The following is a 57,671-nucleotide window of genomic DNA, read 5'->3' on the forward strand; positions in this document are numbered from 1 at the left end:
AAAAATATTCGTAACTTTGCAACCCAATTATGGACTTAGAAACCCTTAAAATAGATTTGAAGGGTCTGGAAGAAGGTGTAAATCACCTTGAGTTCGACCTGGATGACGCTTACTTTAAGGCAGTTGACGCTCCTGAAGTGAGTCAAGGACGTGTGCATGTATCTCTTGATATTGTGCGCACAGGAGATGATTTCTTTACCCTTGATTTCCATGAGGCAGGTACGGTAATGGTTCCGTGCGATATATGTCTCGACCCAGTAGAGCAGCCAATAGAGACAACACAACGTCTCGAAGTTAAGTTAGGAAAAGAAAACTCAGAAGAGGACGACCTTGTGACGGTGGCCGAGGACGAAGGAATACTCGATGTTGCATGGTACCTCTACGAATTCATAGCTCTCGCAATCCCTATCAAGCATGTGCATGCACCTGGAAAATGCAACCCTGCTATGGTACGAGCTCTTGAGGAGTATTCTGCCGCCCGAAGCGGTGAGGAAGACGAGCAGGCGATGGATCCGCGCTGGGAAGCTCTATTAAAATTGAAAAAATAAAATATTAAACGTTTAAAGAATTATGGCACATCCAAAAAGAAGACAGTCAAAGACTCGTACACTCAAGAGAAGAACTCACGATAAGGCAGTAGCTCCTACATTGGCTTTATGCCCTAACTGTGGTGCTTATTATGTTTATCACACAGTTTGCCCAACTTGTGGTAACTATCGTGGTAAGGTTGCTGTCGTAAAGGAAACAGCTGAGTAAACATGAGTAAGATTAATGCGATTATAACAGGTGTCGCAGGTTATGTGCCAGACTATGTCCTCAACAATGAGGAATTGTCTCGCATGGTTGATACTAATGATGAGTGGATTACCACTCGTACCGGTATCAAGGAACGTCGAATCCTCACCGAAGAGGGACTCGGTACTTCCTATATGGCCCGCAAGGCAGCAAAGCTCCTGATGACAAAGACAGGTGCTGATCCAGACAGTATTGATGCTGTTGTTGTTGCTACAACGACTCCTGACTATCCGCATCCTTCAACAGCTTCTATCGTATTAGGAAAGTTAGGATTGAAGAATGCCTTCGCATTTGACTTAGCTGCTGCATGTTGTGGCTTCATGTATGCACTCGATGTTGCCTGCAATATGATTCAAAGTGGTCGTCACAAGCGTATCATTGTTATCGGTGCTGATAAGATGTCAGCTATTACTGATTATCGTGATCGCGCAACTTGTCCACTTTTCGGTGATGGTGCAGGTGCTGTGATGTTAGAGGGTACAACCGAGGAAGGCGTTGGTATGATTGATTCTTATCATCGCACAGACGGTAAGGGACTTCCATTCCTCCATATTAAGGCAGGTGGTTCTGTATGTCCTTCTTCAAGTTTTACAGTTGATCATCGTTTGCATTACACTTACCAAGAGGGACGCACCGTCTTCCGTTATGCTGTTACAGCGATGGGTGACGACTGTGCTGCACTATTGGAGCGCAATGGCTTGACCCAAGATGATGTTGATTATGTAGTTTGTCATCAGGCAAACCTTCGTATCATTGAGGCTGTTGCAAAACGCATTGGAGTTCCAATGGAGAAGGTATTGGTTAATATTCAGCGTTATGGTAATACCAGTGCTGCTTGTATGCCACTTGTTCTTTGGGATTACGAGTCACAGCTGAAGAAGGGTGATAATATTATTTTCACCGGCTTTGGTGCAGGTTTCGTTAATGGCGCATCTTACTTTAAGTGGGCTTACGACGGTGACGCTGCTGCGGTTAAGAAATAAAGACTTTAAGTCATCATATAAAAAAGCGCATCTTTCTTTTCTTATAAGATAGGTGCGTTTTTTCGTTAAAGGGATTAGGAGAGTAGCATGGTAGGACTTCTCCACCTCTCCTTTCTCCTCTTATAATTATAACAGAACTTTTCAAACATTCCTTCCTGTGGGAGGAAATAGTGGATGAATAGATTATATGCATAAAGCTGGATTTGTAAATATCGTTGGTAATCCGAATGTCGGAAAGAGTACGCTGATGAATCAACTCGTCGGTGAGAAACTCAGTATTGCCACGTTTAAGGCACAGACAACGCGCCATCGTATTATGGGAATTGTCAATACAGAGGATACCCAGATAGTATTTTCAGACACACCAGGTGTACTGAAACCAAACTATAAGATGCAGGAGATGATGCTCCAGTTCTCTGAATCAGCTTTGGCAGATGCCGATATCTTGCTTTATGTAACAGATGTTGTTGAAGACCCAGAGAAGAATATGGACTTCTTGGAGAAGGTTTCTAAGATGTCAATTCCTGTCATCCTTCTGATTAATAAGATTGATGAGAGCGATCAGAAGACACTTGGTAAGCTCGTAACAAAGTGGCATGGATTGTTGCCTAATGCAGAGATACTCCCTATTTCAGCTAAGAATAAGTTTGGAGTAGATATTCTTTTAAAGCGTGTTCACGAACTATTGCCAGAAAGTCCAGCTTTCTTTGATAAAGACCAGTTGACAGATAAGCCAGCTAAGTTCTTCGTATCAGAGATTATTCGTGAGAAGATTCTGCGCTATTATGATAAGGAAATCCCTTATTCTGTTGAGGTTGTTGTTGAACGTTTCAAGGAAGATGATCGTCAGATTCACATCAGTGCTATCATTTATGTGGAACGTAGTAGCCAGAAAGGAATTATTATTGGCCATCAGGGTATGGCACTTAAGAAGGTGTCTACCGAAGCGCGTAAGAGCTTGGAGCGTTTCTTCGATAAGAAGATCTTCCTTGAGACTTTCGTGAAAGTGGATAAGGACTGGCGCAACTCACAGAAGGAATTGAAACACTTTGGTTATAGTCCAGAGTAGGGGGGACCTCCCCCAGCCCCTCCAAAGGAGGGGAGAGCCTAACGGGATAGGCTGGGGAGAGATTTTATTAGCCTTATTGGGCTAATAAGGCTAATAAGGCTCATTGGGCTAATACAAAGCTAATAGCTTCCTTGATAATAAGAAAACAAATCGCCCTGACTGCTTAGTAGGGCACACTCTCGCACAATGCGAGGGCTGGGGAATGGTCATCCTCGGCAAATATTCATCGGATGCCTGACCACATCTGGCGCCTTTTCATAATTTCGTAACAGTGTTAGCACTGAATTATGAGGAGGGAAAAGACCAATATTAATGGCAAATTTAGTAGCTATTGTGGGACGCCCAAACGTAGGTAAGTCCACACTTTTCAATCGATTAACTCAGACACGTCATGCGATTGTGAGCGATACTGCAGGTACAACACGCGACCGTCAGTATGGTAAGTGTCAGTGGAACGGACGCGAATTTTCTATTGTTGACACTGGTGGATGGGTTGTTAAATCAGACGATATTTTTGAAGATGCAATCCGCAAGCAGGTGCTTGTGGCAACGGAAGAGGCTGACCTCGTTCTCTTTGTTGTTGATACTGAAACGGGTATTACCGACTGGGATGAGGACGTCGCATTGATTCTTCGTCGCACTAAGCTCCCTGTACTCCTTGTTGCGAATAAGGTTGACAACAGCGGTGAGTATTATCAGGCAGCAGAGTTTTATAAACTCGGTTTGGGAGAGCCTATCTGTATTAGTGCTGCTACTGGTGGTGGAACAGGTGATTTGCTTGATATTCTGCTTGAGAACTTGAAGGATGTACCAGAGGAGGCAGTTGATCAGGATATCCCTCGTTTTGCAGTCGTAGGTCGTCCTAACGCTGGTAAGTCAAGTATTATCAATGCCTTCATTGGTGAGGACCGTAATATTGTGACCGAGATTGCAGGTACAACGCGTGATAGTATCTATACTCGCTATACGAAGTTTGGTTTTGATTTCTATCTTGTTGATACTGCTGGTATCCGTCGTAAGAACAAGGTGAGCGAAGACTTGGAGTTCTATAGCGTAATGCGTTCTATCCGAAGCATTGAGAACTCTGATGTTTGTATTCTTATGTTGGATGCAACACGTGGTATCGAGGCGCAGGATATGAATATCTTCCAGCTCATACAGCGTAATAATAAGAGTCTTGTTGTCGTTGTGAACAAGTGGGATTTGGTTGAAGACAAGAACCAGAAGGTTATTGATACCTTTGAGAATGCTATTCGTAAGCGTATGGCTCCGTTTGTTGATTTCCCAATCATTTTTGCTTCTGCACTGACCAAGCAGCGTATCTTTAAGGTTTTGGAAACAGCGAAAGAGGTTTATCAGAACCGCACAATACATATTGGTACAACGAAGTTGAATGAGGTTATGCTCCCTATAATTGAGGCAACACCACCACAGTCAGTGAAGGGTAAGTACATCAAGATTAAGTATTGCTCACAGCTTCCAAACACACAGATTCCTTCTTTCGTGTTCTATGCGAATCTGCCACAGTATGTTAAGGAGCAGTATCGTCGTTTCTTGGAGAACAAGATACGTGAGAACTGGAACCTACATGGCTGTCCAATCAATATATTCATTCGTCAGAAGTAGTCGTAGGAGGTATGCCTATGAAGAGAATAATGTTTCCCCTTCTTTTTGCTTTGCCATTTTTATTGATGGCTTGCAGTAAGAAAAAGGAGGTAGACCAAGGAGAGTTGGCTGGTCGTGCAGCCAAACTCTACTACGAACAACTGTTGAAAGATCAGTATGAAGCCTTTTTAGGAGGTGAGAATCGTTCTGAGAAGTTGCCTGATATTTATCGAAAACAACTCTTGACAAACCTCCGTCAGTTTGTTGAACAACAGAAGGAAGAACATAATGGAATAGACTCCGTTTCTTATGTTTCGTCTGTTTTCTCAGAGAAAGACAGCACAGCCAGTGCTTTTCTGCTGTTTCATTATGGCGACAGAACAGCGAAACAGGTAGTTGTCCCGATGTTGAAGAAAAAAGGAGTATGGATCATGCGATAAGCCTTCAAAATAGGCAAACATCCTCCTAATATAAAAATCCAATTAGCCAAACTTTTCTTTCGATAAGGGCATATTTGAAGGGACAATGACATATTTGTCAAAAGCATAAGATAAAAGAAACAGAATAACCAATAATAACATATTCCTCTAAGAACAACCAATAAAAAGTAGGGACAGACTCTCTCGTCTGTCCCTACTTCCATATATTATCTCGTTACCAGCTTCCCTCTTTTTCATCACCAACTAACACCATCTAGTTTCCATCCCCCTCTAGCAAACTGCGCATTTCACTCCCCTCCCTATGGGGGAGGGGTCGGGGGAGGGGCCAGTTGGGTCGGTTGGTCTGGTTGGTCCAGTTTGGCCTTTTATCCCGCCTCTGGTCCTCCTCCTTCCTTCTCTTTCTTTTCTTTTTCCTCTTTTCCTTTCACTTTCTTCCTTGTCGGATTATCCACGTCCACCTGCAGCTCTTTCAAAGCTTTACGCACTGGCTCCTTCCAGGTCAAGGTCAGCTTCGGAGTCTTAAGGCTCTTTGCCGAAACATCTTTCTCGTTCTCCTCCATCTTTGAAGGCACGTTGACGCGCAGCGAAAAGATGTCGCCAAGGTCTAAGCCTGTTCCCATGCGGGCACACTCAAGGATAAGATTGCGCAGCGTGATGATAACGTTCCTTGCATCACCCTCACTCAACGATGTCTCACGAACAATACGTTCCAATATCATTTCGGGCGAGAGCTTCTGCTGACCTTTCGGCACAGCGATATACACCGTCTTACCCTTCATCTTTCCCATGGTCGCCTTACGAGACGTTACTTTAAATTCAATCATCTTTAGTTTAGATTTTAATTAATAATTAGGTTAAATATCAACATCATTTTGATGCCTTTTTCATGTTTTTTATACCCAGCAGTTGGGTCGTCTTATACCCAGCTGCTGGGTAGCATCATACCCAGCGGTTGGGTAGACTCCTACCCAGCAGCTGGGTACGAGAGGACTTATTCGCTGGGTACGATTATGGGTATTCGTTGGGTACAAAAAGTAATTAATAAGTATCCGCAAGCCTACCACTCGTGAAAGGACGGATGTCCTCTTCTGTCCATACAGTGTGGATAGCTTAATACCATATAATTTCCTACTTTTATCATCCAACTAACTTTTATTTAATCAATCCATTTCTATTCCTTATATGAAGACATCACACTTCATTATATGAAGACCGTTGTCTTGATATAAGGAAGACCTGAGCCTTCATATAATGAACACAAATACCATCTAACTTAGAATGGGCGGTATTCGTCTTCTGTACTGGAATGGAAGATTTTGAAACCACAAGCACGAGAGCCAAGGATATTTGAAGCCAATATAAAATTCTTATTAACACGAAGATTAGTAGCACCGGTAGCTGATACTTGTGATTCACTACCCCAAAAGAACCCTGTATCCCCTAAAGCATCTAAAGCTCCCAGAAAATAAGCTCCTAAAGTAGGAAGGAAGAAGTATTCATTAATATTAACAGGTCTTCCCTCTGGAATGGTAACGCCATAATCACTACTTTTATATAAAAGACTGTTAGTTGTGTAATTATTACCATCTGGAGCTTCATCTTTTAACTGCTGAATAGTTTTACCTTTATCACGTGCAATGATACTTTGCTTCTTAATCCACATACCACCTTTGTACAAGTGTCCCATTGTTGCCCAAAGTATATCTTCCCAATGAGGATCTCCCTCTTTTGCATACCAAAAAGCCTCATTTGTGTTAAATGTATTTACTGCAGAATGGCTTGAACTGTTTCCATCATTAAAATCGCGTAAACCATGTGCTGAAACAGAATTTGTACTTTGTGGTGCATCAGTAGCATTACTCTCACCATTTAATACAGTTTGTGTAGGATTAGTGCCACCCCACTCGTAACCAGCCCAGTAATGTTGTTGAGCATCCCATTCGAAGTAGTCATTAGCAGGATATACCTTAATATCTAAATCAGCCCTTACAGGTGTATTCTTACCTGCATCAAAAGTTACAGAAGAATATGTCCTCTTTATTGTTCCTGAAACATTAGTTGCAGCATCATGGAGAGTATACTCTATCGTTACGTTGTTGTAAGTACCTGGTTTAACAACCATTGTGGCTGCATTCTTTGTGTAAGTAGAAACTTGAGGAATAGAGAAGTTGCTTAAGTTTAATTCTACACTATTTGAAGTACCTGTTGGGTTGCTCAAAGTGCCATCATCTGCTAAATCAAATGTTCCTGCTAAATGATCAGATGGATTGGAAGTTGAAATACGAATCTTCTGAATCACTCCTCCTATTTTCCCTTGTGTGTTATATGGCATAAAGGTTACATATGCTGCCTTGTGATTCAGTGTGAAGTTATACGAACCACTGCCCGTTGCATCTGCTACACCGAAGTCGCCATCGTCTGCTATATGGGCGGCATCGTTTGGTATAGTCTGGGTCTGCGAAGCCTTGATAGTTACCTTGTTCTTTGAGCCGCTCTTACCTGTATAGCGGACCTTGTGTGTGGTACCAGTATAGCTTCCATTTACCCAGAATTTCGCCTTGTCGGTAGTTGTGCTGCCAGGTACGGCTGCAATGCGACTGCTGATGTCGTCGGAAGCACTCTGATTGTAGTTCCCGTTGTCGTCCTTTACCCAAATCTTATCGCTTGCTGTCCAATAAAAATCAAGACCGCTGCCCGTATATTTCGCTGAGGTACGGGTTGCAGGCTCTGTTTCTGATGAGAATACGGTTCCTGTCTTTGGTGTATCCTTGCCTGCTCTTTCGTCTGTGGCTGTGTCGTCGTTGGCGCAGCTGCCCAATACGAGTGCTGCAAGTAATAGACCGCCGAAATAAAAACTTTTCTTGTTCATTGTTTGTTCTTTTTTAATTTAGTTTGTTACTTGCGGAGTTGACCAGCTTACCACCAGTTAGATTCTCCACCTTGCTTCTCGTCTTCGAGGCTTTCCTCTTCAGTAAATGTACTTACTTTTGCGTTCAGTCCTCCCGTGTCGCCAGCGTGGGCATGACCGCTACCGCCGCCTCCAGGATTGTTGAACGAGGTTTGCATAAACCCTTCGTTTTCGACTTTCAGAAATGAGCACGAAGGTGCTTGATAGTCCTTTCTTTCTTTTGTTTTCATCATCTTTTTGATTTGATTAAAAATAGTTGTTATCTACTCTCTATGTGGCTTCTTTTCGTCACCTTTTATATTATAAACATCCTGATAACCTTATCATCTATCCCTCTTAACCAGCTACACGTTCTCTCTCTACAGGCAGACAGCACCTTACTACTGCCTGCCCGAGAAATCAACGAGAGAAAACAAACTATTATTAGAGAATTACAATTATCTTTTGCGATAAAATCAGTGCTTAAAACGTCCTTATTTTGCCTTTTATACAGCTGGGGAAAAGACACAAAAAAGAACAAAGGAAACTTACGGAAAGTCCTTTGTTTACTAGGGTGCACACCGCGCTTCGCGCGCGCGTATGCGTGAAAGAAAATAAGGGTAGTTACGCCTGCTCTACTAGAGAGAGAGAGAGAGAGAGAGAGAGAGAGAGAGAGAGTACAAAATTATTTGGAACTACCAAATAATTTACCATCTTTTTCTTATCTTTTTTTGTTAAAGAATCAAATGTACGAACTACTACACCTATACCTTTATTATATAGGGCAACGTACTGTGTAATATTATGATTCTTTATACTTCTCATCTACTGTTTTTAACAAGTTGGCGGCAAAGGTAAGGAGAAAAGAGCGAATAACCAAATAAATATAGGAAAAAGAAACCTCCTCTCCTTGGCCTCTCTCTGAGTTGAGAGAGGATATAGAGAGCGTTATCTGCCTGATGAGTAGATATTATTCTGTCAATTCTATACTCTTCACTTTCTTAAAGAGTTCAGAAGCAAAGACGAGGTCGTTTAGCTTTTGGTTTTTGGAGGTGATGACAGAGTCTTTGTCGCCTTGCCATTCTTTTCTGCCATCTGCAATGAAGACGATATTCTCACCAATACCCAAGACGGAGTTCATATCATGAGTGTTGATGATGGTAGTCATGTTGAACTCACGCGTGATACTCGTCAAAAGTTCGTCTATGACCAGTGAGGTCTTTGGGTCCAGTCCAGAGTTTGGCTCGTCGCAGAAAAGATATTTCGGATTCATAACGATGGCTCTTGCAATAGCAACACGCTTCTGCATACCACCCGAAATCTCACCCGGGAACTTCTCTTCAGCGCCAGTCAGGTTCACACGGTCAAGACATTCCATAGCTCTTTTGTCACGTTCCTGTGCGGTCATGTCCGAGAACATATCTAATGGGAAACGTACGTTTTCCAGTACGGTGAGCGAGTCGAAGAGGGCTGCCCCTTGAAAAATCATACCCATCTCACGACGCATGAGAATCTGGTCTTTCTTTGTCATGTTGACAAAGTTACGTCCGTCATAAAGTACTTCACCCTTGGTAGGGTCAAGCAGTCCAGTGAGCGAACGCATGAGAACGGTCTTACCAGCACCACTCTGTCCGATGATGAGGTTTGTTTTTCCGTCTTCAAAAACGATGTTTATATCCTTCAGCACTTCCTTGTCGCCGAATGATTTGAATAGATGTTTTACTTCAATCATAGAGCCTCCCCCGACCCCCTCCGAAGGGAGGGGAGCCCAATCTGCTTACTTGTGGGGGAAGATGGGCTTATTAATTAGTTTGTATTAACTTTCAGGAGTTGATTTGTTCTCTCTAATCTCCCCTCCTTTGGAGGGGTTGGGGGCGGTTTAACTCAACATCTGTGTGAGGAAAACGTCACTGAAGAGAATCAGTACGCTTGAACAGACTACAGCATCTGTAGATGCTTTACCGACTTCAACACTTCCACCCTTCACCGTGTAGCCCATATAAGACGATACACTTGAAATGATAAAGGCAAAGAAGAATCCCTTGATGATACTCATCCACATAAACCACGGATTGAAATCATGTTGCAAACCAGCAGTCAAATCTACTGGTGTGATGATATGTGCAAGGTAGGCTGTGGCGTATGCTCCAATGATACCTGTTGCTGCAGAAAAGATGACAAGGAATGGCATGATTGTGATGAGTCCCATAATCTTTGGTAAGATGAGGTAGCTGGCAGAGTTGATACCCATAATCTCTAAGGCATCTATCTGCTGCGTCACACGCATGGTTCCTAACTCTGAAGCAATGTTTGACCCAACCTTACCTGATAGAATCAGACACATGATACTGCTGGAGAACTCCAAAAGCATAATTTCTCTCGTCACATAACCCGACACCCAATGTGGCATCCAAGGGCTCTGCACGTTAAGTTTAATCTGTATACATATAACTGCTCCAATAAAGAAAGAGATGAGTAATACGATACCGATTGAGTCAACACCCAACTGGGACATCTCTTTAACATATCGCTTTAGGAACATTCTCATTCGTTCAGGACGACTGAATGAGCGTCCCATTAATATAAGATAATTACCGAATGTTGTCAGCCATTTGAATAAAAGCATGTTCTTTCTATTTGATGTTCAAAATGCAAATTTAACCAAAATATCACAGAAAGAGAAAAGAAAGACATTAATTAATAGTCATGAAGGCTACTTTCGCTTTCTGTAAATAGTATCTTTGTCATTATTGTATATTTCTTTTAGGATTATATTTGTATCTTTGTGCGTGACAAACTATGAGTTGAAGGCTATGAAAAGTAATCCTGCAATATATGTGGAAGGGGTAGGTTGGCGTCGTGAGCGTGTGGCCTCGCTGCTACGGAGGCTTAAAGGGCATGACTATCAAGGACGGTGTATCTATATGATAACGCTTTGTACGGAAGGAAGGCAGCCACTGTTGGGTAGGCTTATGCGAAGGACAGCAGCTGTAGCATCCGCCTATATAGAACCAACGGAGCTGGGGAGTGAGGTCGAGCGTTGTTGGAGAGAGATTCCTAAGCATTATCCAGAGGTGAGTGTGCTTGCCTTTCAGGTTATGCCGGACCATATACACGGCATCCTCTTTGTGACACATGAGATGGCTGTACACTTGGGGAAGGTTATCAATGGGTTCAAGGTAGGCTGTAATCGGGCGTATCGGCGGTTGGAGTTGGGGAGTTCTGCGGCAATGCCTCAGAAGCAAGAACAGGAGGAAAGAATAGGAAGGCAGAGGCTGGCTGGCTGCGGAGAAGGGGCGAAACAGCGAGGCTGCAAGCACCCAGAGCATGGCATGCTCTTTGCGCCGGGCTATCATGACAGCGTGCTAAGGGGGAAGGGACAGCTGGAGAATATGTTCAGATATATTGCTGATAACCCACGACGGCTGGCGATGAAGCGGGATAATCCGCAACTCTTTCGTGTCGTGAATAGTTTGAAGGTGGGTGAAAGAACTTTCTCTGCTATAGGAAATCAATGGTTACTGGAGCACCCAATAAGACTGCAGGTGCGTTGTCATAATAATAAGGCACCAGAGAATCTGCGCCTTATAGCCTTGCAAAAGGAATACTTCCTTGCACGAGGACGAGAGGGAGGAGTACTTGTTAGCCCCTGTATATCGGCTGGGGAAAAAGAAATAGCACGTGCAGCATTGGAGGAGAAACTCCCACTCATCGTCTTGTTAGAAAACGGTTTCCCGCCTCTCTATAAACCGCCTGGGCAGTACTTTGATGCTTGTTGTGAAGGGCGACTCCTTATGTTAGCTCCATGGGCATATCATTACGAACGCAGGACTATTTCGCGAGATCAGTGTCAAGCTCTTAATTCAATGTCGGCAGCACTTAGCAATGAAGTATGGACGACGGCATTCGAGCAGGAGCTGTTAAGATATACTTCTGGCGAAGAATAAGGAATAGCCACCAAGTAAACAGGGCAGAGAACCTTCGTGAGAATGTCTTTTAATAGAAGCGTACACACGTAGCTATACACTTATCTGTATTGTTCTTTTGTTTCTTTTCACGTCTTTATGATTGCTATCTGCTTTTTATTTCGTAATTTTGCAGCGATAGCTTAAAAGAGAAAACTATGTCAGAATCAGATAATATTGTTGTGCGCCCAGAAGGCGAGGGAAGTATTCTTCGTACAGATAAACTGGTGAAGCGATACGGAAAGCGTACGGTAGCCAATGGTGTGAGCATCAATGTGAAGCAGGGTGAGATTGTGGGACTGCTCGGACCAAATGGTGCAGGAAAAACTACGTCGTTTTATATGACAACGGGATTGGTGGTTCCTAATGAGGGACATGTATATATTGACGATCAGGAAATTACCAACTTCCCTGTTTATAAGCGTGCTCGTGCAGGTATTGGCTATCTTCCACAGGAGGCGAGTGTCTTCCGTAAGATGAGTGTGGAAGATAATATTATGAGTGTCTTGGAGATGACAAAGCTGTCAAAGCAGGAGCGCATTGATAAGATGGAGAGTCTGATTCGCGAATTCCGATTAGAGAAGGTACGTAAGAATCTTGGAGACCGTCTTTCTGGTGGTGAGCGTCGTCGTTGTGAGATTGCTCGTTGTTTGGCTATCGATCCAAAGTTTATCATGCTTGATGAACCTTTTGCGGGCGTAGACCCTATTGCTGTAGAGGATATTCAGCACATCGTTTGGCGTTTGAAGTTCCGTAATATTGGTATTCTTATTACCGATCACAATGTACATGAGACGTTGAATATTACCGATCGCGCCTATCTCCTTTTTGAGGGACGCATCCTCTTTAAGGGTACTCCAGAAGAGTTGGCAGCCAATAAGATTGTGAAGGAGAAATACCTCGGTACAGATTTCGTTCTTCAGAAGAAAGACTTCCAGTTGCTCGATCAGCGTAAACGTGCGCAGGAAGAGGCGAATGGTTTATAAGAGGAATATATCCTCTCTTTTAGATAGGCTATATTAGCCGTCAGAAAGGCGCAAAGATAAAGTATTCTTTGCGCCTTTGTTTATGCAAGAGTAAGTAAGTTGCGAATTATTTTCATGAAGAAAAATATTTTTTTTCATGAAAAGAAATATTTTTCTTCACGACCATAAATATTTATTTTCATGGAAATAATTCGAGAAAGGAGCTTTTCAGATATAAAGGGTAAGTGCAAAATAAAAAGCTACTTACAGTAAAAATCAATATAAGAGTTTGTTGTAAGTAGCTTTGTTTATTAAAAGTTAACCCCTATTGTAGACTTCTTTAGCCAATTATCTTGGTTAAAAAAACAAATTTCCACTTATATATTATAAGGTTATGCGATTTTTTAAGTATCTTTGCACTTCAAAGTCTATAAGGGGTAATTGCGCCCTCTTGTGAACTTATACTTTTGATAAATAATAATAAACATAAATATATAACATCAAAGATGAAAATTTCATTTGAGAATCCCGACAAAGTGAATGGCTTGATGACCATCACTGTTGAGGAAGCTGATTACAAGGATGAGGTAGAGAAAACTCTCAAGGATTATCGCAAGCGTGCCAACGTTCCTGGTTTCCGTCAGGGTCAGGTGCCTGTAGGTCTGATTAAGCGTCAGTATGGTCCACAGGTAAAGATGGATGCTATCAATAAGATTCTTGGTGAGAGCCTCCAGAAATATATCGCTGATAACAAGATTCAGATGTTGGGTCAGCCAATGGGTTCTGAGTCTCAAGAGGCAGTAGACTTGGAGAAACCAGCTCCTTACGAGTTCAAGTTTGATATTGCTGTTGCTCCAGAGTTCAAGATTGAACTGAATGGTAAGAACAAGATTGACTACTACGAGATTGCTGTTGATGATAAGTTGATCGATCAGCAGGTTGAGATGTTCCAGAGCCGTTCTGGTCACTATGAGCAGGCTGAGGTGTTCGATCCAGAGCAGCGTGACTTGTTGAAGGGTGACCTCCGTGAGTTGGATGAGAATGGAAATACACTCGAGGGTGGTATCACCGTTGAGGGTGCATCATTGATGCCACAGTATATCAAGGTTGAGGATCAGAAGAAACTCTTCGATGGTGCTAAGCTTGGTGACATCATTATCTTTAACCCAACAGCAGCTTACCCTGATAATGATATCGAGGTTTCTTCACTCTTGAAGATTAAGAAGGAGGAGGTTGCTGAGCACAAGGGTAACTTCTCTTATCAGATTACAGAGATTTCACGCTTCGTTAAGGCTGAGAACAACGCTGAGCTTTGGAAGAGTGTTTATGGTGAGGATGCTGATATCAAGGATGAGGCTGCTTTTCGTAAGGCTATCGCTGACGGTTTGACAGAGCAGTTGAAGGGCGATTCTAACTACAAGTTCATTCAGGATCTCCGCGCTTACTGCGAGAAGAAGGTAGGTGATTTGACTTATCCAGACGCTATCTTGAAGCGCATCATGTTGGCAAACAACCAGGATAAGGGTGAGGAGTTCGTAGAGAAGAACTATGCACAGAGCATCAAGGAGTTGACATGGCACTTGATTAAGGAGCAGTTGGCTAAGGATCACAACATCAAGGTTGATGATAATGATGTTCGTGAGAGCGCTCGCCAGATGGCACGTGCACAGTTTGCTCAGTATGGTATGACCAACGTACCAGAGGATTACTTGAATGGTTATGCTGATGAGATGCTGAAGAAGCGTGAGAATGTAGATTCATTCGTTGAGGCAGCTCTCGACCGTAAGCTTGCTGAGGCTATCAAGGAGGTTGTTAAATTGAACGTTAAGACAGTAAGTCTTGAGGAATTCAACAAACTTGTAAGCGAGTAATATTTTTAGAAAAATCTTCCTTTATATATAGAGGTTATCGATTTTTTTGCTTATCTTTGCTTTAGATATGCAGGCAGGTGTCGCACTGAGTGGCATGGTGTTTGTATTAATGACAATGATAAGGGAGGTCGATAACCTCTATTTTTTGTCATATATAAATTATAAGAAAGGAAAACAATGAACGATTTTAGAAGGTATGCTACAGGGCATCTTGGGATGAATGGTATGGTGCTTGATGACGTGATGAGAGCACAGGCGCAGTATCTTAACCCATATATCCTTGAGGAGCGTCAGTTGAATGTGACTCAGATGGATGTCTTCTCACGTCTGATGATGGAGAGAATCATCTTCCTCGGTACTCAGGTGGATGACTATTCAGCCAATACAATTCAGGCACAGCTGCTTTACTTGGACTCTGTTGACCCAGGTAAGGATATATCTATTTATATTAACTCTCCTGGTGGAAGCGTTACTGCGGGCTTAGGTATCTATGATACCATGCAATTTATCTCCAGTGACGTTGCTACACTCTGCACAGGTATGGCTGCATCTATGGCTGCCGTATTGCTCGTTGCGGGTAAGGAGGGCAAGCGTTCTGCCTTGAAACATAGTCGTGTGATGATTCACCAGCCACTCGGTGGTGTGCAAGGTCAGGCATCTGACATTGAGATTGAGGCACGTGAGATTCAGAAGTTCAAGAAAGAACTCTATACCATCATCAGCGAACATTCTCATCAACCATTCGAAAAGGTTTGGAATGACAGTGATCGTAACTACTGGATGACTTCAGAAGAGGCTAAGGAGTACGGTATGATTGATGAGGTTTTGATGAGAAAACCAGTAAGTAACGCTTCAGAAGAAGTAAAGTAAAGGATAAAAATGCCCCAAAAGAAATGTAGTTTTTGTGGTCGGGGTGAGAAGGAAGTAAAACTCCTTATCACAGGCTTGAACGGCTATATCTGTGAGGAATGTGCACAGCAGGCTTATAATATCGTCATGCAGACAGGTGCATTGGCACAGGGTCAGAGTGGCGATGGTGAGGCTTTCAAACTCAAGAAGGTTCCTAAACCAAAGGAAATTAAGCAGTATCTTGACGAATATATCATTGGTCAGGATGAGGCAAAACGCTATCTTGCTGTGGCTGTTTATAACCATTATAAGCGTTTACAACAGCCAAAGGACGATGATGGTGTAGAGATTGAGAAGAGCAATATCATCATGGTTGGCTCTACGGGTACGGGTAAGACATTGCTTGCTCGCACCATAGCTAAACTCCTTGATGTGCCTTTCACGATTGTTGATGCAACCGTATTCACAGAAGCTGGATACGTAGGCGAGGACGTTGAGAGTATCCTCTCACGTCTTTTGCAGGTTGCCAATTATGACGTGCCAGCAGCTGAGCGTGGTATTGTCTTTATCGACGAGATTGATAAGATTGCACGTAAGAGCGATAATCCAAGCATCACCCGTGATGTAAGCGGTGAGGGTGTACAGCAGGGTTTACTGAAACTCTTGGAGGGAACAATGGTTAACGTACCGCCAAAGGGTGGTCGTAAGCATCCTGATCAAGATTACATTCACGTTGATACTCGCAACATCCTTTTCATCTGTGGTGGTGCATTCGATGGTATCGAGCGTAAGATAGCACAGCGAATGAATACGCACACAGTTGGTTACAACTCTGTGCAGAACGTTGCGAAGATAGATAAGAACGACTTGATGAAGTATGTCCTTCCTCAAGACTTGAAGTCATTCGGTCTTATTCCTGAGATTATTGGTCGTTTACCAGTGCTTACCTATCTTAATCCGCTTGACCGTGAGGCATTGCGTAAGATTCTTGTTGAGCCTAAGAACTCTATCGTGAAGCAGTATATTAAGTTGTTCAAGATGGATGGCATTGAGCTAACTTTCAGTGAAGCAGCACTTGATTACATCGTAGATAAGGGTGTAGAGTATAAGCTTGGAGCCCGTGGATTGCGTTCAATCGTTGAGGCTGTGATGATGGATGCTATGTTCGACGTACCTTCACGACGCATAAAGTCATTTGAGGTGACGGAAGAATACGTTCGTCAACAACTTGATAAGGCTCATATTCAGAAATCGAATACAGTCTCATAAAACCTATATATACAGCCTACTGATGTGAAGAACCCTTCGCGTCAGTAGGCTGTGTAATTTCTACAGAAACCGTAAAGGATCGGAATATACCCAGCTATTAACATGACACAAGAAGTCAATCTTACCGAAAAACTAAAACACTATTTTGGCTTTGATAAATTCAAAGGCGACCAGGAGGCTATTATCCGTAATCTTCTTGACGGACACGATACTTTCGTACTGATGCCTACAGGTGGTGGAAAGAGTCTTTGCTATCAACTTCCTTCATTGATTATGGAGGGAACGGCGATTGTCGTTTCTCCGCTCATTGCATTGATGAAGAACCAAGTAGACGTCATCAATGGAATCAGCGAGGAGGATGGTGTAGCACATTATCTCAACTCTTCCTTGAAGAAAGCTGAAATCGATCAGGTACGTGCAGACATCGTTTCTGGTCGTACAAAACTGCTCTACGTTGCTCCAGAGTCCTTGAACAAGGAAGAGAATATAGAGTTCTTGAAGTCAGTAAAGATTAGTTTCTACGCCATTGATGAGGCACATTGTATCTCGGAGTGGGGACATGATTTCCGCCCAGAGTACCGTAAGATTCGTTGTGCTATCGAAACGATTGGTACTGCGCCAGTTATTGCTTTGACAGCAACGGCTACCGATAAGGTGCGTACGGACATTGTGCGTAGCTTAGGTATTGAGGATTGTGCCGAGTTCAAAAGTTCTTTCAATCGTCCAAACCTTTATTATGAGGTACGTCCGAAGAAGAGTGATGACGATACGAATAAGCAGATCATCAAGTTCATCAAGCAGCATACAGGTAAGAGTGGTATTATCTATTGTCTTTCGCGTAAGAAGGTGGAGGAGTTGGCTGCTATCTTGCAAGCTAATGATATCAAGGCAGCTCCTTATCATGCAGGACTTGATTCTGAGACACGCTCTAAGACGCAGGACGACTTCCTCATGGAAGAGTTGGATATTATTGTGGCAACCATAGCCTTTGGTATGGGTATTGACAAGCCAGATGTACGCTTTGTTATACATTATGATATCCCGAAGAGTCTTGAAGGCTATTATCAGGAAACAGGACGAGCAGGGCGCGATGGCGAGGAAGGTATCTGTGTTGTGTTCTATTCTAAGAAAGACCTTAATAAACTGGAGAAGTTTATGGAGGGAAAGCCTGTTGCAGAACAAGATATCGGGCGTCAGTTGTTGCAAGAGACAGAAGCTTATGCAGAATCATCTGTCTGCCGTCGGAAGATGTTGTTACATTACTTTGGTGAGGACTATCCAAAGTGTAACTGTGCTATGTGTGATAACTGTCTTCATCCAAAGACGAAGATTGAAGCACAGAAGCAACTTCTTATTATCCTTCAAGCAGTGAAAACGTTGAAGGAGAATTTCCGTCAAGAGTATGTTATCGACTTCGTACGTGGCAGAGCTACCGACGATCAGAAAGATCATAAGCATGATGAGTTAGACGATTTCGGCGAGGGCGAAGATGAGAATCCAAAGATTTGGAACCCAGTAGTACGCCAAGCACTCTTAGCAGGTTATCTTAAGAAGGATGTAGAGAACTACGGTTTGTTAAAGTTGACCTCTGCAGGTAAACGTTTCTTAAAGTCGCCAGAGTCGTTTATGATAGTCATGGATACCGAATTTAAGGAGGAGGACGAGGATGATGAGCCAATGATGGGTACAGCGGTCCTTGATCCAGAACTCTTCTCCATGCTGAAGAACCTTCGTAAGAAGATAGCACATAAGTTAGAGATTCCTCCTTATGTTATCTTCCAAGATGTTTCTTTAGAGCAGATGGCAATGATGTATCCTATCAATGAGCAAGAGTTACAAAATATCCAAGGCGTTGGTGCTGGTAAGGCGAAGCGTTATGGTAAAGAGTTTTGTGAGTTGATAAAGCAACATTGCGAGGAGAATAACATTGAGCGACCAGAAGAACTACGCGTTAGAACTGTTGCAAAGAAGTCTATGCAGAAGGTAAAGATAATTCAGAGTATCGATCGAAAGTTACCGCTTGATGATATTGCCACAGCAGAGGGACTCGATTTCGATGACCTATTGACAAAGATCGAGGAGATCGTCTATAGTGGAACAAAACTCAATATAGACTACTTTTTTGAGGATGTGTATGATGAGGACCAGATAGATGATATCTACGACTACTTTATGGATAGCGAGACAGATAGTCTTGATGCTGCAATGGAAGAATTAGATAGCGACTATAGCGAAGAAGAAATTCGTCTTGTACGCATTAAGTTCTTGTCAGAAATGGCTAACTAATACAATACATCATTAATAATGGGTGTATAGCTCTTTATCTGTAGGGATACACAGCTCGTGTGTCCCTGCAGCATATAATAGAGATTTTCTTAATCTATGATCTGAATACAAACCTCTGAGTCTTAATCTATTTATTGTTAACCGTAATTCTATCATAAATCTTAATAATGTAATTAATTTGTTCCATTTATTTGGATATATGTAATCTATTTATTACCTTTGCTTATGGATAAAGTTGTAAGAGAAGTCATCTACTCGCCAGAGTATGAAGCCTATTATGCAGGCTTAGATTCAAAAACTAAAGAGAAATACGATTATGTGGAGCATATTATTAAAACACAAGATGTCGTAAAGAAGAATTATGTGAAGCATTTAGAGAATACAGATCTTTATGAGGCACGTATTTCCTTGGGTAGTAATGAGTATCGCACAATTCTGTTTGCGGTGAATGCTCCCAGTTTTATGCAAGCAACAAAGATCTTGTATCTTAATTCTTTCTTAAAGAAAGATACGAAACAATATAAACGTGAGATAAGCAAGGCTTATAGATTGTTGGAAAATTATATGGAGGAATAAGATATGATAAAGTTAGATGAAAAAAAGTTAGCAAAGTTACGTACCTCTTCTGAGCACTTAACAGAGAAATATGGGGAACTTGGATCGCCTGAACGCGAAGAGTTTGAGGCACGTGCCAAGGCTTACTATTATGCAGAACTGCTTAAGGAACAGCGCAAGCAGCAGAAGATGACCCAGCAACAGTTGGCTGATAAGATAGGTAAGAAGCGAGAGTATATCTCAAATATTGAGCGTGGAAACAGTGATATGCAGCTTTCTACTTTTATGCAGATTGCGAATGCTTTAGGACTTCGTTTTGCTTTGGTTGTTGGATAGTTACACAGGTGATAAGTAATAAGTTGGCTTTGTTTTAATCGTACATTGTAAGGTATTTAATGCTTAGCACCATTGGTGTTTACCAACAGCACGATATGTGCGGAGCATTAGCACGACATGTGCGGAGCGATAATATAATCGTTGAGGATGAAAAAATAGAGCCGTTACAGTTATTATAAAGAATGCTGTAAGCTAAAGAGAGTGAACTAACATAAGAAGTGTTTACTGGAAAGTTTTTGGGGAAAAACTTTTACTTGTAGGTAAACAAAACAAGAAAGAGGCTGAATCAGATAGTAATCAGTGGCTAATAATGAGGGATTGCAAGTGTTGTGAATCCTTTACTAAAGTCCTCTGATAGATGCACATAATGTGCATTCTCACTTCTGATTCAGCCTCTTGGCTATTTATTATAGTATAATGAATTACTCAGCGCAACTCTGTGAGCTAACAGCAACGAGCATCCAAACAGTCTTTTCCTGACCAACGAGGAAGTCATTCATCAATGAAACTGTTGTGTCATCGTGTGCCTCAGTAGCAAGGTCAATGATTCTACGCTCACGAGCAATCAGTGTCTTGTAGTAATCGAGAAGCAAGTCGAGAGCTTCTTTGCTGCAACTAACAACGTCAGCCTCTTTGATTTCAGATGTTTGCAGATATATACTGAAACGGCTCTCTGGTGTACTGCCCAACTGAAGGATACGCTCTGCAACCTCATCAACCTTCTCTGCTGCATCGTTGTAAAGTTCCTCATACTTACTGTGCATTACAAAGAAACCATGTCCCTTCACGTTCCAGTGGAAGTTGCGGAGGTTGCTGTAGAACACCTGGAAGTCTGCCAGCAAAACTGAAAGTTCATTTACTACGCCCTGTACCTTCTTCTCGTCTAAACTCAATACTTCTAATCTTTTCATCTTAAATACGTTTAAGTTAATAATTTAAAATCTCAATAGTAAAGATAGCGGTTATATCTTATAAAGCAATAGAGAATGACTATCTTTTATACTATTTTATATATCAATACTTGTTTTGTGTTGATAATCAGTCTTTTTCCTAATCTTAATAAGTTCTATGCTCATGTGAGATATTCTCAACTGTATGCATAGAATACAGCTATCTATGTCTATAATTGGTAGAGGCTGAGACAATGATTTGTCTTCAAGCTTGACTCAGCCCCTTACTTATATATGATAATGTTTCTGTATTATTCAGCGCAACTCTGCGAGCTAACAGCAACGAGCATCCAAACAGTCTTTTCCTGACCAACGAGGAAGTCATTCATCAATGAAACTGTTGTGTCATCGTGTGCCTCAGTAGCAAGGTCAATGATTCTACGCTCACGAGCAATCAGTGTCTTGTAGTAATCGAGAAGCAAGTCGAGAGCTTCTTTGCTGCAACTAACAACGTCAGCCTCTTTGATTTCAGATGTTTGCAGATATACACTGAAACGGCTCTCTGGTGTACTGCCCAACTGAAGGATACGCTCTGCTACCTCATCAACCTTCTCTGCTGCATCGTTGTAAAGTTCCTCATACTTGCTATGCAATACAAAGAAACCATGTCCCTTTACGTTCCAGTGGAAATTACGGAGGTTGCTGTAGAATACCTGAAAATCTGCCAGCAAAACTGAAAGTTCATTTACTATGTTCTCTACTTTCTTTTCGTTTAATCCTAATACTTCTAATTTTTTCATCTTGAATATGTTTTTAAGTTGTTGTTTCTTGTTTACGAGTGCAAAGTTAGTGGGTTTTTCAATCTACCACAACAGATAAAATCTATGTACTAATTGATATAATCTATATTTGCTTATTATTGATTGATAATGAGGAGATTATTGTCGATGTATAGACTTTTGTAAAGTGTGGATTTGTACTTAGTGTTTTATAGTTACTGGCGAAAAGCAGGGAATATGTTGAGGAATAAATATTAAATACTTTTAATAAGGTGTGAGAAAAACTGGAAAAAGCCAGTCTGTTTGATTTTAAATTGCTAAATTTGCATGCAATAAATTTCTAAAATACAATTATGTCATCATTTGTTGCAGACAAAATCACGATGGACGGCTTAACCTACGATGACGTCCTTTTAATTCCGGCTTATTCAGAAGTACTGCCTAAAGAGGTGGTCTTGAAAACCAAGTTTTCACGTAACATTGATCTTAATGTACCTTTCGTTACAGCAGCTATGGACACCGTTACGGAGAGTTCTATGGCGATTGCGATTGCGCGTGAAGGTGGTATCGGTGTTATTCATAAGAATATGAGCATCGAAGACCAGGCACGTCAGGTGGCTATTGTGAAGCGAGCTGAAAATGGTATGATTTATGATCCAGTTACTATCCGTAAGGGTCGTACAGTGAAAGATGCGCTTGAGATGATGGCAGACTACCATATCGGTGGTATTCCTGTAGTAGATGAGGAGAATCATCTCGTGGGTATTGTTACCAATCGTGACCTTCGTTTCGAACGTCATTTGGATAAGCTCATTGATGATGTGATGACTAAGGAGAATCTTGTTACAACTCATCAGCAAACTGATCTTACTGCAGCTGCGCATATTTTGCAAGAGAATAAGATTGAGAAATTACCAGTAGTCGACCGTGAGAATCGTCTCGTTGGTTTGATTACTTATAAAGATATTACCAAAGCCAAGGATAAGCCTATGGCATGTAAGGATGAGAAGGGTCGTCTTCGTGTTGCTGCTGGTGTTGGTGTGACTGCTGATACGATGGAGCGCGCACAGGCACTTGTTGCTGCTGGTGTTGATGCTATCGTTATTGACACTGCTCACGGACACTCTGCCGGTGTGATTGGCAAGCTGCATGATGTGAAGGCTGCCTTCCCTAACCTTGATGTTGTTGTGGGTAACATTGCAACTGGTGAGGCTGCTAAGTTCTTGGTCGACAATGGTGCTGATGCAGTTAAGGTAGGTATCGGTCCTGGTTCTATCTGTACAACACGTGTTGTTGCAGGTGTTGGTGTGCCACAGCTGAGTGCTATTTATGATGTTTGCAAGGCATTGGAAGGTACTGGTGTGCCATTGATTGCTGATGGTGGTTTACGTTACTCAGGCGATGTTGTTAAGGCATTGGCAGCAGGTGGTAGCAGCGTGATGGTAGGTTCATTGGTTGCTGGTACAGAAGAGTCACCTGGTGATACAATTATCTTCAACGGACGTAAGTTCAAGAGCTATCGTGGTATGGGCTCATTGGAGGCTATGGAGCAGAAGAATGGTTCACGTGACCGTTACTTCCAGAATGATGTAGGCGATGTTAAGAAGCTCGTCCCAGAGGGTATTGCTGGTCGTGTTCCTTACAAGGGAACTGTTCAGGAAGTTATCTATCAGCTTGTCGGTGGTCTTCGCTCAGGTATGGGATATTGTGGTGCGGCTTCTATCAAAGACTTGCATAATGCTAAGTTTACCCGCATCACCAATGCTGGTGTATTGGAGAGTCATCCACATGATATTTCAATTACCAGTGAGGCACCAAACTATTCGCGTCCAGAATAATATAAAAGACGATAAATCATTCGCCCTCTTTCCTGTTTTTCAGGGGAGAGGGTCCCTGCGTTAAAAGAATAATAATGAAATTCAAAGTAATTCTGTCAGCCCTCTTGCTTTCAACGACAATGGCATATGGGCAGACTGACCCAACGATAATGACTATTAACGGACAGCCGGTGAGCCGTTCGGAATTTGAGTATTCGTATAATAAGAATAACGCTGATGGTGTGATTGATAAGAAGAGTGTGGATGAGTATGTCGACCTCTTTATCAATTACAAACTAAAGGTACAGGCTGCACTCGATGCGCAGCTTGATACGCTCAGCTCTTTTAAAAAGGAGTTCCTCAGCTATCGTAACCAGCAGGTACGCCCAACTTTCATCACAGATGCTGATGTTGAGGCGGAAGGACATAAACTTTATCGTGAAGCTCAGCAGCAGGTAGAGGCTAATGGAGGTATGTGGAACTGCGCACATATCCTCATCGGTTTGTATCAGAATGCTGATAAGGAAGCTGCAGAAGCAGCAAAGCAGTTGGCAGACTCTCTCTATAACGCTCTTCGTGGTGGTGCAGATTTTGCTGAACTGGCTAAGAAATATTCCACAGATGTTAACTCTGCCATGAACGGTGGGCAGTTGTTACATCTTCAGAAAGGACAGACAGTACCTGAGTTTGAGAAGGCTCTGTTTGCTTTGAAGCCAGGTGAGATAAGTGCTCCTGTACTTTCTCCTTTTGGTTATCATATCATTAAGATGGGTGGTCGTGAGAGTTTCCCAACTTATGAAACACTTCGTCCAGATATCATGCAGTATATCGAGATGCAAGGTTTGCGTGAGCAGATTATTGATCAGAAACTCGATTCTATTGTAGAGAGTGAGGGCAAGACGGTCACACAGAATCAACTGCTCGACAGAAAACTTGCTTCTTTGGAGGAGAAAGATGCAAGCATGAAAAATCTTATCCGTGAGTATCATGATGGTTTACTGATGATTGAAATGAGTAACCGTGAGGTTTGGGATAAGGCTGCTAAGGATGAAAAGGCACTTGAAGCCTATTTCCGTAAGCATAAAAAACAATATAAGTGGACTGAACCACGTTTTAAGGGTATTGCCTATCACGTGAAAACAAAGGAAGATGTTGAGGCTGTGAAGGTATGTGTGAGGAATGTACCTTTCAATCAGTGGGCAGAGAAACTGCGTGATAAGTTCAATGCTGACAATACTATCCGTATTCGTGTGGAGAAAGGTATCTTCCGAAAGGGGGATAATGCGCTGGTAGACCGTGATGTTTTCGGTGCGAAGACGACTGTGAAACCAGTTAATGGATATCCTATTGATGCCGTGTTCGGTAAGAAGATAAAGGCTCCAGAGGGTATGGAAGATGTACGCGACCTTGTTGTTTCCAACTATCAGGAGGAACTTGAGAAGGCATGGGTAGAAGCATTGCGCAAAAAGTATAAAGTAGTTGTTGATAAGAAGGTTCTTTCAACAGTCAATAAGCATTAAGATAATACAGCATTTCAATGAAAATAAATAAAGGAAAGACAATAGTCCTGCTTGCAGGAACAGTTCTTACAGCAATGGGTTTGCATGCAGGTGCATTTCGTGCAAGCGGTCCTGTTGCTCTGTCAGACTCTGTAAAGACTGAGACTGCTGCCGTAGATAAGCCAAACAGTGTTGTTGATGAGGTTATTTGGGTAGTTGGTGATGAACCTATCTTGAAGTCTGAAGTTGAGATAATGAGACTGCAAAGCGAGGCTGAAGGTACGAAATGGGATGGCGACCCTGAGTGTATTCTACCTGAACAGATAGCTGTTCAAAAGCTTTTCCTCCATCAGGCAGCCCTCGATAGTGTTGAGGTGAGCGAGTCAGAGATTGCACGTGGTATAGATGATCAGATTAATTACTGGATTTCTCTTCCACAGATTGGCTCAAAGGAGAAGCTCGAAGCGTTCCAGAATAAGAGTATGACACAGATCCGCCAAGACCTGCATGACGATTATAAGAACCGTTTACTTGTACAGAAGGTACAGCAGAATCTGGTTAATGACGTGGCTGTTTCCCCTGCTGAGGTACGCGAATACTTTAAGAAGTTGCCAGTGGATAGTATTCCAATGATTCCAACAACGGTTGAAGTAGAGATACTTACGCAGACTCCAAAGATTGAAACAGAGGAGATAAATCGTATTAAAAACCAACTGCGTGACTATACTGACCGTGTGACGAAGGGCGAGACTTCTTTTGCTACATTGGCACGTCTTTACTCAGAAGACCCAGGTTCTGCTCGTCAAGGTGGCGAGTTAGGTTATATGGGACGTGGTGTACTCGACCCTGCATTTGCTGCTGCAGCCTTTAATCTTACTGACCCAAAGAAGATTTCAAAGGTTGTTGAGAGTGAGTTTGGCTACCACATTATCCAACTTATTGACCGTCGTGGTGATAAGGTTAATGTCCGTCATATCCTCTTGAAGCCAAATGTTTCAATAGCTTCTATCGATGCAGCTAAGGAGCGTTTGGATTCTATTGGTAAGGATATCAAGAGTGGTAAGTTTACATTCGAGGATGCAACGGCTTATCTTTCAGATGATAAAGATACGAAGAACAATCATGGATTGATGGTTAACTCTGTAGAGAACAGTCGTACTTCACGCTTTAAGATGAAGGAACTGCCAACAGAGGTGGCTCGTGTCGTTGATACAATGAAGGTTGGCGAGGTCTCAATGCCATTCCAAATGGTTAATGCTCGTGGTAAGGTTGTTTGTGCTATAGTGAAGTTGAAAGCACGTATCCCTGAACACCGAGCAACGATAACAGAAGACTTCCAGACGATGCGCGATATTGTTACAGCTAAGCGCAGAAAGGAAGTACTGCATGATTGGGTTGTAAAGAAGGTAAAGGAGACCTATGTGAGGATTAATCCTCGTTATAGAAGTTGTAATTTCCAATACGAAGGTTGGCTTAAATGACAATAAACAACAAGTATAAAAACATATTTTGCGGGCATAGAATCTTGATTACTATGATTCTATGCCTGTTTGGGCTATGGCAATCCCAGTCGCTCCGAGCACAGAATACAACGGAGAAGAAAGGAGATAAGTTCTATATTGACCATGCCGACAATCTGCGTCATAACCAGTTGGAAATGCCTGATGTGATGATTGCTAAAGGCGATGTTCGTTTCCGATATAAGGGTATGACACTTAAGTGCGATAGTGCTTATTTCAATGAGAAGTCTAATTGGTTCAAAGCTTTCAGCCGTGTACATATCACTCGCCCTGGCGGAGTGAACCTTGACTGCCAACGCTTACATTATGATGGCTTTGGACAAATGGTTCATGCACGCGGTAAGGTGGTAGTAAGAGAACCTGGTCGCTCTCTCCGTTGTGATAGCTTGGACTATAACACAGCCTCTAAGGTGGCTAACTACTTCGGAGGACGTGGTACATTGGTTTACAATGGTAACACGGTGGTTGCCGATCAGGGTGATTACAATACGGAAACGCATGATGCCAACTTCTTTGGTAACGTTGTGATGTTTACGCCGAAGTATCGCATTACAACACCAGAGGCGCATGGTAATACTGAAACGGGTCTTGTTCATGTTATTGGTAAGTCGGTTATCAAGACTGCCAAGGGCGAAGTTGTACATACCAATGATGGTACTTATAATAGCAAGACCGACCAGATGGAGCTTAATGGACGCTCTACTATCACTTCCCCAAAGCAGGATGTTGAAGGCGATAATATTGTCTATAACAGTTCAACAGGAGAAGCAGAAGGTCATGGTAATGTGAAGATAGTCGACAAGGCAAACAACCGCACTATCATCGGTCAGGATGTGTTCTATAACGAGAAGACTGGTCATAGTAACGCACGTGGTAATGTTAAGATAGATGACCGTAAGGCACAGCGTGTTATTACAGGTGATGAAGTGACTTACAATGCCAAGACTGGTTATAGTGCAGGACGTGGAAATGTGAAGATTGTCGACAAGTTAAAGCAGCGCACCATTACTGGTCGTGACCTTACCTACAATAGTAATACACATGAGGGAACTGGTGAAGGAAACGTTTATTACATCGACTACAAGGGTAAGCACGCTTTCTATGGCGACTACCTACATTATACTGATTCCGCAGCGATAGCCTTTGGTGGTAATCCTGGACCTGTTGCAAAAGACTTCTCACAAGGTGACACGCTCTTTGTTCATGCTGATACTATTAGTATGAAGGGATTTCATATGAATACTCCACAGATGTATCGTGAGATATATGGTGTGAATAATGTTCGTGCCTATCGTACGGACGTGCAAGCGGTATGTGGTTTTATGGTAGCTAACACCAAGGATTCTTGTCTAACAATGTATGATTATCCAATCGTGTGGAGTGGTACACGTCAGTTGGTGGGCGATTCTATTAAGGCATATATGAACGACTCAACCATCCGTCAGGCGTTTGTGTATGGCAATGCTTTCTCTATTGAAAAGCTTCCTGAACCCAAATACTACAACCAGATATCCTCTAATGACATGCGTGCTGACTTTGTCAATGGTGCTGTTCGTCGTGTTGATGCGTGGGGAAATGTGGAAGTAGTCTTCTATCATACCGATAAGGATAGTACGCTTATTGGGCATAATTATACAGAAACAGATACGCTTCGGATGTTTATCTCACCTGTTCGAAAGCTACAGAAGATATGGATGTCAAAGTCGAATGGCGTTATTAGTCCGATGACACAGATACCACCAGACAAGTTGACACTGCCTCGCTTTGAACTTTTCGATGAGGCACGACCTAAGGATAAGAACGATATCTTCCGACTTGCACCACGTAAGACGAGTGCAACCGTACGTAATTCGCGAGTGTCTTTACCACCTCGTCAGCAAATAGAATGACGTCTTTGGGTCTTATATACAGACCCATTTGACGTTTTATTAAGTAATACTCCACAATAATAATGCTATTCTTCCAATCATCACGCCCCCGTCGTTTCCATCATGAATATATGTATGTGGACGAACGTAAGGAACTGCTCAATGATATAGAGCAGCGTGCTCGGCATGAGTTGAATGGTGAAGAGGTGCCTGAGGGTAAGTATCGGGAGGAACTACAGCGCAAAATCAGTGGTTCGCTGAAGCCTGAAGTGTTGCGCCATAGAGGTAATCGTTTTACGGCAATGTGGGTGTCGTTGATTCTTTCTGCAGGTGTCATTGCTCTTCTTACCTTATTTTTATTCATTGCTTTATAGAATCATTCATGAGTGATATCATACAACTTTTACCAGATAGTGTAGCCAACCAGATTGCAGCTGGTGAGGTTATCCAGCGTCCAGCTTCGGTTATTAAGGAGTTGGTGGAGAATGCCATTGATGCTGGAGCAACGCATATTGATGTGTTGGTGGTAGATGCTGGCCGCACTTCTATTCAGGTAATCGATGATGGAAAGGGTATGTCAGAGACGGATGCACGCCTTTCTTTTGAGCGTCATGCCACTTCTAAGATTCGTAAGGCTGATGACCTCTTCTCTCTTCGTACGATGGGTTTCCGTGGAGAGGCATTGGCTTCTATTGCTGCGGTGGCTCAGATAGAGTTAAAGACTCGTATGGAGAGCGAGGATTTGGGTACACACCTGTCTATTGCTGGCAGTCGTTTTATGGGTCAGGAGCCTTGCTCTTGTCCTGTGGGAAGTAATTTCTTGGTAGAGAATCTCTTCTTCAACGTACCTGCTCGACGTAAGTTTTTGAAGTCGAATACTACCGAACTCAATAATATCATTACAGCTTTTGAGCGCATCGTATTGGTTTATCCACAGATATCCTTCACGCTGCACAGCAATGGTACAGAACTTTTTAGTCTGCGTGCTTGTAGCTATCGTCAGCGCATTGTGGAGGTTTTTGGTAAGCGTCTCAATCAGGATCTTCTGCCGATAGATGTTGATACGAGCCTTTGTCATATCCATGGCTTTGTTGGTAAGCCAGAGTCTGCACGTAAGAAAGCACCTCATCAGTATTTCTTCGTCAACGACCGCTATATGAAACATCCTTATTTTCATAAGGCAGTCATCACGGCTTTCAACCGACTTATCCCACAAGGAGAGCAGGTTCCTTACTTTCTTTATTTCGATGTACCAGCAGAGAATATCGATGTGAATATTCATCCGACAAAGACTGAGATAAAGTTTGAGAACGAACAGGCTATTTGGCAGATTCTACTTGCAGCTGTAAAGGAGGCTGTAGGACGCTTTAATGATATTCCTGCTATTGACTTTGATACGGAGGGGAAACCTGATATTCCTGTGTTCAATCCTAATATAGGAATGTCTGCACCAAAGGTAGACTTCAATCCTGCTTATAACCCTTTCAAGCAGACATCTCAACCTGCTAAGTCTTCAGTTCCAGATGGATGGGAAGAACTCTATGCTGACTTGGGTACTGGTGGTGAAATTCGTCAGTCAAAACTTTTTGAACAGCGTGAGGATGAGATGATAAGCAGTAGCTTGAGTTCTGTAAGCGATACCATTGAGGAAGGGACTATCATCCCTTCTGCAGCTACACAGTCCGCAGCAGAGTCGTTGATAGAAGACAAGGCACCCTCTCATTATCAGTATAAGGGCTGTTATATCATGACAGCTGTGAAGTCGGGACTTATGATTATTGACCAGCATCGCGCACATATTCGTATTCTCTATGAGGAGTATTTGCGCCAGCTGTCTGAACATAAAGTACATTCCCAGAAAGTACTCTTCCCTGAGATGGTCCAATTCTCCGTCTCCGACCAAGTTGTTCTCGACCAGATCCTGCCTGAAATGGCAGAGATGGGCTTCCAACTCGATAGCCTTGGTGGTGGTAGTTATGCTGTTAACGGTGTTCCTGCAGGTATAGAAGGACTGAATGTCGTTGCGCTTATCAATGACATGGTAGCTTCGGCAATGGAGAGCGGAACGAGTGCGAAGGAAGAAATCGATCAAGCACTGGCATTGAGTCTTGCACGTAATGCAGCCATACCACAAGGTCAGGTGCTGAGTAGTATGGAAATGGATAATATTGTCAACGAACTCTTTGCTTGTAGTAATGTCAACTATACGCCTTCTGGTGAACTGGTAATTGCGATTATGAAGCAGCCAGATATTGAACATCTTTTCGATAGTTGATAGTCTTTGATGATAATTGGTTTTATTGGGGGTGTGTCAAAATTGATACCCTCTCTTTTTTGCACAAAGCCCCGACTTTCTCAAGCCAGGGCTTTGTTATTTCCTAAAGTTTTGTACCTTTAGGCATACAAAAAAACTAATTATGACAAAGGTACACTTTCGCTCTTACATACACAAGCAAATGATTCTTTTTCCTCAAAAAACTGATAAGGATATTGCAGAAGATGACCTACAAGCGGTTTAGACATTTTGGAAAAGACAAGGTCAATATGGACTTTGCCTTCTTTGCCATTGCGTTTAACATAGGAAAAATGTGCAAACAAACAAACTTAAGGAACTAAAAGCCCTTATGGAGGTACTTTTAGTCAACTTTAGATGCTATATAGAAGTTCACATAGGCTATTTGAAGCCCAACAAACAATTTTATTTGAAATTAGCAGCATAGCTGCAGTAAATAACGAATTATGTGACAGACAAAGTAAAGGGGGATAAAAAAAGAGGGGTATCAATTTTGACACACCCTCCTTTTTTGTTTATCTTTGCCTAACAGGCAACCCTCCTTTTAGTCCTCTGGCACAGGTCCAGGATTCTCTCCACTTCCCTTGTCTTTATGAGAAGGTTTTGAACTGGAGTTTTCCTCCTTCACCGTCTCATACGAGTTTTCGCGCAAAGCGGCTTTTAGTTCCACGCCCGGTGTAAACGTTACGCGTGGTTTGATCGTTTCGGTCTTAAAAGCCTTTACTGTCGCAGCCCCCTCGCTTGAAAGTGTCAAGCGCATCGTGCCGAACTCGCCCAACTGCACACTAAAACCATCGCGGAGGTAATGAGGCAGACAATCCATAAAGTTTGACAGCACGTTTTCGATGTCACCATGTGTGAGTGAAGAACGCCCCGCAATGTCGTGCGCAATATCTCGCAAATTCTTCTTACCAGCATTGACAGGACTAGCATAATACTTCACTTCCGATTTCTTTTGCGGATTTTTCCGCTGAACCATTTTGATTTTCATGTGGTTATAAGATTTAAATTATTAATTATTATCGCACTGCACTTTGCAGCACTTCTTAATGCTCAAAAAAAAACAATATTCAAAGGTCAAAATTCAAAACCCAAAGGTCAAAGAAAAAATTATATACGGTTAGCCGAAAATTTTTATTTGATATAAATTTATTTCTAACCGCTTCCCCATAAATTTCTAACCGTATATAAATTTATGGGGAACCGTATATAAATTTTCTTCCGAACGTAGGAAATTTTTTCTGTATCCCATCCCCCCATTTACCTAACTTCATATCCTGTACATTCTATTGAATGTGGCGACAAACTCCCACTTATCTCGTTAGGCACACACTCTCTGCAAAAGAGGGCTGAGGTGAGGCTTTTAGGGCTACTCAAACTTCCCGACTCTGCACCCGTAGTCGCGGGAGACGTAGTGCACTTGAACGAAACCGCTGAAGAACTCCAGGAAATACGCTTGGACAGGGTACGCCGGAAGAGCACTAGATGACCAATAATTGGCGAAGATACCAACGGCATTCAGCTGATTAGAGAGGTAGCGACCCAAGACGGGCAGGTAGAAGTAATTACCGGCATCGGCTGCGGAAGGAACACCTGAATTGATACTACTGCTGGTGTTGGTGTAGAACTTCACTGTTGTACGTAAGTCTGTTGAACCATCAGCGGATTTCTCAGGGTCGTAATGATTCTCTGCCTGCAACACAGACTTCTTCTTAAACCACATGCCTCCTTTATATAAATGACCCATAGTGGCCCATAATTCGTCTGCGTCCCAACGTGGATCGCCGTACATACAATACCAAGACATCTCGTTAGCGTTAGGAAGGTCTTTGCATGGGGTGTGAGTAGCTGGATTGCTTACGCCATGACCTGGGATATACTCGTTGTAGTAACGAGAGTCTGCGTTACTCTTAGCGTAATCATTTGAGGTTGTTGCACCTGTAAGACCTTGACTAAGTGTTGGCTGGCTACCACTGTGATCCCATTCGTGCCCCTTCCAGTATTGATCCTGTGCATCCCACATATAGTAATGGTCACCGTCGTAATCCTTTACGTTGAGATTGGCTGTCATGTCGTAGTAAGTGTTCTTGTCGTAATTGAATGATGGCAAGACTTTGGTGATAGTTCCTTCTACATTAGTGTCGTAGTCCTTTACCCAATAACGAACCTTAAGCGTATGTGCACCTGGTTTGATGAGCATGTAAACCTTATCAGCTGTAGAGATAGAGGCTGCATTGGTGAAAGCGAAACCTTTCTCGTTAGTGCTGCCTGCTGCGGGGTCTTTTGTAGTTAAGATAATTTGTTTGCTACCTGCTGAACTATTCAAGTTTCCTGTGCTAGGATCGATAGTGTAGGTTTCCGCAATATCGTCATCTGAATTTACTTCAATTTTGGTCAAGTAGCAGTTCTTCAATACTGCGTTGCTTGTGTAAGGCTGGAAGACGAGGTAAGCTGGCTGATGTTCTAACTGGAAGCTAAAGATGCTACCGCCTAAAGTACCTGTTGCCGTGGCTGTACCGTAGTCGCCAGAATCGCCAAGGTGATCGGTTGCATTCGGCTTTGTTTGGGTCTGGGCTGTTGGAATCGTTACTTGATTACCGCCACCATTCTTGCCGAGATAGTAAACCTTATAAGTTGCGCTTGCTCCGAATTTTCCAGGAACTTTGAACTTGAACGAAGCTGAATGTGCATGAGCTGCATCTACGGCATTACTTACTTGCATCGTGCCGTCGTCGTCCTTTACGTATATCTTATCGCCCTCTTCCCAATAGAAATCGCCTGTTGCATAATCGATTGAGGTGCGAGTCTGTGTTGGTGCATCTGCAACAAAGGTTGCAAAGCCTTTGCTGTTCTCTCCATCCTTGCCATTCTGTGCGATGTCTTCGTTGGCACAAGAGACGCCTGCTAGTGCTATACTGAAAAGTGCTGCAAGGGAGAATAAACGTGTCTTAAATAATTGTTTTGTTTTCATCATTACTTTTTCTAATTTGTGATTATAACTCTCATTTTACTAGTCTTCCCAAGAAGGGCTGTTCCATGTCTCTTCATTGTCTTCTTGCCAAGCTGGGGCTGATTTCGCACTGGCAGGTCCAGTACCATGATTTGCCTTCTTATGCTGGCCAGGCATGGATGTATCCATTAAATAACTAGTTTCATTCACTTGAATTATCGTGCAACGTGGTGCAGAATAATCCTTCTTTTCTTGTTTCTTTCTCATTGCTTTTTTGTTTTGATTAAAAATAGTTGTTATCTACTCTCTATTATGTGGCTTCATTGCTCACCTTTTATTATATACATCCTGATAAACTTGTCATCTCTCCCTCCTAACCGTTCGTTCTCTCCCCCTCTACAGGCAGACAGTGTATTACCACTGCCTGCCCGAGAAATCAACGAGAGAAAACAAACTATTACTAGAGAATTACAATGAATTATTGTGGTAAAATCAGTACCTAAAACGTTCTTATTTTGCTTTCTTGACAGCTTGCAAACGGGCACAAAAAAGCGAACAAAGGAAACTCTGTGAAGTCCTTTGTTTACAACGGTTACGCCACGCTTCGCGCGCGCGTAGGATGAAAGAAAAAAGGTATGATTAAACGCTAGGTGCGCCTGTGTGTGTGTGTGTGTGTGTGTGTGTTAGCAAAATATCTGAAACTACCAAATATAAAGCACTAAAAAAGGCAAAGAAATCAAAGTTTCTTTGCTGCGCTGGATTGGCTGGATATGTCATTGCTAATTGTTTCACGGCCGCAAAGGTAAGACATCTTTTTAGAACTGGCAAGGAAATCTAAAAGAAATATAGCATTTAGACAGAATAACTCTGAAAAGACAAAGCAGAAAGATAGAATAAGAAGATAGAAAGGCATAATAACAGATTAACTTTTTCATTAATTCAAATCTCTAAATAGTCTCGAAGACTAAGCATTCTATCTGGTCCATGCAGCTTTGATAAGGGAACTATTCGATGCAATATCTTTATTTATTGCAATTCATATTGCAAACTTAGAGATTTGGGTTTAATATTGATGTTCAACGTTAAATAAATTGTATTTTTTAGAAAAAAGCGACTATGATAGATTTTAATTATTATCTTTGTGAACAGGCTTTGTATTGCTGGTAAACACAGTCAGCAGTCAAGGAGCAGAATAGGTTAAGATCGTTAAATAATAAGATTATGAAAAAGTTATTGATAGTTTTGGCATTAGCTGGTGTGTCTATGACCAGTTTTGCCCAAGATGAAGTTCTCACTGAGAAGCATAGTGTTGCTACCAACTCGTTTTGGAGCAACTGGTTCGTACAACTTGGTGCAGACTGGAACGCATGGTATTCTAACCAAGAGCATGGTCGTGATGCAGCAATCAGTCCTTTGAAGGACTTCCGTTCAAAGCCGGGTGCAGCTTTTGCTATTGGTAAGTGGTTCACACCTGGTATCGGTCTTCGTACTAAGATACAGGGTATCTGGGGTAAGCGTGTCGGTGCTGGCAGCAATCCTGCTTCTCAGCTCGATAACAGCAACAAGTATTGGATTGCACAGGAGCAGGTGATGTTCAATTTGAGCAACCTCCTTTGCGGTTACAATGAAAACCGTGTTTGGAATCTGATTCCTTTTGCTGGTGCTGGTGTTGGACGTTCGATGTCAGCTAATCGTTATGCAATGGGACTGAGCGCAGGTCTTCAATCTTCTTGGAAGGTGAGCAAAGGAATGCGTGTCTATCTTGAAGCTGGTTGGAACCGTTATGAAGGCGACCTTGATGGTGCTGCATACGCTAACAATGAGCGTCGTGGATGGGAGTCACACGATAATAATCTTTATGCAGAAATTGGTTTGAACTTCAATATTGGTAAGGGTACTTGGAAGAAGAGTCCAGATATGGAAGCAATCAATACACAGCATCAGGCGGCTCTCGATGCACTGAATGCACGCCTTCAGGATGCAGAGGAAGAGAATGCACGTCTTCGTAATGAATTGGCAAATCAGAAGCCAGTTGAGACTGTGTCAGAGTCTGTGAAGCAATTAGTGACAACCCCTGTTTCAGTCTTCTTCGACATCAATAAGGCTACAATTGCTTCTCAGAAGGACCTTGTTAACGTACAGGCACTTGCGAAGTATGCTAAGGACAATAATAACAACCTTCTTGTGACAGGTTATGCTGACAGCGCAACGGGTTCTGCTGATTACAACCAAAAACTGTCTGAGCGTCGTGCAACAGTAGTTGCCAGCGAACTTGTTAAGATGGGTATTGAGAATAATAAGATTACGACTGTTGGTAAGGGTGGAGTAGAGACCTTGTCTCCAATCTCTTTCAACCGTCGTGCAACGGTTCAGATTACGGAATAAGATAAGTTCAATCAAAATATTTCTTAAATGCAAGTAGGGATACACGAGCGTGCATCCCTACTTTTTGTTATGGTGATAGGAGTAATTGGGCTTATTGGGCTAATTGGTCTAATAAGGCCAATACCATCCTTTTTTATTGAGCCTTCACATCTTCCATCGTTTAATCAATGGCTTAAACCCCTTCAGCAGCGTGATAAGACGAACGGACGAGCGGTCCACTTACTACATGTTTAAAACCCTTCTCTAATGCTATCCGCTTATATTCAGCAAACTTTTCGGGTGTGATATAGGCTTTAACAGGCAGGTGTTCGGCAGTAGGTTGGAGGTACTGACCGAGTGTGAGGCGTTGACAACCAGTTGAAAGGATGTCGTCCATTGTCTCTAAGATTTCTTCGTGAGTCTCACCTAAGCCGAGCATAAATCCAGTCTTGGCAGTGATACCACAGTTGGCTATCTCTCTCAGCACTTCTAGACTTCGTTCATAGCGTGCCACAGAACGCACCGATGGTGTGAGGCGACGCACTGTCTCCATGTTATGTCCTGCTACGTGGGGGTGTGTTGCCATGACTTGTCGTATGAGGTCAGCCTTTCCCATAAAGTCAGGAATAAGTAGTTCTATCTTTGTATCGGGGTTCAAACGGCGTATCTCTTCGATGGTCTTTATCCAATGAGCTGCACCATAGTCGGGTAGGTCGTCACGGTCAACAGAGGTGATGACGGCATAACGTAGTTTAAGAGCTTTCACTGACTCAGCTACACAACGTGGTTCATCAGGGTTGAGCAGTTTAGGTCTGCCACTTAATGTGTTGCAGAAACGACACTTTCGAGTACAGATATCACCGCCAATCATCAGCGTTGCCGTACGAGCCATCCAACATTCCGAGCGATTTGGACAGAGTCCACTCGTACAGATAGTGTTCATATGATGCTTGGCAAGGATGCCAGCCGTCTCACCAGTCGACTTCTTCGATGTAAGGTCAATCTTAAGCCAAGCTGGTTTCATCACGTGTGGCTCACGTCCGAAGAGTAAACGGAGGAACTGTCGCTGCTTCAAACCACGGATAATAGTGGATAGATCTATGTCTTCCAGCCTCTCTTCTACCGCCTCTCTCGTGAACTCACAGCTTTTAAGTAGGCTGAGGAAATCATGGTCGATATCGCCAAGAAGGAAGTAATCGCCCACCATATTGACGCTTCCAATGATGTTATTCTTTAGTTCAATATGGGCTTCAAGTGTTCCGACACCTTCAAAACGATGCTTTCGAATGAGGGAGTATTTGGGATTTTTACCATAAACAAATTCGTCAGAAGCCAGTTCTTTCTCTATCTCTGCAACTTCTTTCATGTCTTCTTCCGTTAGTTCGAGCACCTCAGTTCCACACATTTCCTGTCGTACATAGTCCATAAAAGCCAAGATATCTAACTGTGTATAGGTCGCAACATTCGTCACTCGTTGTCTGACAGACGCTACCCCCTTGCTTTGTAGTTTCTCTTTTGCAGGAGTGAGTGCATTAGACAGGTGGTCAAGTTGGGTATCAAAGAGTAGGGAGTTGTGCAGAACACTACGGTTAGACAGTTGATAGAAAGCACATCCCGATACTTTTGTTCCGTCAATGAGAATATCATTTCGACCCGATAACTGTGCATCAATCTTCAGTCCTTTTAGTAAGTCTGCCATTCGTTGCATATAAGCAGCAAAGGCTTCGTTGGCATTGACGGCACATGAAATATAAGAGAATTGTATGCAACCCTTGTCGGCATAGATACATCCGCCACCACTTTTCCGTCTGAAAATATTAATCTTGTGTTCTTTACAGTAGTCTGTATTGACTTCATTATCAATCAACTGATTGCGTCCTAACATAACTGTGGGGTTTACACGCCAACCCATAAAGTAGTCGTCATCGGTATAATGACGTGCTACATATTCTTCTACTGCAAAGTAGAAGGGCAGTTGATGAATGGTATCTGGTTTAGGTAGTAGTATATATTTCATCGTTGGTATTGATTGTTTATGGGAACAAATGTACAAATAAATTTACTAAAGAGAGAAGAAAGTTGGGAAAATAGTGAGGAAGGCACTATTAGTCTTATTAGCGTTATTATCCCAATAAGGCTAATATGCAACCCTTAAAAAATGCAAAAAGCAATCGTCGCTCTTATACTTTTCGTATTTTTGCAGTCGAATTTATCAGATAAACTAAAGGTAATAGGTTATGTTAAAAAAACAATTTGTATCAGTAGCAGCTGTAGCAGTACTAACTACAGGGGTTGCTTTTGCTGCAGTGCAGCAGGATAAGGTAATGTACAAGCAGGCAGATGGCACCTATGTTGTCAATACAACCAGCCTCTGTCCAAACGTAAAGGGATTTAAGGGTGCAACACCCGTAGAGGTTTATATCAAGAATAATAAGGTTATCAAGGTTGAGGCATTGCCAAATCGTGAAGGTCCTAAGTTCTATGATAAGGTGAAGCAGGGGTTATTTCTAAAGTTTAATGGTATGAAACTGTCAAAAGCAGCAAAGGCAGAGAGTATTGATGGTGTGACCGGAGCTACCTATACATCACGTGCTGTGAAGGAGAATATAGCTGCTGCTGTAGCTTACTATAAGAAGAACAAGTAAGAGTTAGTTAACTAAAAACATATAAGATATGATTAGATTAAATGTTTTTCTCAAGGTAAAGGCTGGTGTAACTACCGCCCAAGTGAAGGCTCTTACAGATGAATTAGTAGAACTTTCGCGTAAAGATGAAGGTAATAAAGGCTACGATTTGTTTGAGAGTACAACCCAACCTGGTGTTTTCCTTTTCTGTGAAACATGGGAAGACAAGGCTTGTTTAACTCGTCATGCTCGTTCAGAACATTTCACTCGCATTGTTCCTGAATTAGAAAAGTTGACAGATGGTGGCTTAAGCATTGAGCAGTTTGAACGCTAATTACAAATAGTCTTCTCTCTTCATTATTCTTTAGTCGTTGACTATTTAGTCGAATAGTGGGGTAAAGAAACTAAATTAAAAGAGCGTATCAAGGAGTCTTTAATCTTCTCAATACGCTCTTTCTTTATGTTTAGCAAACCTTTACCCCCTTTCGGTATCTACTGAGGGTGTGTCAAAATGCAAATTAATAACTTGACAACCTTCAATTTATAAGTAGGATTCTTCTAAAGACAAAGAATAGACCATTTCTTTACTCAAAATCGAGTACAGAAATGGTTATTTTTATTGGATTGTTTCAGACTGTAAGATTATAAAAATGGTATTTGTATTTTGACACATCCTCGCGGGGGTGAGGCTTTTTTTTCTTCTTTTCCTTGCTCATTCAATTTATTCTTCTTACCTTTGCCGCCGTGAAACAATTAGCAATGACATATCAAGTGAACGAAGTACTGCAAAGAATTATCAGATTCTTTGCATCTTTTTGCACTTTATCTTTGGTCAATCCAAATAATTTGCTAACACACACACACACACACACACACACACACACACACACACACAATATGCGCACCTAGCGTACAATAACACATTTTTTCTTCTCGCATACGCGCGCGAAGCGTGCCGTAACCCCTGTAAACAAAGGACTTCTAGGAGTTTCCTTTGTTCGCTTTTTTATGCCCTTTTTTGAACTCCATTTTAAGCAAAATAAGAACGAAATAACAACTATTTTAATCAATGAAGTAATGAGAAAAAAGCAAGTAAAGAAGAGTTATTCTGCACCAGCGTGTATGATAATTCAAGTCAACGAAGTCACTTATTTGATGGATACGTCTTTCCCCAGTCAGCACAGAAAGGCAAACCATGCTACTGGTCCAGCTGCTGCTAAGGCAAGTCAATGGAATGATGAAGACTTAGAAGATGAAAACACATCTTCATGGGAAGACTAACAGAGAGTTATTAACAAAGAGAACAAAGTAACAATGAAGCAAACAATGAAACGACATTCATTCACATCACAACTAAAGTCCTTGGCACTTGTATTTGGTGTAGCCTTGGCTTTTGCATCCTGCGCTAATGAGGATGTTGCACAGAACCCAACGAACCCCAATGAGGATAACGACAAGAACCTAACGACTTTCGTAGCAGGCGAAGAAGCTAAGACCCGTACCTCAATGGACTACACCAGTGGTAATTTCTATTGGGAAGCAGACGACTATATCTACGTAAAGGACGACGATGGCGTATTACAGAAGAGTACAAACGCCCCAACCCAAAAGGTAGCTGCTTTTAAGTATAAAGTTCCAGGTAAGTTTATAGTCCATAGCAGTTATAAGGTTTATTACTTGGGCAAATACAACTTCGGCGGCAACTCTGTAAGTATCTTGACCAGCCAGAGCCAGACAGCTCCGGACAATACCGAGCACTTCGGCACAGCAGGCGATTACGGTACTGCTACCGCTACAAAGGTAACAGGTAAGAATCAGTTCGAGTTCGTGTTGGAGCATCAGCCAGCTTACTTGGTTTTCCAGCCTTACACAAGTAACACTATTCTACAAAACTGCTACTTAACTAAGGTAGAGGTAAGTTCTGACAATGATATAGCCGAGACCTACACTGTCAATACAACTACGGGTGCTTTGAAGGCTTCTGCAGGTACAGGTGGCAAGAATATTGTCTTGATAACAAAAGGCGGTAGCAATCCAAACGGCTTCCCACTGACTAACAGCGCAGCTAACGTAACCACTAACGGAGCTTACATGGTAATAAAGCCAGGAACTCATACCTTAAGGGTACGTTATTGGGTAAAGGACGTGGCAACAAATGTGGAGGGCACCATAACCAAGACATATCCATCCACAGCTTACGCTTCCAACACTTACTACGACATGAAAGCAAACCTTGACGTGAAGAATTACGATGGCGACCATTACTACATGTGGGATGCAGAGAAACAGTACTGGAAGGGGCACGAATGGAATCTCGGTGGCAGCCAACCAACGCTGCCGACTCAGTCTGCCAGCAGCGATTACCCTCAGAGCAGCGGTGATACTTACAATCGTTGGTATCACGAGGGTGGCGGTTCCGGTGAATTCAATGCAACTCAGAGTTGCGCAGGTCTTCCTAACGTTAACGAGATGATATGGTACGTAGCAAAGGGTGATCCTCACTGGGATAGAACTGAATTATGGACTAATATGGGGCATTTATGTCAAGGTGGTATGTGGTTTAAGAAGAAGGCATATATAAGTGGATACAATGCCAATACCGATGTTGACGGAATCGATAGACGAACTTACGGAGGAGCTTTTACCGGTGCGTATTATTCTACTGATCTCCTCGAGGTAGTCGATGCAGGCAATTATTTTTACCTGCCCGCCTTGGGTGGCTATAGTTCTGGTCAGCTGAACGATCGTGACGGCTATAACCTCAGCGGTCACTATTGGTCGTCAAGTGCTCACCCATGGCATAGAGATGAAGCGTACAATTTGGAATTCGGCATGAACGGTTTCTCTGTGATAAACCGCGAACGCAACAATGGTTTTAGAGTCGGTGCTTTTGAGTAGTCCTTATGATTGCTCCTTTTAGAGGCGTCGTCCTCTAAAAGGCGACACCTTAAGCACCGCCGTAAGGCGATTTAAATAGAATATAGAATAACGAGTCTCAAAGGTGTTAAACACTCTTGGCTGTAGGTGTTTAACACCTTTGATCAATAGTGTTAAACACCCTTGATGAAGAGTCTTAAACACCCTTGAAACGAAGTGTTGAACACCAATATAAAAGAGTTTTAATAACATATTTATCAACCATTTAAAAGTATAATGCTATGGTAGAATTCGAAGTAAAATCAAAGAAGCAAACAATCGGGAAGAAGAAGGGGCAGACGGTGTACTATGCCGTGCCCAAGAGTAACCAACACATGACGCTTGATGCGCTTTGCGACATGATTATGGACGAGACATCGCTCTCGCGTGGTGATGTGATGAATACGCTTATCACGCTGGGCAAGATGGCGTGCCGTTCGTTGAAGATGGGTGCCAGTATTGACCTTGGTGACCTAGGTTCGCTTCGCATTTACTTCCCTCCAAAGATGATGGACGACATGAAGGACGTGACAGCTGCCACACTCAAAACTCCTAAGATTATCTTCACCCCTAAAGCTAAAATGCGTGAGGCTGCCCATGCTGCTGAGGTGTCGGTAGATAATCCTGCTAGGAAGAAAGAGCCAGCGAAAAAACCAGAGAAGAAGGAGAATAAAGAAGAGAATGGCCCAGTGGCAGGGTAAGAAAGAAAGTCTCCCCAAGCCCCTCCAAAGGAGGGGATGTCCTTATTGGATATAGTTTGAAACGAATGAAAGTATGTAAGTAGGGTTAGGGACATGAGGGTGTGTCAAAACTAAAATACCCATTCCTAAATATAACAGTTTGAAACAATCCAATAAAAAAAGACCATTTCTGTACTCGATTTTGAGTAAAGAAATGGTCTTTTCTTTGCCTTTAGAAGAATCCTACTTATAGATTGAAAGTTGTCAAGTTATTAATTTGCATTTTGACACACCCTCTCGGGGGAGGGGCCAATTGTCTCTGTTTATTGTGTTATATTCTTACTTCACATCCCCCACCTTAATCAAATACTCCGCAATCTGTACCGCATTCAATGCAGCACCCTTACGGATCTGATCGCCAGTGAGCCAGAGTGTATTACCATTGTCATCGGCAAGGTCCTTACGGATACGGCCCACATAGATATCATCGTGACCAGCACTCTCGAGTGGCATAGGGTAGACATAGTTCTGTGGATCATCAACAACCGTAACACCAGGGGCAACCTTCAAAGCCTCACGAATCTCTTCAACAGAGAGTGGACGCTCGGTCTCGAACCATACAGCCTCAGAATGACTACGGAGAGAAGACACACGAACGCAGGTAGCAGAAGTGCGAACATCAGAGTGCATAATCTTACGTGTTTCGTTGAACATTTTCATCTCTTCCTTTGTATAGTCGTTCTCTGTCATCTTGTCAATCTGTGGAATGACATTGTATGCCAACTGATGTGGGAACTTCTCGATGGTTTTCACTTCGCCAGTCTCAACAAGTTCCTTGTACTGCTGTTGCAACTCTGCCATAGCGGCAGCACCTGCACCAGAAGCACTCTGATAGCTGCTGACATGTATTTTCTTGATATGGCTGAGCTTATCGATAGGATTCAATACGACAACCATCATAATGGTAGTACAGTTAGGGTTGGCAATGATGCCACGTGGACGGTTCAAAGCATCCTCGGCATTGATTTCTGGAACAACCAATGGTACGTCATTATCCTGACGGAACTGGCTTGAATTGTCAATCATCACAGCACCATACTTGGTGATGGTTTCAGCAAACTCGGCTGATGTACCACCACCCGCACTTGTGAAGGCGATGTCTACATCCTTGAAATCATCGTTATGCTGGAGCAGTTTTACTTCGTATTCCTTACCCTTGAATGTGTATTTCTTACCTGCTGAACGCTCTGAACCAAAGAGAACGAGGTCGTCCATTGGGAAATTTCTCTCAGCTAAGATGCGCAGGAATTCCTGACCTACGGCACCACTGGCACCAACAATTGCTACTTTCATATCTTTTATCTTTAATTGTTTACGAACCTATTCGTAGTTGCAAATATACTATTTTTCCCTAAGACAAACAACGGTATGTTAGTCTTTTTTCTGTTTCGATAGATATAATCTGTTGTGTATCGTTGTTTTCTGTCATGTTGTGAGGATTATATAGGTTTATTAGGGTTCTTCCGTTAAAAGCATAGATAGGAATAGAATAAAGGTTTATACACTTTTTAAAGACAATACCACATATTCCTATATCTCTGGTATTTGTAAACTATTTTCGTGTGACTAAAAGCCAATACATGCTCTTTTGGCTTCTTAAAGGCGCCTAATAGACTTGCAAGAGGTGCCCTTTTGAGGTCTAATTAACGCCCTTTTGAAGTCCAATTAAGCACCTTTTACTTTGTTACTTTATAACTCTTTGATTCTCTGTTGGTTGCAAAGTCGCTTACTATGCGGCTTTTTGCTCGATTTTGAAGGAGGTTTAATAGAATAAATGTAATGATTTTTCAGGGTCTTTTCTGTGTTTTTGACGGGTTTAGATGAAAAGGTTTTCTGTGTTGGAGGACGATAATATAGAAGGAAGTTGAAAGTCTTATCTATGTTGTTGTTTTATGAGTAACCTCGGTTCTTCCGCTAAATGTTTGGATGCTTTTCCTATAGCTTCAACGAAAGAACCCTTATTAGAGAGGTATTATTAGGTGGTTGCCAAAGTTTTTTCGTAACTTTGCAGACAGTAATTTATAGATACGCATGCTGAATTTATCTCAATATTTCCCGATAACCGACCCGACATTGATTTTCTTTGTTGTTCTGCTGATGATATTGCTTTCGCCTATCATTATGGGACGACTGCGCATTCCACATATCATCGGTATGGTGTTGGCAGGTGTCCTTGTTGGAAAATATGGACTGAATATTCTTGGTCGTGATGCCTCGTTTGAACTTTTTGGACGTGTAGGACTGTACTATATCATGTTCCTTGCAGGTCTGGAAATGGATATGGAGGGACTGAAGAAAAACCGTAATAGGGTGATGATCTTCGGTATGTTGACCTTCCTTGTCCCCTTTGCAATGACCTATTTTATGGGTGTCAGCCTTTTGGGCTATACCCCTCTGGCATCGCTTCTGCTTGCGGCAATCATGGCTTCTAATACATTGATAGCCTATCCGATAGTGGGACGATACGGATTAACACGACATACGAGTTCGACGTTGAGCGTGGGTTCGTCTATGATGGCGCTCTTTATGGCTTTGATAGTCATGGCTTCCATCGTCAATTCGTTTCATGGCAATGGTGGCATACTCTTTTGGCTACTATTCATTTTGAAGTTTGTGGCTTATTGTGTGGGTTTGATTATGGTGATACCACGTGTGACACGTTGGTTCCTTCGTCGATATTCCGACGCTGTGATGCAGTTTATCTTCATCCTTGCAGTGGTGTTTCTCTCGGCAGCATTGTCAGATGCTGTGGGTTTAGAAGGAATCTTTGGAGCGTTCATGTCAGGTTTGATATTGAACCGATTTGTGCCAAAGGTGTCTCCATTGATGAACCGCATAGAATTTACTGGTAATGCACTCTTCATTCCTTACTTCCTTATTGGAGTAGGAATGCTGATTAATGTACGTTTGCTTTTTGCAGGAAGTAAGATACTTTGGGTTGTATTCTGTATCGTCTTCTTCGGTACTTTGGGTAAGGCTGTAGCAGCTTATTTGGCAGCTCGTATCTTCCGTATGTCTTGGTTGGCTGGTCACATGATGTTTGGTTTGACCAGCGCCCATGCAGCTGGTGCTATTGCGATGGTGATGGTAGGGCGTAGATTAGAGGTGGCACCAGGTCAATATCTCTTTGGTGACGAGGTGCTGAATGGAATAGTAATCATGATACTCTTTACCTGTGTCATCTCAACCGTCATTACAGAACGTGCTGCACAACGTCTCCGTTTGCAGGAAAAGGAAGATCAGAATATGATGAAGAACCTTGATGATGAGAAGATTCTGATTCCGGTGAAGTACCCAGAGTATTCTGATAACCTCGTAACCATGGCTACATTGATGCGTAATCCACGTTTGAAACGAGAGTTGGTGGCATTGAATGTGGTATATGATGATGTGAATATGCGCCATAACCAGGCGGAGGGACAGCGTTTGTTGGACCATCTTTGCCATTTGGCGAGTGCGTCAGATGTACCGATGGTGACGCAGGTACGTGTTGCTGCAAATATTGCCAATGGTATTAAACATGCTTTTAAAGAGTTTCAGGCGTCAGAGATTCTGATGGGATTACACTTCCATAAGGAGATTAATCGTAGCTTCTGGGGAGAATTTACACGAAGTCTATACAATGGTTTGAGCCGTCAGATTATCGTTACACGTATCTTGCAACCACTGAATACAATCCGCAGAATACAGGTAGCAATCCCTTCTCGTGCAGAGTTTGAACCAGGTTTTTACCGTTGGTTGGAACGATTGGCACGTATGGCAGGCAACTTAGAGTGTCGTATAGCTTTCCATGGACGTAACGAAACGTTGCAACTTGTCAATGAATTTATTCGCAATCGCTTCCCAAGTGTTAGGGCTGAATATGAAGAGATGGCGCATTGGAAGGATTTACCAACGCTTGGTTCGCAGGTTCGAGAGGACCACCTCTTTGTCATAGTGACAGCACGTAAGGGTACGATATCTTATAAGACGGCAATGGAAAGACTTCCTGAAGAACTGAATAAGTTTATTAAAGGTAAGACAATCATGATTATCTTTCCTGATCAGTATGGTAATCGAATGGACGATATGACCTTCGCTCAGCCACAGCATACGGAGGAACGTAGTGCATACGAGGCTGTAAGAGAGTGGATACATAATAAGGTATAAGTGGTTATTAGGCTAATAAGGCCAATTAGGCTAATATGGCTAATTAGCCCAATAGCCCCAATAAAATAATAGAATATGATTGACATTAAGAACATAACTAAAAGTTTTGGTTCGCTTCAAGTGTTGAAGGGTATTGACCTTCGTATTGAGAAGGGAGAGGTTGTCAGTATTGTTGGTCCATCTGGAGCTGGTAAAACCACCTTGTTACAGATACTTGGAACGCTGGACAAGCCAGATAGTGGCTCTGTTGTTGTGGATGGTATTGACGTGGGCAGCCTGTCAGCCGGTAAGTTGAGTGATTTCCGCAACCAGCACTTAGGCTTTGTCTTCCAGTTTCATCAGCTTCTTCCTGAGTTTACAGCTCTTGAGAATATTATGATTCCTGCTTATATTGCAGGCAAGAAGAATAAGGAAGCACGTCAGCGTGCTGAAGAACTGTTGGAATTTATGGGCTTGAGCGATCGTGCTAATCATAAGCCTAACGAACTTTCTGGTGGTGAGAAGCAGCGTGTGGCAGTAGCTCGTGCGTTGGTGAACAACCCTGCAGTTATCCTTGCTGATGAGCCTTCTGGTAGTTTGGACAGTAAGAACAAGCAGGAACTGCACCAACTCTTCTTCGATCTCCGTGATAAGTTCGGTCAGACTTTCGTTATCGTTACACACGATGAGGGGCTCGCAAGTATCACAGATAGAACGATACATCTTAAAGATGGCTTGATACAGAATGACGTTTGTCAAGAGACAGAATGACATAAAGACACATCTTTTTAATGACATATTCTATATAGATTATGTTGGCTGACAATAAACTTAATTAATACTAATCGCCTGATGAACATAGAAGAACTTATAAAGTTGATAATTAACAAAGCCTATGAAGTTCGAAGTCATTTGGTAGCTGGGTACTTAGAGAGTGTATATAAGAAAGCATTACTGATAGAACTCAGAGACGCTGGACTTAAAGTGGAGGATGAAGTAGAAATGCCTGTTCGATATAAAGGACATATTATAGGTGATTTCAGAGCAGATATTGTTGTAGAAGGATGTATAATCATCGAACTAAAAGCAGTTGCTCAGTTACTTCCAGCACACGCAATTCAATTGGTAAACTACCTTTCAGTAGCTGGAGTAGATAATGGTCTGCTTATAAACTTTGGTGCTGCAGAGAGATTAGAAATAAAACGCAAGTACAGAGTGTATAGTTCTCATTCCTAAAAGAAAATCTCATTTAAACTCGGTAAAAAAATATGTCATTGAAGAAATATGTCTTTATGTCATTCTGGCTTAGGCACTTAAATATTGAACATTATGTCTAAAATAAAACTTGGAGCATACAATACGCTCACAGTACTGAAGATTGCCTTGCGTGAAGGCAATGGTGATCCGTTCGGAGTCTACCTTGATGGTGGACCGGCTGGTGAGATACTCATGCCTCAGAAGTATGTCCCAGAGGGGACTGAGATTGGGGATGAACTGGAAGTATTTGTTTATCTCGACCAGGATGAACGCCCGATTGCTACTACTGAAGAACCTTTGGCGCAGGTAGGCGACTTCGCTTACTTGGAGTGTTCGTGGGTGAATGAGTATGGTGCGTTCCTGTCTTGGGGTGTGATGAAAGACCTATTTTGCCCTTTCCGTGAGCAAAAGAAGCGCATGGTCATTGGCAATAGCTATATTGTTTATGTTCATCTTGACGAAGAGAGCTATCGTCTTGTTGCCTCTGCAAAGGTTGAGCACTATCTTGACGAACAGCCACGAGGCTATAAGCATGGGCAGGAAGTTGACCTACTGGTATGGCAGAAGACTGATCTTGGATTCAAAGTCATTGTTGACAATCAGTATCCTGGACTTATCTATGAGGATCAAGTGTTCCAATATGTCCATACTGGTGATCGCTTGAAGGGTTACATCTCTACGGTTCGCCGTGATGGTAAGATTGATTGTACACTTCAACCAACAGGACAACAGCATGCGGAAGGCTTTGCAGAGGTCCTACTTCAATATCTGAAAGATAACGATGGAGTATGTGATCTTGGTGATAAGAGTGAAGCAGAGGATATTAAACGACGTTTTCAGGTGTCGAAAAAGGTGTATAAACGCGCTGTTGGCGACCTCTATAAACGTCATTTGATTATGGTTGAACCCCTGTCAATACGCTTAGTAAAATAAGATACTCTCTCTTAAATCATTTTTTTATTGTATCTTTGCAGTATAAATAAAGTATAATAAAATACGATGCAGAATCAATTTTCAAGAACCCAACTTCTTCTTGGTAAGCCCGCTATCGATACGCTTAATGGTAGTCGTGTCGCAGTCTTTGGTGTTGGAGGTGTTGGCGGATATGCAGTAGAGGTATTGGCACGCAGTGGCGTGGGAGCTATTGATGTTATTGATGACGACCGTGTTTGTCTAACGAATGTCAACCGACAACTCCTTGCTACTACTCGAACAGTAGGAAAGCACAAAGTAGATGTTGCTGAAGAGCGCATTAACTCAATCAATCCACGATGTATCGTGCGGAAATATCAGACATTCTATTTGCCTGATAACGCCGATCAGTTCGACTTCTCTCATTATGATTATGTCATTGATTGTATTGATACTGTAACAGCTAAGCTTGATCTTATCTATCGTTGTCATGAAATGAATATCCCATTGCTTTCTTGTATGGGTGCTGCTTATAAACTTGATGCCACACAGTTCCGTGTGACTGACATCTTCAAGACAATCAACGACCCATTAGCGAAGGTGATTCGTAAGAAACTTCGTAAGACAAAAATTAAGCATCTTAAAGTAGTATATAGTCCTGAAGAACCGCTTGAAAGTATCGAACAACCAGAGATCTCTTGTCGTTTTCACTGTATCTGTCCCGATAAGGATATGCGTAAGTGTACTGACCGTCATACTATTCCAAGCTCTAATGCGTGGGTACCAGCTGCGGCTGGACTTATTGCAGGTGGAGAAGCTGTGAAAGATCTTGTTAATCTTGCTAACACTATGCGTATCCGTCCTGAAGATGAGGCTACAAGCGAGCCTGCTCGTATCGCCCATGAGCGTGCTGCAAAGATGCTGGAGGAACATAAACGCCTTAAGGCTGAGAAGGCTGCAGCAGATAAGTAATGTTTTATGAAATTGGTGTAGAAAATAGCTCCATAAGTTAGAGTTTTTTTTATTTAGTTTGCTGTCATTTTTAACACTCTTGGTACTGTGTTTATTATCAGTACTTTATATCTAATAATAGAGTGATAGAAATGACAGCAAACTTTTATTTTATAATGTTGTCTTTTTAAAATCTAGCTTCATTTATAATCATGCTATGTTAATGAACCCCTGAATACCTATGAGTGAGAGTTATCGTTATGTTTTATAAGTTTGCTATTTTAGTAGTTAAGAACTGATTTGAATTCAAGAACCTGTTTTGTAAACTCACAACTTTGTTTTACCACCTAAATTGATAATAGTGTTGTCTATAAAATTGTTATTTTATCAAGTTCGTTGTTAAATAACATGAAAAAGCAATGATAACTTGGAAGATTATTACAATGTTACCGTTAGGTAACTTATCTTTGCGGTTACCAATTGGTAACATAAACAAATAATAGAATGAAGAATCGAGAACAAACAGAAAGTAGAATACTCGAAGCTGTCGCAAGTATCGTAGAAAGCGAAGGATTCGAGAAGCTTGGTATCAATACAATAGCTTCAAAAGCTAATGTTTCGAAGATGCTGATATATAGGTATTTTGGTGGATTTGAAGAGTTAATTGCACAGTTTATAATGCAGAAGGATTATTGGGCTAATACAGGTACTGTTATTATCAATCCTCAATCTGTAGGAGACAGTATAAAGAATATGTTCCGTAAGCAGATCGAGCAATTACGAAACGATGTAACTCTACGACGTTTGTGTAGGTGGGAACTGTCCTGTAACAACACAAGCATTGAGCAGCTTAGAGATAAACGTGAAGAAAATGGATGCAGTCTAATCAAACTGGTAAGTACATTAACAGGTTGTCCTATTACAGAGGTTGCCTCTTTAGCCAGTATACTCTCGGCTGCTATCAGCTATTTAGCTTTGATTGAAGACCAATGTTCGTCATATAACGGTATTTCTTTGCAAACTGATAAGGGCTGGGATGAGATAATGAAAGGGGTAGAAATGATAGTTGACTTATGGATAAAAAGTATTCAGGAATGAGAAAAGTAATTATTGTATTTGTTATTTTTATGGGATTTATGGATAATATAATGGCACAGAATTCAGACTATCTGTTTATGATTGAAAATGCTTGCAAGGCTCCTTCTGGGCATAACACACAGCCTTGGTTTTTTAAAATCAGAGAGTCAGAAATTGATATATACCCTGATTTGTCAAAAGAGTTACCTGTCGTCGACCCAAGTCATCGAGAGTTATTTGTTAGCTTAGGGTGCGCGACAGAGAATCTTTGTATTGCTGCTCAAGAAAAGGGGTATCAGACCGAAGTTAAAGTTATTAAGGACTCCTTTATTCGAGTTCTACTTACAAAAGATAAGAAAAAGCAATTTGATTCTTCATTGTTCTCTCAAATCGCAGTAAGACAAACAAATAGAAGTGTTTATGATGGAAAAGAAATTCCTAAAGATAGCATTAGTCTACTTAAAGCCACTTCTAATGACCCGTCTATTTCTATTTATTTTTACAAAAGGGGAACTGTTGATTATGAAAAGATTGCTAATATGGTTTATGCTGGTAATAGCTTACAAATGAATAATGAAGCTTTCAAATCAGAGCTGACAAAGTGGATGCGTTATAATAAGAGACATCAGAATAATACAAGAGATGGATTGAGTTATGCTACTTTTGGTGCACCAAATGTTCCTCTATTCTTGGCAAAATTTATCATGTCAAAGGTTATCAACGCGAAAACGCAGAATAAAGGTGATCGGAAAAAGATAGCTTCAGCATCTCATTTTGTACTTTTCACAACAAAAAATAATACTGTTGAACAATGGGTTGCACTTGGCAGAACCTTGGAACGGATATTACTGCGTTCAACGCAGATGGGTATTGCAAATGCTTATCTCAATCAGCCTAATGAGGAAAATGATATTACAAAAGAAATGGTAAAGCAACTTCAAATATCTAACGAGTACCCGACTATTCTTATAAGGTTAGGCTATGGAAAGAAATGCCTTATTCGCTAAGACGCGATTATAGGTCATGTATTCTTCCTGCAGATTAAAGTCGAGAAGCATGAAGTAAGTTTGGGTCAGTCCTAAAACCCAGTTGCAAGCCTATCCTCTTAAGCACACAATTTCATAAGCCTATATAAAAAGAAAGGAATATCTGTGACTCCTCTGAACTGTGCCCTGAATGCCTTAACCTTAGCATTGAATGACTCGGCATTTGCATTCGTAGCTCTGTTTACAAAGAAATTGAGTATGGTTTGATAATGATTTTCAAACGTGTCAATCACTGTGTAGAAATTGTCCACTCCCAGCTCTTCAACCTCATTAAACCATTTTGCCAGCTTCAGCCTTGCAGCATCCTTGATGCTCTTGATGTTATAAATATCGGTAAGTTTCATAGCCAAGTCATATGCCTTTTTCAGTGTCGGATAATGTTCAAAGATGATTTGTGCCCTACCTTTCTGTGTTTCAGTCCACTTGGTCTTGTGCTTGGTCAATATGAACTTTGCTCTGGCGAGCAACTGCTTACGCGTGTCACCATTGCTGTATCTAAATGGTATATATTCCTTTCCCTTACTTTTAGCTTCTTTTATCTCCTCATTCTCTTTATCTCTTGCCATCCATCGGTAAGCGATACGCATGTCATCCAGAGCATCATAATATAGTTTCTGTACATGAAATCTGTCATTGGTAATAAGTGCTTTGGGAAAAACAGAGCGGGCTATACGCATCATAGAAGATGATAAATCGAGTGTTATCTCTTTGACAGTCTCCCGTTTAGAAAGGTTTATCGTCTTGAGAATTTGGATGACGTCCTCAGCCTTGGTCCCTTTAACCACAGCTACCAAAGTCCCTTTTCTGCCCTTTCCCGCCTTGTTGGTCAGAAAAGTATAAACCTCGCCACTACTTAGACAGGTCTCATCAATACTTAGATTCTCTCCTATGTTGTCTTCAAACAATAGCCAGTCTTGAGCATGATCTAACTGATCCCAGCTACGATAATCACTGAGATGTTCCTTGTACTGTGTGGATAACAGCTTGCCATTTACGCCATAGTGAGCACCGATACTTGCGATGCTCTCTGCAGTGGACTCAATTCTATTCTTTTAAAAAAGAAACGAACTCGGGGGATAGTTTACTGCCCTCAGCCGTCAAATCATCATATGAATAAGTAAATATCTCTCCGTTGGAACTGTCACGCCATTTGCGACGGCGAACATGGAGGTAAACTGCTTTGCCACGAAGGGGGAAGTCCTGAATAACACGCTCGCTGGTAAAACCATAACTGCTTACGGTGCCTAACTTATGGTCTGACTTTTCCATAAAATTACGCTCGTCAAGCCAAAAATCAAACTGAGAAACACTCTCTTGAATATCGACCACATCAAAGTAGTCGGCAAGTACATCTGGAAAGATGCAACGTAATAATTGGTGACTCTTCATGATGCAAAGGTAATAAATACTTATGAAATTATGTGCTTAAGAGGGTAGACTTGCAACTGGGTTTTAGGACTGACCCGTAAGTTTTTGATATAGGTGAATCATCAAAATCTTTGGCGTGGTGGATATTTAGTAGGTTAGAATTGTCTGCCTAATATTTGTCCATCACGTTTGTATTTATATTTGAGCTAATCCCCAATTATCTTTTTGTTTTAGTTTGCTGTCATATTTAACACTCTTGGTACTGTGTTTATTATCAGTACTTTATAACCAATAATAGAGTGATAGGAATGACAGCAAACTTTTATTTTATAATGTTGTCTTGTTAACCCCCACTTTCATATCTCTAATTTGTAGAACAGTACAATGTTAATAAAACGCTGTTTATTAATGAATGAGAGCTATAATACGAACTTATAAGTTGCGTGTTAATGCTCAGCACTTGTGGTGTTAATTCCCAGCACATATTGTGCGGATGCTTAGCACCAATGGTGCGGAGGGTAAACTCCCTATGCAAATGGCTCTTTGTGATAGGGAGTAGCTTATAGAATAACCTGTGTTTTCAGTGAAACTGAAGGGTAATTATTATGGATGTTATTACCAGTTAATTCCAAATCCTATACTTGCAAAGACGATAGTTCTGTCTTTGTAGAGATTTATTCGTGAGTTATAGTGGCGGACGCCCAATCCGAATCTTGGCTTGATTTTACAGGTTCCTAAGTCGGTGAACGCCATTGCCTCGTAGTAGTCATATTTCCAATCACTATTTTTTCGTTTCATATTACTGCCATATCCGATTTGTGCACCAATATTACAATTCTCTGTGTGATAGACTACGTAGCCAAGATTTAAGCCCACAATGTGACTATGAGCATAGTCTTTTACACCATTTTCTTTAAAGAGAGCAATAGCGTTCTCATATCTAAGGTCTGCATATAGGTTATCGGTAATATTATAACCTAAGTCGCAACAGAGTTCGTAGGGCTTAAACTGTTTTGAAAGTCCTGTCCCTTGAACCTGCATTAAGGTCCTAAATGTCCCTTTCTGTGAGAATGCTGCTATTGGAATTAGTAATAGGAAAAGAAGAATAAGTCTTTGTCTCGTTTTCGAAACAAGGAAGTCTACGTAAGATAGTTTTCTCATTGTAACTGGATTTAATTAAATAATTAATACTTGTTACAAAAATAGAAAATATAATGTTTCGTGTCAAGTCTTTAAGAGATGTAGCCTGAAAGATTATTTAATTTTAACGCAGTTCGAATGTTGATAGGTAAGTGGGTCGTAGATTAGATAGGTTTGCATGTGAGTTAATTTGCTGTCATTCCTGTCACTCTCTATGAGTTCTTAAATACTTAATATATAGGATTTTAATGAGAAATGTTAAAATGATAGCAAATGAAATTATACTTCTACTTGGGTTAAAGCTTAACTCTTTGATAGTATTATGATATAACGAAGGACACTCCCAACGAATGATTTATTTAGAAGATGGTGTTTCGAATTCGTAATTAACCTTTATGGCTTTGTCTCGTGACAGTTGTCCAGGGTTGGTTCCTGGTTCTCCTTCTGGTACTTCACGATGATAGAAGGCATAGAATTGAGTCCACGCATCTAAGATTTTTCCGTTGTTATCGTGGAAGGACATAGGGATTGTTGAGAAAATAGGTAAGCCGTGATGATCGACAAATGATTTCTGAATCAATTCGCTACAATAGATTTCTTTGTCATCCGGCATGTAGAAACGATCGTATGGTCGACCAAGGTAGCTTAATGCTTGTTTCATAGAAGTATTCATGTCACAGTCAACGATGACTCTGCCTACTGCAATGAGTGGCTTTCCTTCTTTTCCTTTGGCACGATTGAGGAAGTTGGTAAGAGGAGTAAGTGACACCGCTTTGCCGTAGGCTTCTAAAGCATAATCGGCACTATCCGTATGATGGAAGATTGCCACGTGGTCAATCTTTAATCCATTAATACCTTGCGTCGCATCTGTGATAGGGTTGCTTGTTTCCTTCACAACGAACATGAGGTCACCTTCATGCAAGTTACGTAACGATATGTCCTCATCTTGGAAGGAGTCAGTAGAGCAGCTGACTAAGAGAATAAGGCACAGTAAGAGAAGGTTTGATGGGATTCTTTTTAGTTTCATGATAATTTATTTTTATGTACGTGTTATGTTTAAGTTTCGTCGGGAGTGTTCTTATAGGTAAATAAAAAGCGACTACCTTTTGGAGGATAGTCGCCTTTTGTGTTTTATGTTAGAACTCTGCGTTCTTTGGAGTACGTGCGAATGGGATTACGTCACGGATGTTTTGCATACCAGTAACGAAGAGGATGAGACGCTCGAAGCCGAGACCGAAACCACCATGTGGGCAGGTTCCGTACTTACGAGTGTCAAGATACCAATCGTAAATGTCACGTTTCATACCGCGGCTTTCAATCTCTTCAACCAGCTTCTCGTAGTTTTCCTCACGGACAGAACCACCGATAATCTCACCGATACGTGGGAAGAGTACGTCAGTTCCCTGCATTGTCTTACCGTCTTCGTTCTTCTTCATGTAGAACGACTTGATTTCACTTGGATAATCGGTCATGATAACAGGGCGCTTGAAATGTTCCTCAACGAGGTAACGCTCGTGTTCACTGCTGAGGTCCATACCCCAGTGAGTGATAGGGAACTCAAACTTCACACCGTCAGCAGCAGCTTTCTGAAGAATCTCGAAACCTTCTGTGTAAGTAAGGCGAGCGAAGTCTTCCTTCAATACACCCTCCAGACGAGCGATAAGCTCCTTATCAATCATCTTGTTGAGGAACTCAAGGTCGTCCTTACAGTGCTCCAAAGCCCAACGAACGCAGTACTTAATGAAGTCTTCCTCAAGATCCATCAGTTCGTCCTTGTCGATGAAGGCAACCTCAGGCTCAACCATCCAGAACTCAGCCAAGTGGCGTGGAGTATTTGAATTCTCAGCGCGGAAGGTAGGACCGAAGGTGTAGATAGCACCGAGTGCAGTAGCACCTAACTCACCTTCTAACTGTCCAGATACGGTAAGGTTAGTACGCTTACCGAAGAAGTCAGCACTATAATCAACCTCGCCACCCTTTGCAACGCGATCAAGGTCGAGTGTAGTCACCTGGAACATATTACCAGCACCCTCAGCATCACTACCTGTAATCAGTGGAGTATGGAAATAATAGAAACCATGCTCATGGAAATACTGATGGATAGCGATTGCCATATTGTGACGAATACGGAATACAGCACCGAAGGTATTGGTACGAAGACGCATGTGACCATACTTGCGCATGTACTCAAAACTCTGTCCCTTCTTCTGCATAGGGTAGTCGCTTGGGCAGAGACCGTAGATTTCAATCTCCTTACACTGAATCTCTGAGGTCTGACCAGCACCCTGACTCTCTACGAGCGTACCAACAACGCTGATACAAGCACCCGTTGTGATGCTCTTCAGCTTGTCTTCGTCAATAGTCGAAGGGTCAACAACAACCTGGATGTTCTTAATCGTAGAACCATCATTCAAGGCGATGAAGTCAACAGCCTTGCTGCTTCTATGAGAACGAACCCAACCCTTTACGTTAATATCTTTACCAAAGTCGGTGCAAGCAAGAGCATCGACGACTTTTGTTTTTTTCATTTGTTATATTGTAATTAGGTACTCCCCAAGTCTCTCAAAAGGAGAGGAATGTTGTTTGCCAATCTGTTTAATGCCTCAATAATAGCATTGCTTGGTTTCTCACATCCACTTCTTTTGAGAGGTTTGGGGAGGTTTCTATTTTATTCAAACGCACCCATACGTAGCATGTCAACCTCTTTCTCAGTGAGGAAGCGCCAGTCACCACGACGTACGTTCTTCTTTGTCAAACCAGCAAACTGTACACGGTCGAGTTTTACGACGCGATAGCCGAGGCTCTCGAAGATACGACGTACGATACGGTTCTTACCGCTATGAATCTCAATACCAACCTGAGTCTGATCCTGTGGGTCAGCATATTCGATTGCGTCAGCCTTAATCTCGCCATCTTCCAACTCAATACCGTCAGAAATCTTCTGCAAGTCATTAGCTGTAACAGCTTTATCAAGGAATACGTGATAAACCTTCTTCTTCAAGAACTTAGGATGAGTAAGCTTTGAAGCGAGGTCGCCATCGTTAGTAAGGAGCAGTACACCTGTTGTGTTACGATCGAGACGACCAACTGGATAGATACGCTCTGGACAAGCACCCTTTACAAGGTCCATAACAGTCTTACGCTGCTGTGGGTCGTCGCTTGTGGTAACATAATCCTTTGGTTTGTTCAGAAGGACATAAACCTTCTTCTCCAATGATACTGGCTTCTCTTGAAAGAGCACCTCATCAGTACGCATAACCTTGCTACCGAGTTCCTTTACAACCTCGCCATTTACGGTTACTGCACCTGAAAGGATGAATTCATCAGCCTCACGACGTGAGCAAACTCCTGCGTTAGCAAGATACTTGTTCAAGCGGATTGGCTCATTAGGATCGAAGTTCTCCTCCTTATATTCAATACGCTTCTTGAGTGAATACTTTGCATGTGGGTCATAATCAGCACTGTGCTGACGGTAACCACCTTGGTTATATCCGCCACGGCTGTTGTAACCACCGCGGTTATTGTTGTATCCACCACGGCTTTGGTATCCACCGCGATTGTTATTATATCCACCACGGTTATTGTTGTATCCACCACGACTCTGATAACCACCCTGCTGACGAGGCTGGTATCCACCCTGACGTGGCTGGTAACCGC

Annotated in this window: 51 protein-coding genes and 2 pseudogenes (1 of these 53 running past the window's edge); 34 read left to right on the forward strand and 19 right to left on the reverse strand. The window is 42.0% G+C overall.

The genetic code is table 11. The features are described from left to right. Positions 1-29 precede the first annotated feature (29 nt). The 6 genes from J4861_RS05525 to J4861_RS05550 all read left to right on the forward strand — a co-directional run bounded on the left by J4861_RS05525 (position 30) and on the right by J4861_RS05550 (position 4,892). A complete protein-coding gene (locus J4861_RS05525; RefSeq protein WP_013264881.1) occupies positions 30-548 on the forward strand; it encodes a YceD family protein in 519 nt (172 codons plus the stop codon). 22 nt (positions 549-570) lie between these two features. Further along, positions 571-756 carry a 50S ribosomal protein L32 gene (rpmF, locus tag J4861_RS05530; protein WP_004361554.1) on the forward strand — a complete coding sequence of 62 codons (186 nt, stop codon included), beginning with the start codon at positions 571-573 and terminating at the stop codon, positions 754-756. 2 nt (positions 757-758) lie between these two features. Beyond that, a complete protein-coding gene (locus tag J4861_RS05535; protein WP_211817169.1) occupies positions 759-1,778 on the forward strand; it encodes a beta-ketoacyl-ACP synthase III in 1,020 nt (339 codons plus the stop codon). Positions 1,779-1,965: 187 nt separating this feature from the next. After that, positions 1,966-2,847 carry a GTPase Era gene (gene era, locus J4861_RS05540; RefSeq protein ID WP_211793889.1) on the forward strand — a complete coding sequence of 294 codons (882 nt, stop codon included), beginning with the start codon at positions 1,966-1,968 and terminating at the stop codon, positions 2,845-2,847. A 312-nt stretch (positions 2,848-3,159) separates the two neighbouring features. After that, a complete protein-coding gene (der, locus tag J4861_RS05545) occupies positions 3,160-4,473 on the forward strand; it encodes a ribosome biogenesis GTPase Der (RefSeq protein WP_211817170.1) in 1,314 nt (437 codons plus the stop codon). Positions 4,474-4,502: 29 nt separating this feature from the next. After that, positions 4,503-4,892: a hypothetical protein gene (locus J4861_RS05550; RefSeq protein WP_211817750.1), complete on the forward strand. Its 390-nt coding sequence runs from the start codon at positions 4,503-4,505 to the stop codon at positions 4,890-4,892. Between the two features lie 365 nt (positions 4,893-5,257). Here J4861_RS05550 and J4861_RS05555 read toward each other — a convergent pair whose 3' ends face one another. The 6 genes from J4861_RS05555 to J4861_RS05580 form a co-directional block, all read right to left on the reverse strand. Beyond that, the gene (locus tag J4861_RS05555; RefSeq protein ID WP_211817171.1) at positions 5,258-5,716 is read right to left on the reverse strand and encodes an HU family DNA-binding protein; all 459 of its coding nucleotides are present in this window, start codon (positions 5,714-5,716) and stop codon (positions 5,258-5,260) included. Between the two features lie 449 nt (positions 5,717-6,165). Continuing rightward, complete coding sequence (locus tag J4861_RS05560) at positions 6,166-7,761, reverse strand: hypothetical protein (protein ID WP_249110870.1); 1,596 nt, start codon at positions 7,759-7,761, stop codon at positions 6,166-6,168. A gap of 47 nt (positions 7,762-7,808) precedes the next feature. Next, entirely contained in the window at positions 7,809-7,958 is a 150-nt protein-coding gene (locus tag J4861_RS05565) for a hypothetical protein (RefSeq protein ID WP_249110871.1), read from the reverse strand. 445 nt (positions 7,959-8,403) lie between these two features. After that, positions 8,404-8,604: a hypothetical protein gene (locus tag J4861_RS05570; protein ID WP_211817173.1), complete on the reverse strand. Its 201-nt coding sequence runs from the start codon at positions 8,602-8,604 to the stop codon at positions 8,404-8,406. 145 nt (positions 8,605-8,749) lie between these two features. Then, positions 8,750-9,511 (reverse strand): ABC transporter ATP-binding protein, encoded by a 762-nt coding sequence (locus J4861_RS05575; RefSeq protein ID WP_211817174.1) that lies wholly within the window; start codon positions 9,509-9,511, stop codon positions 8,750-8,752. Positions 9,512-9,658: 147 nt separating this feature from the next. Continuing rightward, the gene (locus J4861_RS05580; protein WP_004361547.1) at positions 9,659-10,405 is read right to left on the reverse strand and encodes an MlaE family ABC transporter permease; all 747 of its coding nucleotides are present in this window, start codon (positions 10,403-10,405) and stop codon (positions 9,659-9,661) included. Positions 10,406-10,592: 187 nt separating this feature from the next. Between J4861_RS05580 and J4861_RS05585 the strand changes: the two genes are divergently transcribed. From J4861_RS05585 to J4861_RS05620, 8 genes are all read left to right on the forward strand, one after another. Beyond that, positions 10,593-11,726 carry a transposase gene (locus tag J4861_RS05585; protein ID WP_211817175.1) on the forward strand — a complete coding sequence of 378 codons (1,134 nt, stop codon included), beginning with the start codon at positions 10,593-10,595 and terminating at the stop codon, positions 11,724-11,726. 176 nt (positions 11,727-11,902) lie between these two features. Further along, a complete protein-coding gene (gene lptB, locus J4861_RS05590) occupies positions 11,903-12,730 on the forward strand; it encodes an LPS export ABC transporter ATP-binding protein (protein WP_013264765.1) in 828 nt (275 codons plus the stop codon). A 485-nt stretch (positions 12,731-13,215) separates the two neighbouring features. Then, complete coding sequence (gene tig, locus J4861_RS05595) at positions 13,216-14,580, forward strand: trigger factor (protein ID WP_211817176.1); 1,365 nt, start codon at positions 13,216-13,218, stop codon at positions 14,578-14,580. A 177-nt stretch (positions 14,581-14,757) separates the two neighbouring features. Next, positions 14,758-15,450: an ATP-dependent Clp endopeptidase proteolytic subunit ClpP gene (gene clpP / locus J4861_RS05600; protein WP_211817177.1), complete on the forward strand. Its 693-nt coding sequence runs from the start codon at positions 14,758-14,760 to the stop codon at positions 15,448-15,450. 9 nt (positions 15,451-15,459) lie between these two features. Further along, a complete protein-coding gene (clpX, locus tag J4861_RS05605; protein WP_211817178.1) occupies positions 15,460-16,698 on the forward strand; it encodes an ATP-dependent Clp protease ATP-binding subunit ClpX in 1,239 nt (412 codons plus the stop codon). 102 nt (positions 16,699-16,800) lie between these two features. Continuing rightward, positions 16,801-18,984: a DNA helicase RecQ gene (gene recQ, locus J4861_RS05610; RefSeq protein ID WP_211817179.1), complete on the forward strand. Its 2,184-nt coding sequence runs from the start codon at positions 16,801-16,803 to the stop codon at positions 18,982-18,984. 225 nt (positions 18,985-19,209) lie between these two features. Continuing rightward, complete coding sequence (locus tag J4861_RS05615) at positions 19,210-19,560, forward strand: type II toxin-antitoxin system RelE/ParE family toxin (RefSeq protein ID WP_036924972.1); 351 nt, start codon at positions 19,210-19,212, stop codon at positions 19,558-19,560. Between the two features lie 3 nt (positions 19,561-19,563). Continuing rightward, a complete protein-coding gene (locus tag J4861_RS05620) occupies positions 19,564-19,875 on the forward strand; it encodes a helix-turn-helix domain-containing protein (protein ID WP_211817180.1) in 312 nt (103 codons plus the stop codon). Positions 19,876-20,297: 422 nt separating this feature from the next. Here the strand turns inward: J4861_RS05620 and J4861_RS05625 are convergent, their stop codons facing one another. After that, on the reverse strand, positions 20,298-20,786 hold the full coding sequence (locus J4861_RS05625) for a Dps family protein (RefSeq protein ID WP_211817181.1): 489 nt from the start codon (positions 20,784-20,786) through the stop codon (positions 20,298-20,300). A gap of 290 nt (positions 20,787-21,076) precedes the next feature. After that, on the reverse strand, positions 21,077-21,565 hold the full coding sequence (locus J4861_RS05630) for a Dps family protein (RefSeq protein WP_211817182.1): 489 nt from the start codon (positions 21,563-21,565) through the stop codon (positions 21,077-21,079). A gap of 332 nt (positions 21,566-21,897) precedes the next feature. On the opposite strand from J4861_RS05630, the gene guaB reads away from it, so the two are divergent. The 7 genes and pseudogenes from guaB to J4861_RS05665 form a co-directional block, all read left to right on the forward strand. Next, positions 21,898-23,382 carry an IMP dehydrogenase gene (gene guaB, locus J4861_RS05635; protein ID WP_211817183.1) on the forward strand — a complete coding sequence of 495 codons (1,485 nt, stop codon included), beginning with the start codon at positions 21,898-21,900 and terminating at the stop codon, positions 23,380-23,382. Positions 23,383-23,456: 74 nt separating this feature from the next. After that, the gene (locus J4861_RS05640) at positions 23,457-24,881 is read left to right on the forward strand and encodes a peptidylprolyl isomerase (RefSeq protein ID WP_211817184.1); all 1,425 of its coding nucleotides are present in this window, start codon (positions 23,457-23,459) and stop codon (positions 24,879-24,881) included. A gap of 17 nt (positions 24,882-24,898) precedes the next feature. Next, positions 24,899-26,341 carry a peptidylprolyl isomerase gene (locus J4861_RS05645; RefSeq protein WP_211817185.1) on the forward strand — a complete coding sequence of 481 codons (1,443 nt, stop codon included), beginning with the start codon at positions 24,899-24,901 and terminating at the stop codon, positions 26,339-26,341. Positions 26,342-26,394: 53 nt separating this feature from the next. Beyond that, a complete protein-coding gene (locus J4861_RS05650) occupies positions 26,395-28,269 on the forward strand; it encodes an OstA-like protein (protein WP_211817751.1) in 1,875 nt (624 codons plus the stop codon). Between the two features lie 62 nt (positions 28,270-28,331). Continuing rightward, complete coding sequence (locus J4861_RS05655) at positions 28,332-28,622, forward strand: ubiquitin carboxyl-hydrolase (protein WP_211817186.1); 291 nt, start codon at positions 28,332-28,334, stop codon at positions 28,620-28,622. 8 nt (positions 28,623-28,630) lie between these two features. Then, positions 28,631-30,523, forward strand: coding sequence for a DNA mismatch repair endonuclease MutL (gene mutL, locus J4861_RS05660; protein ID WP_211817187.1), 1,893 nt, complete (start codon positions 28,631-28,633; stop codon positions 30,521-30,523). Between the two features lie 224 nt (positions 30,524-30,747). Next, a pseudogene (locus J4861_RS05665) lies at positions 30,748-30,968 on the forward strand (transposase); the annotation flags it as partial. A 117-nt stretch (positions 30,969-31,085) separates the two neighbouring features. Here the strand turns inward: J4861_RS05665 and J4861_RS05670 are convergent. The 3 genes from J4861_RS05670 to J4861_RS05680 all read right to left on the reverse strand — a co-directional run bounded on the left by J4861_RS05670 (position 31,086) and on the right by J4861_RS05680 (position 33,758). Beyond that, positions 31,086-31,532: an HU family DNA-binding protein gene (locus J4861_RS05670; protein WP_211817188.1), complete on the reverse strand. Its 447-nt coding sequence runs from the start codon at positions 31,530-31,532 to the stop codon at positions 31,086-31,088. Between the two features lie 378 nt (positions 31,533-31,910). Further along, a complete protein-coding gene (locus J4861_RS05675) occupies positions 31,911-33,515 on the reverse strand; it encodes a hypothetical protein (protein ID WP_211817189.1) in 1,605 nt (534 codons plus the stop codon). A gap of 36 nt (positions 33,516-33,551) precedes the next feature. Beyond that, on the reverse strand, positions 33,552-33,758 hold the full coding sequence (locus J4861_RS05680) for a hypothetical protein (protein WP_249110872.1): 207 nt from the start codon (positions 33,756-33,758) through the stop codon (positions 33,552-33,554). Between the two features lie 954 nt (positions 33,759-34,712). On the opposite strand from J4861_RS05680, the gene J4861_RS05685 reads away from it, so the two are divergent. Continuing rightward, a complete protein-coding gene (locus tag J4861_RS05685) occupies positions 34,713-35,876 on the forward strand; it encodes an OmpA family protein (protein WP_211817190.1) in 1,164 nt (387 codons plus the stop codon). Between the two features lie 172 nt (positions 35,877-36,048). Here J4861_RS05685 and lplA read toward each other — a convergent pair whose 3' ends face one another. Next, the gene (gene lplA, locus J4861_RS05690) at positions 36,049-37,872 is read right to left on the reverse strand and encodes a bifunctional lipoate--protein ligase/lipoyl synthase (protein WP_211817191.1); all 1,824 of its coding nucleotides are present in this window, start codon (positions 37,870-37,872) and stop codon (positions 36,049-36,051) included. Positions 37,873-38,092: 220 nt separating this feature from the next. Here lplA and J4861_RS05695 point away from each other — a divergent pair, with 220 nt between their 5' ends. From J4861_RS05695 to J4861_RS05715, 5 genes are all read left to right on the forward strand, one after another. Beyond that, a complete protein-coding gene (locus J4861_RS05695) occupies positions 38,093-38,500 on the forward strand; it encodes an FMN-binding protein (RefSeq protein WP_211817192.1) in 408 nt (135 codons plus the stop codon). Between the two features lie 28 nt (positions 38,501-38,528). Further along, entirely contained in the window at positions 38,529-38,813 is a 285-nt protein-coding gene (locus tag J4861_RS05700; RefSeq protein ID WP_211817193.1) for a putative quinol monooxygenase, read from the forward strand. 743 nt (positions 38,814-39,556) lie between these two features. Continuing rightward, complete coding sequence (locus tag J4861_RS05705) at positions 39,557-39,760, forward strand: hypothetical protein (protein ID WP_249110873.1); 204 nt, start codon at positions 39,557-39,559, stop codon at positions 39,758-39,760. A 33-nt stretch (positions 39,761-39,793) separates the two neighbouring features. Beyond that, a complete protein-coding gene (locus tag J4861_RS05710; protein WP_211817195.1) occupies positions 39,794-41,377 on the forward strand; it encodes a hypothetical protein in 1,584 nt (527 codons plus the stop codon). A 260-nt stretch (positions 41,378-41,637) separates the two neighbouring features. After that, positions 41,638-42,096, forward strand: a complete 459-nt coding sequence (locus J4861_RS05715) for an HU family DNA-binding protein (RefSeq protein ID WP_211817196.1) — start codon at positions 41,638-41,640, stop codon at positions 42,094-42,096. 318 nt (positions 42,097-42,414) lie between these two features. Here the strand turns inward: J4861_RS05715 and J4861_RS05720 are convergent, their stop codons facing one another. Then, positions 42,415-43,428 carry an aspartate-semialdehyde dehydrogenase gene (locus J4861_RS05720; protein ID WP_211817197.1) on the reverse strand — a complete coding sequence of 338 codons (1,014 nt, stop codon included), beginning with the start codon at positions 43,426-43,428 and terminating at the stop codon, positions 42,415-42,417. 738 nt (positions 43,429-44,166) lie between these two features. Here J4861_RS05720 and J4861_RS05725 point away from each other — a divergent pair. From J4861_RS05725 to J4861_RS05755, 7 genes and pseudogenes are all read left to right on the forward strand, one after another. Continuing rightward, positions 44,167-46,284 carry a cation:proton antiporter gene (locus tag J4861_RS05725; RefSeq protein ID WP_211817198.1) on the forward strand — a complete coding sequence of 706 codons (2,118 nt, stop codon included), beginning with the start codon at positions 44,167-44,169 and terminating at the stop codon, positions 46,282-46,284. A 75-nt stretch (positions 46,285-46,359) separates the two neighbouring features. Next, entirely contained in the window at positions 46,360-47,034 is a 675-nt protein-coding gene (locus tag J4861_RS05730; protein WP_211817199.1) for an ABC transporter ATP-binding protein, read from the forward strand. Between the two features lie 81 nt (positions 47,035-47,115). After that, the gene (locus J4861_RS05735; RefSeq protein WP_211817200.1) at positions 47,116-47,499 is read left to right on the forward strand and encodes a GxxExxY protein; all 384 of its coding nucleotides are present in this window, start codon (positions 47,116-47,118) and stop codon (positions 47,497-47,499) included. Between the two features lie 93 nt (positions 47,500-47,592). Then, positions 47,593-48,453, forward strand: a complete 861-nt coding sequence (locus tag J4861_RS05740; RefSeq protein ID WP_211817201.1) for a CvfB family protein — start codon at positions 47,593-47,595, stop codon at positions 48,451-48,453. Between the two features lie 66 nt (positions 48,454-48,519). Then, positions 48,520-49,404 (forward strand): tRNA threonylcarbamoyladenosine dehydratase, encoded by an 885-nt coding sequence (locus J4861_RS05745; protein ID WP_211817202.1) that lies wholly within the window; start codon positions 48,520-48,522, stop codon positions 49,402-49,404. Positions 49,405-49,887: 483 nt separating this feature from the next. Next, positions 49,888-50,481, forward strand: a complete 594-nt coding sequence (locus J4861_RS05750; protein ID WP_211817203.1) for a TetR/AcrR family transcriptional regulator — start codon at positions 49,888-49,890, stop codon at positions 50,479-50,481. Then, a pseudogene (locus J4861_RS05755) lies at positions 50,478-51,505 on the forward strand (Acg family FMN-binding oxidoreductase). Before J4861_RS05750 ends, J4861_RS05755 begins: the two are co-directional and overlap by 4 nt. A gap of 60 nt (positions 51,506-51,565) precedes the next feature. Here the strand turns inward: J4861_RS05755 and J4861_RS05760 are convergent. The 6 genes from J4861_RS05760 to J4861_RS05785 form a co-directional block, all read right to left on the reverse strand. Further along, entirely contained in the window at positions 51,566-52,549 is a 984-nt protein-coding gene (locus J4861_RS05760; protein ID WP_428842164.1) for an ISAon1 family transposase, read from the reverse strand. Between the two features lies 1 nt (position 52,550). Further along, on the reverse strand, positions 52,551-52,895 hold the full coding sequence (locus tag J4861_RS05765) for an ISAon1 family transposase N-terminal region protein (RefSeq protein WP_211813866.1): 345 nt from the start codon (positions 52,893-52,895) through the stop codon (positions 52,551-52,553). A 594-nt stretch (positions 52,896-53,489) separates the two neighbouring features. Next, entirely contained in the window at positions 53,490-54,035 is a 546-nt protein-coding gene (locus J4861_RS05770) for a hypothetical protein (RefSeq protein WP_249110874.1), read from the reverse strand. 334 nt (positions 54,036-54,369) lie between these two features. Then, a complete protein-coding gene (locus J4861_RS05775) occupies positions 54,370-55,041 on the reverse strand; it encodes a YiiX/YebB-like N1pC/P60 family cysteine hydrolase (RefSeq protein ID WP_211817204.1) in 672 nt (223 codons plus the stop codon). 109 nt (positions 55,042-55,150) lie between these two features. Next, positions 55,151-56,542: an asparagine--tRNA ligase gene (gene asnS / locus J4861_RS05780; RefSeq protein ID WP_211817205.1), complete on the reverse strand. Its 1,392-nt coding sequence runs from the start codon at positions 56,540-56,542 to the stop codon at positions 55,151-55,153. Between the two features lie 140 nt (positions 56,543-56,682). Continuing rightward, positions 56,683-57,671, reverse strand: partial view of a pseudouridine synthase gene (locus J4861_RS05785; protein ID WP_211817206.1) — the 3' portion only. The gene runs 553 nt beyond the window's last position; the window shows 989 of its 1,542 coding nt (coding positions 554-1,542); its start codon lies beyond the right edge, outside the window; the stop codon is at positions 56,683-56,685.

The sequence above is a fragment of the Prevotella melaninogenica genome, assembly GCF_018127925.1.
GTDB classification, from domain to species: domain Bacteria; phylum Bacteroidota; class Bacteroidia; order Bacteroidales; family Bacteroidaceae; genus Prevotella; species Prevotella melaninogenica_C.

Coding starts and splice junctions, on each gene's coding strand:
- mutL (WP_211817187.1), top strand. CDS start 28,631: ATGAGTGATATCATACAACTTTTACCAGATAGTGTAGCCAACCAGATT.
- J4861_RS05670 (WP_211817188.1), bottom strand. CDS start 31,532: ATGAAAATCAAAATGGTTCAGCGGAAAAATCCGCAAAAGAAATCGGAA.
- lplA (WP_211817191.1), bottom strand. CDS start 37,872: ATGAAATATATACTACTACCTAAACCAGATACCATTCATCAACTGCCC.
- J4861_RS05705 (WP_249110873.1), top strand. CDS start 39,557: ATGAGAAAAAAGCAAGTAAAGAAGAGTTATTCTGCACCAGCGTGTATG.
- der (WP_211817170.1), top strand. CDS start 3,160: ATGGCAAATTTAGTAGCTATTGTGGGACGCCCAAACGTAGGTAAGTCC.
- J4861_RS05640 (WP_211817184.1), top strand. CDS start 23,457: ATGAAATTCAAAGTAATTCTGTCAGCCCTCTTGCTTTCAACGACAATG.
- J4861_RS05615 (WP_036924972.1), top strand. CDS start 19,210: ATGGATAAAGTTGTAAGAGAAGTCATCTACTCGCCAGAGTATGAAGCC.
- J4861_RS05775 (WP_211817204.1), bottom strand. CDS start 55,041: ATGAAACTAAAAAGAATCCCATCAAACCTTCTCTTACTGTGCCTTATT.
- J4861_RS05770 (WP_249110874.1), bottom strand. CDS start 54,035: ATGAGAAAACTATCTTACGTAGACTTCCTTGTTTCGAAAACGAGACAA.
- J4861_RS05720 (WP_211817197.1), bottom strand. CDS start 43,428: ATGAAAGTAGCAATTGTTGGTGCCAGTGGTGCCGTAGGTCAGGAATTC.
- asnS (WP_211817205.1), bottom strand. CDS start 56,542: ATGAAAAAAACAAAAGTCGTCGATGCTCTTGCTTGCACCGACTTTGGT.
- J4861_RS05730 (WP_211817199.1), top strand. CDS start 46,360: ATGATTGACATTAAGAACATAACTAAAAGTTTTGGTTCGCTTCAAGTG.
- J4861_RS05570 (WP_211817173.1), bottom strand. CDS start 8,604: ATGAGAAGTATAAAGAATCATAATATTACACAGTACGTTGCCCTATAT.
- J4861_RS05655 (WP_211817186.1), top strand. CDS start 28,332: ATGCTATTCTTCCAATCATCACGCCCCCGTCGTTTCCATCATGAATAT.
- tig (WP_211817176.1), top strand. CDS start 13,216: ATGAAAATTTCATTTGAGAATCCCGACAAAGTGAATGGCTTGATGACC.
- J4861_RS05725 (WP_211817198.1), top strand. CDS start 44,167: ATGCTGAATTTATCTCAATATTTCCCGATAACCGACCCGACATTGATT.
- J4861_RS05745 (WP_211817202.1), top strand. CDS start 48,520: ATGCAGAATCAATTTTCAAGAACCCAACTTCTTCTTGGTAAGCCCGCT.
- J4861_RS05625 (WP_211817181.1), bottom strand. CDS start 20,786: ATGAAAAGATTAGAAGTATTGAGTTTAGACGAGAAGAAGGTACAGGGC.
- J4861_RS05645 (WP_211817185.1), top strand. CDS start 24,899: ATGAAAATAAATAAAGGAAAGACAATAGTCCTGCTTGCAGGAACAGTT.
- J4861_RS05765 (WP_211813866.1), bottom strand. CDS start 52,895: ATGAAGAGTCACCAATTATTACGTTGCATCTTTCCAGATGTACTTGCC.
- J4861_RS05620 (WP_211817180.1), top strand. CDS start 19,564: ATGATAAAGTTAGATGAAAAAAAGTTAGCAAAGTTACGTACCTCTTCT.
- J4861_RS05565 (WP_249110871.1), bottom strand. CDS start 7,958: ATGCAAACCTCGTTCAACAATCCTGGAGGCGGCGGTAGCGGTCATGCC.
- era (WP_211793889.1), top strand. CDS start 1,966: ATGCATAAAGCTGGATTTGTAAATATCGTTGGTAATCCGAATGTCGGA.
- J4861_RS05710 (WP_211817195.1), top strand. CDS start 39,794: ATGAAGCAAACAATGAAACGACATTCATTCACATCACAACTAAAGTCC.
- J4861_RS05675 (WP_211817189.1), bottom strand. CDS start 33,515: ATGATGAAAACAAAACAATTATTTAAGACACGTTTATTCTCCCTTGCA.
- J4861_RS05525 (WP_013264881.1), top strand. CDS start 30: ATGGACTTAGAAACCCTTAAAATAGATTTGAAGGGTCTGGAAGAAGGT.
- J4861_RS05680 (WP_249110872.1), bottom strand. CDS start 33,758: ATGAGAAAGAAACAAGAAAAGAAGGATTATTCTGCACCACGTTGCACG.
- J4861_RS05695 (WP_211817192.1), top strand. CDS start 38,093: ATGTTAAAAAAACAATTTGTATCAGTAGCAGCTGTAGCAGTACTAACT.
- J4861_RS05550 (WP_211817750.1), top strand. CDS start 4,503: ATGTTTCCCCTTCTTTTTGCTTTGCCATTTTTATTGATGGCTTGCAGT.
- recQ (WP_211817179.1), top strand. CDS start 16,801: ATGACACAAGAAGTCAATCTTACCGAAAAACTAAAACACTATTTTGGC.
- J4861_RS05630 (WP_211817182.1), bottom strand. CDS start 21,565: ATGAAAAAATTAGAAGTATTAGGATTAAACGAAAAGAAAGTAGAGAAC.
- clpP (WP_211817177.1), top strand. CDS start 14,758: ATGAACGATTTTAGAAGGTATGCTACAGGGCATCTTGGGATGAATGGT.
- J4861_RS05580 (WP_004361547.1), bottom strand. CDS start 10,405: ATGCTTTTATTCAAATGGCTGACAACATTCGGTAATTATCTTATATTA.
- J4861_RS05585 (WP_211817175.1), top strand. CDS start 10,593: ATGAAAAGTAATCCTGCAATATATGTGGAAGGGGTAGGTTGGCGTCGT.
- J4861_RS05700 (WP_211817193.1), top strand. CDS start 38,529: ATGATTAGATTAAATGTTTTTCTCAAGGTAAAGGCTGGTGTAACTACC.
- J4861_RS05735 (WP_211817200.1), top strand. CDS start 47,116: ATGAACATAGAAGAACTTATAAAGTTGATAATTAACAAAGCCTATGAA.
- J4861_RS05750 (WP_211817203.1), top strand. CDS start 49,888: ATGAAGAATCGAGAACAAACAGAAAGTAGAATACTCGAAGCTGTCGCA.
- J4861_RS05715 (WP_211817196.1), top strand. CDS start 41,638: ATGGTAGAATTCGAAGTAAAATCAAAGAAGCAAACAATCGGGAAGAAG.
- lptB (WP_013264765.1), top strand. CDS start 11,903: ATGTCAGAATCAGATAATATTGTTGTGCGCCCAGAAGGCGAGGGAAGT.
- guaB (WP_211817183.1), top strand. CDS start 21,898: ATGTCATCATTTGTTGCAGACAAAATCACGATGGACGGCTTAACCTAC.
- J4861_RS05555 (WP_211817171.1), bottom strand. CDS start 5,716: ATGATTGAATTTAAAGTAACGTCTCGTAAGGCGACCATGGGAAAGATG.
- rpmF (WP_004361554.1), top strand. CDS start 571: ATGGCACATCCAAAAAGAAGACAGTCAAAGACTCGTACACTCAAGAGA.
- J4861_RS05535 (WP_211817169.1), top strand. CDS start 759: ATGAGTAAGATTAATGCGATTATAACAGGTGTCGCAGGTTATGTGCCA.
- clpX (WP_211817178.1), top strand. CDS start 15,460: ATGCCCCAAAAGAAATGTAGTTTTTGTGGTCGGGGTGAGAAGGAAGTA.
- J4861_RS05560 (WP_249110870.1), bottom strand. CDS start 7,761: ATGAACAAGAAAAGTTTTTATTTCGGCGGTCTATTACTTGCAGCACTC.
- J4861_RS05685 (WP_211817190.1), top strand. CDS start 34,713: ATGAAAAAGTTATTGATAGTTTTGGCATTAGCTGGTGTGTCTATGACC.
- J4861_RS05650 (WP_211817751.1), top strand. CDS start 26,395: ATGATTCTATGCCTGTTTGGGCTATGGCAATCCCAGTCGCTCCGAGCA.
- J4861_RS05575 (WP_211817174.1), bottom strand. CDS start 9,511: ATGATTGAAGTAAAACATCTATTCAAATCATTCGGCGACAAGGAAGTG.
- J4861_RS05740 (WP_211817201.1), top strand. CDS start 47,593: ATGTCTAAAATAAAACTTGGAGCATACAATACGCTCACAGTACTGAAG.